The following is a 56,867-nucleotide window of genomic DNA, read 5'->3' on the forward strand; positions in this document are numbered from 1 at the left end:
GGACCCGACGCGCGCCGGCGTCAGCGGTTGAATACCCTTCTTCCCATTCTTCGCAATGTGCTGTTCCTGGCGATCGGAGCCGTCGGCTTCCTGATGATTCTGGATGCCGTTGGCATTCAGATCGGACCGCTGCTGGCGGGCGCCGGGGTCGTCGGCATAGCCGTCGGCTTCGGTGCCCAAACACTCGTCAAGGACATCATCTCCGGCGTCTTCTATCTGTTCGACGATGCCTTTCGCACCGGCGAATACATCCAGGCGGCAAAATATAAAGGGACGGTCGAAGGTTTCTCACTGCGTTCGATCCGCTTGCGCCATCACCGCGGTCCGGTCACGATCGTTCCCTTCGGCGAACTCGGCGCGGTGCAAAACCTCAGCCGCGACTGGGTCATCGACATCATTACGCTCACCCTGAACTATGACAGCGATCTTGAAGAGGTCCGCAAGACCATCAAGCGCATCGGCGTTGAGCTTTTAGAGGATGCTGAACTCCGGCCCAACATCATCGAGCCCTTGAAAATGCAGGGGATCGAGCAGATGGCGGACTACGGTGTGCAGATACGGCTGAAGTTCATGACGAAACCCGGCGAACAGTTCGGGGTTCGCCGAAAGGCGCTTGCCATGCTCAAGAAGACATTCGCGGAAAAAGGCATCCAGTTTGCAACGCCGACCGTCCATGTTTCCGGCGGTCCCGCCGATGCAGCGGCAACCGCTGCCGCCTCGGAGCTGCAAAGACCATCGAAAGTCATCCCGACACTTGAGGAATAGCAACGGCGAGCTTCCCGTCGAATCCCGTCAATGCTCAACACTCTGACCCGGACGTTATCGCCAAGCACGCGTCGTCCGAGACACGGGTTTCGGAAGAGTTTGTTGGCTGGGATCAGCTGTTCTATGAGGGCACGTCTGCAGGTCAACTCGTCGATGTGCTGGATCGTCAAGATGCAAATTCGAGCAGGCCGATTTCAAAAGAGTGGGCCTCTGAGATGGATGAGGAAGGTATGCCATTGTAATCAAACAGCATCATTATGTTCCATAATCTATCTTATGCGATAAATGTATGTAGGGGCTATTTAGTAATGCGACACAGTTGGGCCAGTTAGAGATGCGACAGTCTCGCCTCTCGACGCGCTGGTCAATGCCAACGTTGGGAGCAAGGATGACGACCTTCAGCCTGGTCGAGACAATGAGCGGTCGGAGTCGTCATGTCCTTTATGATCACCATGTCGCAGAAAGAATTGCATCGCCTCGAAGTTATTCAGAAGATCCGTGATCAGCGCCTGAGCGTCGTCCAGGCCGCCGAACTGCTTGGGCTCAGCCGAAGTCAGGTCCACAGGCTGCTGCAGGCCTATGATGAGTCCGGTGCAGCCGGGCTGGTTTCGAAGAAGCGATCGCGGCCGAGCAATCGGCGCCACAGCGAGGATTTCCGCAATGCGGCGCTGGATCTAATCCGCGAGCGCTATCTGGATTTCGGGCCGACATCGGCGCGCGAGAAGCTGATCGAGCTGCACCGGATCTCGGTGGCGTCGCGAGCGTAAGAAGCGGGTTTTCCAACCGCGCGGCCGGCGCGACTGTTTTGGTGAACTCGTGCAGATCGATGGGTCGGCGCCCTCACCCGCCCCGATCTGATCTTGCAAAACGGACTATCTCAACGGGCCAAGGTCACGACACGCATGGCCCCATCCACTGACCTAGTCCTGATTGGCAACCACTGGCAAACTGCCTTCGTTCGAAAGACGGGTTTCGGTCTGCCGGGCGGCGGCGACAACGCGGCGCTTTGCGCGGATCGCGTGCCATTGTTGGTCGATCAGGACGCCGATGAGGATCACCCCACCCATGACAGCGAAATTCAACGACGAGGGGATACCAAGGAGATTCACGAGATTCTGCAATTCCTGGAGCAGGACCGTGCCCAGCACGACGCCGACGATCGACCCCTCGCCGCCGCGGAGCGAAAAGCCGCCAAGCACGGCTGCGGCAATCGCGTAGAGTTCGTAGAACTGGCCATGGCTCGCCGGCGAGATCGAGCGCGTGTACATGGCGAAATAAATCGCCGAAAGCGCCGTCAGCAGCCCGCAAATGACATAGGCCGACATGATCATGCGGCCGGTACGGATACCGGAATAACGGGCCGCCTCCTCGTTCTTCCCGATTGCGTAAAGATAACGCCCGAAGACAGAGCGATGCAGCATGATCCACATGACCACAGCAATGATGACGAGTGCGATGAAGGTGTTGGGAACGCCGTAAAACCGTCCGGCGGTCAGGAATTCGAGGTCGGGGAAATTTTGGCCGAAGGCAAAACCCGCAGTTCCGTCGGCCGTATAGAAGCGCGCTGCCCCACGATAAATCAGGAGGCCGCAGAGGGTGACGACGAAGGGCTGCAGGTTGAGCCGGGTGATCAGCCAGCCGTGGACGGCGCCTATGACCGCGCCGAGCGCGAGAATGAGCGGCAGCGCCAGCATCCAGGACATATCCTGGACCGCGATGAAGTCGACAAACAGCACACCGAGAAGCGCGACGAGCGAGCCCACGGAAAGCTCGATACCGCCTGTGATGATGACAAAGGCCTGGCCGATCGACAGAATGCCGAACAGGCCGATCAGGTTGGCAGTGTTGGCCAGGTTGATCGGCAGCAGGAAGCGCGGATTGATGATGGCGACGACGATGCCGACGACGACGATCAAAAGCAGCAGTCCGAGATCTTTTTTGATCATTCGAGATCCATCCCCGATACCTTATTTTATATTGGCCGCAGCCGCTATTTTACCCTTTTGCCGACAGCAAGCAAAAGGACGCTTTCCTGGCTGATTTCGTCCTCTTCCAATATGCCGGCGATCTGGCCCTCGTGCATGACGGCGATGCGGCCAGAAACGCCGATCACCTCTTCCATATCGCTGGAGATCATCAGGATCGCCACTCCGGCATCGGCAAGCGCTCGCATCAGACCGTAGATCTCGTTCTTCGCGCCGATATCGATGCCGCGTGTCGGCTCGTCGAAGATCATCACCTTCGGGCTCATCGACAACCACTTGGCAAGCACCACCTTCTGCTGGTTGCCGCCGGACAGAGTGCCGGTTCGCGTCGAAACGGAGGGCGCCTTGATACCAAGGCGAAGGCGCTGCTTTTCGGCCGTCGCCCTCTCCCGCTCGGCAGAAAGCATGAAGCGGCTGGAGAGCTTGGGGAGATCGGCAAGGCTTATGTTCTGGGCGATCGGGAAATCAAGAAGAATACCGTTGCGCTTGCGATCCTCCGGGACAAGGAAAATGCCGCGAGCGACGGCGTCGCGGGCAGAATTGACCGCAATTTGCCGCCCGTCCTGCAGAATGGCTCCGCCGTAGCTCCGGTCGATGCCGAAGAGTACTTTTGCAAGCTCGGTGCGGCCCGATCCCACGAGCCCTGCAAGCCCCATGATTTCGCCATACCGGATTTCCAGATCAACGGGACGGCCGGGATAGGCCTCGGTGCGCACGCCGCTTGCCTTCAGCGCAACCGAGCCGGGCGAGCGCTGCGGTTTTGCGGTCCGGGCCGCAAGCACCCGGCCGATCATCAGCTTGACCATCTGGTCGTGGCCGATGTCTTTCTTGGCGAGAGTGCCCGCAAGCGTGCCGTCGCGCAGGACCACGACGCGGTCTGCGACGCGCTCAACCTCGTGGAGGCGATGCGAGATGAAAATGACACTGATGCCATCCGCTTTCAGCGATTTGATAATGCTCAAGAGCCGCTCGGTTTCGGCCAGCGGCAGGCTGGACGTGGGTTCGTCGAAGATGACGAGCCTGGCGTTGATGGACAGCGCCTTGGCGATTTCCACCATCTGCTGCTCGGCAAGGGAAAGCGATGCCACGGGTGTGTCGGCGGAAAAATGAGCCCCTACCCGCTTCAAGAGCGGCTTCACCATGTCTCGCAGCCGATCGCGATCGACGAGTTTGAAAGGTCCGGCCTTCAGCGGTTCGCGGCCCAGAAAGATATTGGCGGCAACGTCGAGATTCTCAAAGAGATTGAGTTCTTGGTGCACAAAGGCGATGCCGGATGCGATGCTCGATTCCACAGTGAGGAAACGAAGCTCTGCGCCGTCGAGCAGGATTGTGCCTCGGTCGGGTGCGATCACGCCGCCGAGAATCTTCATCAGCGTCGATTTTCCAGCCCCGTTCTCGCCGACGAGGCCGATGACCTCGCCCGGCATGATGTCGATCGACAGGCCCTCAAGCGCAACGACGCCCGGATAGGTCTTGCCAACGCCGGAAAGCGAAAGGAACGGCGTTGCAAGTGGGTCCGGTGACGGGATGTCGGAGCTATGGTTCATCGCCTGTCCATGGCAGCTGATGCTGTGTCGGCATGACTCGTCTGTCGCGGCAGCGGCGAGTGCCGCCGCCGCGAAGAAGGGTTATTTTCCAGACATAGCCTTCAGGCTGGCGGCATACTTGTCAACGTCATCCTTGCCGATGATCACTGTCGGGATGATGATCAAGCCATTGCTGGGAACGCCTGATTTGTCGCCCTTGAGGTAGGCCGCCATCAGCTTCATGCCCTGATAAGCCCATTCGAACGGTTGCTGCACGACGGTCGCCGCGATCGTGCCTTCCTTGACACCGCCGAGCGTGATCGGATCGTCATCGAAGCCGACGACGGTGATCTGGCCGAGTTTGCCGGCGTCGCGCAGCGCCTCATAGATGCGCGGCGTATTGTAGGAGTAGAAGCCGACCATGCAGGTGACGTCTGGGCTGGCCACCAGCGCATCCTCGACATTCTTCTTTGCACGCGTCTGGTCGATATCGTCACCGCGTACATCCGTCAGCTCGATCTTCGTGCCTTTCAGGCCGTCCTTCATGCCCTGGATGCGCTCCTTGGCATTGTCGGCGCCAAGCAGGCCGACAAAGCCGATGCATTTGCCGCCGTCCGGCATCGCTTTCTTGGCGATCTCGGCGGCCTGCATGCCGGCGTCGATGTTGGATGAGCCGATATAGGCGACGCGGTTGGTCTTCGGTGCGTCGCTGTCTGTGGTGAAGAGTGCCGTCTGCGAGCCGATCTTGTTGAGGCCGTCCGTCTGGGTCTTGGGGTCGACCGCGGAGACCATGATCCCCTTGACGCCGGCGCTGACGAGATCCTCCATGAGACGCTGCTGAATGGCGACAGCCGCCTGCTCAGGGTATTTAAGTTCCATCTGGTAGTCCGGCATCTCGCTCTGCGCCTTCTTCACGCCCGCCTCTGCAGCTTTCCAGAAGTCGGACGCTCCGTTGACGACGAATGCAAGTGTCGGTTTGTCGGCGGCATGTGATACGGCAATCGGCGCCGCGCTCAGCATCAGCCCGGCGAAGAACAAGGCTGTATTGCGTTTCAGCTGTTTCATAATACACCTCCCGAGGGGCCGCAGTTGCATGGGCCCGTTTGCGATTTACGGCCGGCCGGATGCGCGCCCCCTCCTAGGGCCGTCGCAAAGCGACGAGTGGCATAGGTTCCGATCGCCCCCTGACGGTATACAAGAAATTTAATTAGTAAATAGTATTATCAATGCAGATCAAAACATTTCATCGCGCAGTGGCTCGGATGGCAATTTTGTACTGGCATTTGCCAATAACTGACGGCATTGCAACAATTCATGCAATTGCCAGCGCTTTCAGATAGATGCTAATATTAATTACCCAAACCGACGATCAGTCACCCTGACCCGTTATCACAAGCAGAGACAGTTTCCACGAATGCGAAAACCAAAGACCCCAAATAAGCCTGTGCGCGTGACGATGATGGACATCGCCGCGGCGGCTGGCTGCTCGCAGGCGGCCGTCTCCTTCGTCCTCAACGACACGCCCGGCACCCGCATCTCACAGCAAACACGCGATCGCGTATTGGAGGCGGCGCGGGCGCTCGGCTATATGGAGAAGACCTATGCGACGAAGGCCTCTTATTCGGGACTGGACAACGTCATCGGTTTCGCCGTGGATCAACTCGCCACCAGCCCGGAAGCGATCGTTGCGATCGAAGGCGCGCGGCAAGCCTCCTGGAACGCCGGCAATGTCCTTCTGGTAACCCAGACGCTCAGTGACCCCGTCATGGAGCCGAAGGCAATCGAGGCGTTGACGAGCGGAGGCATATCGGCGCTCATCTATATGACAATCTATACCCGCCAGGTGGAGCTTCCATCCTATGTCAGCAAGCTCAACATCCCGACGGTCCTGCTGAACTGTTATACGGCAGACCATGCCTTTCCCGCCGTGGTGCCGAGCGAGATCGCGGGAGGGCAGAGTTCCACCCGGCATCTGATCATGCACGGACACCATCGTATCGCGACGATCACCGGCGAAATCTGGATGCAGGCGGCGCAGGACCGGTTGACGGGATATCGCCGCGCGCTGGCGACCGCCGATATACCCTTCGATCCGGAATTGGTCATTGAGGGCGACTGGTCGGCCGGTGCCGGCTATGCTTCCACGATGAAACTGCTTGCTCTGAAAGAGCCGCCCACCGCGATCTTCTGCCAGAACGACCGCACCGCCATCGGGTGCTATGAAGCGCTCAAGGATGCAGGGCTTCGCATTCCCCAGGACATGTCGGTGGTGGGTTATGACGACGAAGAAATTTCACGACATCTTGTACCCCCGCTGACGACTTCGGTCCTTCCACATCTTGCCATGGGGCAATGGGCGATCGAACATCTCAACCCGGAAAGTACACCCGGCAAGCGCTATCCCATTGCGAAGCTCGAATGCTCGCTCGTTAAGCGTCATTCCGTCGCCGCGCCGCGGGCCGAGGCGCGGCAGATCTTCGATGGCGCACATACCTCGCCATAGGACTTGGGTTCGCGGGCGATAGAACGGGCAGATGCCTTTGGTCGATAGGTTGCGAGCGGTTCGTCACCTGCCCTTGCCTCGTCACTGACGAACCACTGATCTCAAATATTCTCAACCACAGATACAATCTGCGCAGAGACGACGTTGACGACGTGTAGATTTGGAGCTAGCTCTATCGCCCATGAAAATCACAATGGTTCTCGTAGTGGTGATATCGCGCATGGGCAGGACGGTCTGATCGTTCGGCAATAGCCACCCATGCGCCGAAAACAGGTCCCTGACGGGGCCTTTTTTCATGCCCCGTCGCACCCATCACTTCACTTACGACGGAACCCAGATATGACCGGCGAGAAAGCCAACTTTTCCCTCAATACGCCTTCTGATCGTCTCATGAACGGAGGCGAGATCGTTCTGCAGGCGCTACGCGACAACGGTGTCGAACACATTTTCGGTTACCCCGGCGCCGCGGTGCTGCCGATCTATGACGAAATATTCCAACAAGAGGACATCAAACATTTCCTGGTGCGCCACGAGCAAGGCGCCGGACACGCAGCCGAAGGCTATGCCCGTTCGACGGGACGAGTTGGCGTCATGCTGGTGACATCGGGACCGGGCGTTACAAATGCGGTCACGGCGCTGCAGAATGCCCTTATGGACTCCGTTCCGATCGTCTGCCTCTCCGGTCAGGTGCCGACAAATCTGATCGGCACGGACGCTTTTCAGGAATGCGATACGGTCGGCATCACCCGCCCCTGCACAAAGCACAATTTCCTGGTCAACCACATCGACGATCTGGCCAAAACGATTCATCTGGCTTTCCGGATTGCGGCGGCGGGTCGACCCGGCCCTGTTCTCGTCGACATGCCGAAGGACGTGCTCTTCGCCAGTGGGGCCTATGTCTCACCCGACCAGGTATCTCCGCTGCCGAGCTACCAGCCCGCGGTGCAAGGCGATCAGAATGCGATCCGGGCGACTGTCGCATTGATGGCCGAAGCCCGACGACCCATCATCTATACAGGCGGCGGCGTCATCAATTCGGGACCGGAGGCGTCGCGATTGTTGCGCGAACTCGCCGACCTCACCGGCTTCCCGGTCACCTCCACGCTCATGGGTCTTGGAGCCTATCCGGCCACCGGACCGAGTTGGCTGCGAGTCGCCGGACAGGACGGCTCGCATGAAGCCAATACGGCAATTGGCGATTGCGACCTGATGATCGCCATCGGCGCGCGGTTTGACGATCTCCCAATCTCGCGCGTCCATGAGTTTTCGCCTCAATCGAAGAAAATCCATATCGATATCGATGCCTCGTCGATCAACAAACGCGTTCCCGTCGATATCGGCATTCAAGGCGACGCCGCGCATGTGCTGGCGGATATGGTCCATGCCTGGCGGTCACTTTCCACCGCCCCCGACCAGAAGCGGTTGCGGGCGTGGTGGACACAGATCGACCTTTGGCGAGCCCATCATTCGTTTTCCTACGAGCGGCTGGACCATGCAATCATGCCGCAACATGCCTTGGAGCGCCTGCATGCGCTGACAAAGTCGCACGACCCCATCATCGCCACGGAGATCGGTCAGCAGACGTGGGTGGCGCAGTTCTTCGGTTTTGACAGGCCAAATCGCTGGATTATCTCAGGGCGATTGGGAACTATGGGCTTCGGTCTTCCTGCCGCGCTGGGGGCGCAGCTCGCAAATCCCGGCCGCCTTGTCATCGACATTGCCGGCGACGCGTCGGTGCAGACGACGATGAAAGAGCTGTCGACGGCGATACAGCATCAAGCGCCGATCAAGATCTTCATCTTGAGCGATGAGCATCCGGGCATGGCGCGAGAATGGGGTCAGGTACCGGATGACAATGGTCGATCGCGCGCTTATTCGGCCTCGCTGCCCGATTTCACCAAGCTCGCGGAAGCCTATGGCGCCGTCGGCCTTCGCTGCGAGAGCCCGAGCGAACTCGATGCCAGGATCGAGGAGATGATCAACGTGGACCGGCCGGTGCTCCTTCACTGCCGAGTTGCAAGGCTCGCCGACACCCTTCGGCAGTAACGGCCGGTGATCGAACACCCCAAAAGCAAGCCGTGCGATCCTGCAGCCCGCAGTCATCGTCTATGCTTGCCCAGGACCTCATGATCGAGGCTGGCGTCTCGGTCATGTATTTATGCCGCTCTATGAGATCGATTTTCTTCAGGCCGCAGAGAAGCCGAATGCGGTCCGAGGAATTCCAGGTACGCGCCGTTCCGACCAAAGATAGTATGTCACGACTCTTTGTTTGAAAGAGCGGCCAGGTCCTCTTTAAGCCGCACCGGTAAATCCATCCGTTCGTGAAGAATGCTCATGACGCCAAGATCACCGTTCTCAAGTTCACGAAAGAACAGGTAGTGATGCTCATAGCGGCTGAAATAGGCCCGACGCCTGATGTCAGCGGGAACTGCCAACCGTTGCGGAAGCCGTCGCCAGATCAGGCGATCCTCGCATAAACGCTGCAAATAAACGTGCAGCCCGAGAATGTACGCATCTGCCTGTTTTTCTCCCCACGCCTCGAAAGTGTCACGCCAAATCTTGTCCTGCGCGGCGTCAGCGCGTGGATAAAACCGATAGGCTACCATGCTCAGCGGCGCTTGTTGCGGCGGATAACGTCTTCAGCGGAAACGACGACAAACTCGCTGTCGTCGGCACGCATCGCGGGTGCAAGTTCCTTTTGCAGGGCATCCCATGCCTCGTCGCGCGTTTGCAAGTCGCGTCGGATCAGTGCGCGAATGTACTCGCTCGCATTCTCATAGAGGCCGTCGTCACCGATCTGCTGCTGAATGTGATCTTGCAGCACGCCGCTGACCTTCACATGAATGCTGCCCGATGCCATCGGCCTACCCTTTCGTTCTTCCTCTAACGTGGGGCAGCGTAGCATATATTGTCAATATTCATCACAAAGAATTTGATCGTGACATGGTTTCTCGAACCTCACTCTGCGACCTGGCTGTCTTAAGATCTTCTGACCAGGATCATCCTAGTCGTTCCGCCGCTTGTGTTTAGTGCTTGCGGGCCTGGGGCAGCAGGTTCATGCTTGTCCCCTGTCTGAGGCCTGCTGGTTGCGGCTGAAATAGCCGTACATCGGGGTTTCGTGAGATGCGTCCGATGGAGTGCAGCGGCTGCGGGTTCGATGTTCAGAGCGGTTTTGCTTTCTGTCCGCGATGCGGCGCAAGGCAACCGATATCGTGCGCCGCCTGCGGCTATCCTTGTCAGCCCGATTTTGCCTTCTGCCCCCAATGTGGCGCGCCGATATCCGGTAAAGTCCAACCCGCAACGAAGCCGAAGATTGAGGCGCTAGCTCAATCGGAGGGCGATGCCGACCGGCGGCCGGTGACCGTGCTCTTTGCCGATCTCTGCGGCTTCACGACCCTGAGCGAGCAGATCGATCCTGAAGTCATGCGGGTGCTGCAGAACGAATTGTTCGAAGAGATGACCCAGGCGGTCGAAGCCTATGGCGGCTTCGTCGACAAGTTCGTCGGCGATGCACTGCTGGCGCTGTTCGGCGCGCCGGTCGCCCATGAGGACGATCCGGTCCGGGCGCTTGGTGCTGCACTCGATATGATCGGTCGGGCGACGCAGGTCGGCGAGCGCTGGCACGCCCGCGCCGGCGTGCCGCTGCGTCTGCATATCGGCATCAATAGCGGCCCTGTCGTTACCGGCGGCTTTGGTGCGGTCAGTACAAAATCCTATTCCGTGACCGGCGACACGGTAAACACCGCCCAACGCCTGCAATCCATGGCCGGCGAAAACGATATCCTTGTCGGGCCGCTGACCTATCGCCTCACCCGCCATGCCTTTGCCTTCGACAGTCTCGGCGCGCAGACGTTGCGCGGCAAAAGCGGAAACGTCCTTGTCCATCGGCTGACAGGGCTGTCGGAAGCGCCGCATACGGCGCGCGGGCTTGAAAGTTTCGGCCTTCGGGCGCCGATGATCGGACGGGATACGGAGTTGTCGGGGTTGCTGACATGCCTCGACCTTGCCTGCGGCGGCGCAGCGCAGCTTGTCCGGCTGATCGGCGAAGCCGGTATCGGCAAGTCGCGGCTGGTCAACGAATTCGTCGCAACCGCCGGCAATGCCGCCCGTTTCCAGGGCCTCGCCATCCGCAAAGCGACCTGCTCTCCGCTCGGCGAACAATCCTATGGTACGCTCGGCGCGGTCGTACGCATCGCCTACGGCATCGGCGAGCGGGACGATCTCGACAGGGCGCGGCAATTGCTGGCAACGGGGTTCCGCGCGCTCGATCTGGCGCAGGAGGAGGTCGAGGGGCTTCTGCCGCTCTTTCTGCATGTCCTGGGCCTCGGCGATCCCGATGGCGCGTTGCGGCACATCGAGCCAGAGCAGTTGCGGCGGCAGATCTTCTATGGCATCCGCACCGTCTTTGAGCGGCGGCTGGCGCAAGGTCCCCTGCTGCTTGTCATCGAGGATCTGCACTGGGCCGACGCCGCCTCGCTGGAAGTGCTTCGCTTCATGATGGACCGGCTGGAGCGCAGCCGGTTGATGCTGCTGGCGATCTACCGGCCGACATCGCAGACCGACCCACTGGACTCCAATCGTGTCAGTGTCACCGTGCAGCGTCTTGCCCCACTCTTTGCCGCCGACGGGCAGAAGCTGCTTGCTGCGTTTTTTGGCGTGGATCATGGCAAGTTGCCGGTAACGATGCGCAAGCGCATCCTCGACCGCGCTGGCGGCAATCCGCTTTTCATCGAAGAAATCCTTCGGGCACTGATCGACATGGGCACGTTGCACAATGACGGCCAACGCTGGCATGTCGCAGCAGAAGACACGGATGTCGATATCCCGGTGAACCTGCAAGCCCTGTTGCTTGCCCGCGTCGATCGTCTACCACAGGACATCAGACGGCTGGCGCAAGAGGCGGCGGTGGTCGGCCCGAAGTTCGATACCGCCCTGCTCCGCACTATCGCCACCGACCCGGCCGCCATCGATGCTGCATTGGATCATCTCTGCGATGCCAATATCATCGAGGAATTGCGCGGGCCCGATGCCGGCAGCTCGCCTGGCTATCGCTTCAGCCAAACGCTGATGCACGACGTCATCTACCACAATCTCCTGCTGCAACGGCGCATGGAGCTTCATCAACGGATCGGCCGGGTTCTGGAACGTCAATATGGCGTAGCGCCCGACCGGCCCGAGCATCTGGCGCAGCTCGGCCATCACTTCAGCCTGACCACTGAAAAGGCCAAGGGGGCCAGCTATCTGATGGCGGCGGGCGATCTGGCGCGCAAAACCTACGCCAATGACGATGCGATGCGCCTCTACCGTCAGGCCCTTGCGGCCTTCGCAAACGAGGCGGAGGTTACACCAGAGCAACTCGCGCTTCTCGAGCGTCTTGCCGATCTCTGTGGCCCTGCCGGCCTCCGCGACGCCGCCGTAAACCATTATCAACGAGCGCTTGCGATTCACCGGACCAAAGACAACCCTATTGCCGCAGCGCGGATATTGCGCAAGGTCGGCCGTTTGCATCTTGATGCAGGACGCCGCGATCAAGCGGAGACACATTTGGCCGAAGCCGAAGCGATAATCGCAACAATCGATGCGCCGGTCGAACGTGCACATGTCCTGCAGGAGCGCGGCCATCTGGCCTTCCGCATGGGGGATCAGGCCGCTGCCGCCGAGTGGGCGACGCAGGCATTGCAATGCCTGCAAACGCTGCCGATCGACGGGACGACCGAGACCGGACGGGAGACAGCGCGAGCGATGGCGGAGGCGCTGAACACCAAGGGGGCGGCCTTTGCGCGGCTCGGGCGTCGCCGCGAGGCCGTGCAGGAAGTGGAGCGCAGCCTCTCGGTCGCTGAAAAAGCCGATCTGCAAAGTGCCGCCTGTCGCGCCTATTCCAATCTCGGCGTTCTCTACACGATTGTCGACCCGGCCAACGCCATCAAGATCTGCCGGCGCGGGCTGGAGCTTGCGACCCGTATCGGCGATCTCGGCTTCCAGGCGCGGCTTCTCGCCAACCTCGCCGTTGCCTGCTGCACCTTCACCGATCGCTGCGCCGCCGAGGGTGTACCGGCCGCGGAAAAAGCCGTCGAAATCGACCGGGCGCTCGATCAGCGCGACCATCTCTCCGTGCCGCTGATCGTGCTGGGCCAAATTCATCAATGCCACGGGCAGCCGAAGCTAGCCCGTAAGTATTACGAGGAAGCCCTTGAGGTCGCGAAGGAAATTGACGAGCCGCAACTGCTGTTTCCGTGCTATGATGGCTTGGCGACACTCAGCCTCGAGCATGACGACATGGACGAGGCAGAACGGTATTTCACGCTGGCACAGGATGTGTGCATCCGCCACAACCTCGATCCAGGCACGCTCGTCGTCCTGCCGTTTCTCGACTGACTGTCCCCGTTCAACAACCGCAGGAGATCGATTAGGCAAATCGATTCAAAAGCATAAAGGGAGGAACGAAACATGCAGGAGAACCACGCCGCAAGACCGTTGCAGCCGGGAGATCGCGCGCCGAACGTGGTGCTGGATGCGATCACCCGCCAGGGCAAGGTTGCCATCGACGATTTTCGCGGCCAGAAGCCGGTGTTCGTCGGGTTGTTCCGCGGATTGCATTGCCCCTTCTGTCGCCGGCAGATCGCCGCCATGGCCGAACTCACCGACGCATTGCAGGAGAAAGGCATCGATAGCCTGACCATCGTCAACACGCCGATCGAGCGCGCTCGCCTCTATTTCCGCTACCATCCGCTTCCCAATCTGCTGGCGGCGTCAGACCCGGAACGGGTATCGCACAGGGCCTTCGGCCTGCCGAATCTTCAATTCACCGAAGATGAGAATGAGTGGCCGCGCAAAGTCAGCATGAACACGGTGATGTCGATGCGCATCGACATGCCGGGCGAGCTTCCAGCGCCTATGGACCCGATGGCGGCGTCGGAATTCCTCGACAAGGCGGACGGCTATGAAATCACCGAGGATGACAAGCAGATGATCGCCACCGGCCACGGCCAACTCGTCGGCGAATTCCTGCTCGATCGGGATGGCGTCGTGCGCTGGTGTTTCACGGAAGTCGAGGAGGATGGTCGCCATATGTTCGGCGGTCCCGCCCCTCGGGAAGTGATGTCGGCTGCGTCGAACATGGCTGTTTGAAGCGAATGAGGCCGTGCTTGAAAGGTCGGACGATTGAACAAGGCGAGCAATTCCCGGTCCCGCGTGATCGCCCTTATTCCATCCTGAACTTGGCGTGGCAGGTCGTGCAGGTCTGGAGCATGAGGTGGAACGCGCGTTCCGCCGGCATTGCCAGCAGTCTGGAACACGCTGGTCGCCCGTGACGAGACGGTCGACCGGATGGTGTTCTCGCGCCGGAAACGATCAGCCGAGAATTTCTAGAGTTGCCAGCGTCAGCACGACATAGCGGCCGGTCTTGGCGACGAACACCAGGATCGTGAACGGGATGAGCGGCTCCGTGCCACATAAAGGACTCGAACATCGACGACAGATGAGTCGCAATTGAAATCGAACTGCTTTGCATGTAGTTCGAGGAGCATGGGCAAGATGTACCGAATCGCAATGAGCAGGCTGCTCGTGATGATGCGGCTGGTGATCATCGTATCACTGGCGGGGTACTCGCTGTCGAACGCCAGCGCCGCCATGCATGGCTCCTCGTTCCCCGAAATGGCAGCGGTCGTGTCCGAAACCGATGCTGTGCAGCATCACGATAGCCATGACATGACGAAGATGGCTGTTCATGACCACTCCCAGGGCGACGTCAGTGACGACGCAGATGGCGCATCGAAGCCTGTCAAGCAAGAATGCTGCAAGGATTTCTGTGGCGGGCTCGGCATCATTTGTGAAGGCCAGGATGTCGGCGGACCCGTCGTAACCTCGATCCGGCAGTTCATCGACGATCGAACAACCGTTGGCGAGCTGCCGCCCCTCCACCGTCCCCCGAATATCTGAATAGAGACGTACCCGTTTGATCGGGTCTAGTCGGACGCTTGCCTGCTTCGGGGCGAGCGGCCCGTAGGCTATCTCCTATTCGGAAATTTCATAATGAAACCCTCGCTTTTCGTGGTGGGGCTGCCGCTTATCGTCGGCGGCTGCGCATCCACACTTCCTCCCGACGTGGTGGCGTCTCCCACCGCGGTCGACCAGCCGTCCGCACTTCCGGCGGCATACAGGTCGCCGATCGCAGGCTATGTCGCCCGGCAGCCGGTCGATCCCAAACGCTGGCGCAGACAGAACGATCTGCAGTCTCCCATGAATGGAGACGACTCATGATCGGCACCACAAGACTGATCGCGGCGCTGGCACTCCCGCTCGCCTTGAGCGGCTGCGTTACAGGCGCCGACTATTCCCGCAAAGAGGCGGGTTTCACCTCCGTTGCCAACAAAACCGCCATTGTCACGGCGAAAGAGACCGTCTGGATCCAGAACCAGAACCAGGCCCGATCGGCGGCCGCGCAGGTCAAAAGTCTGCTTGCTCGGACGAAGCCTCTCGACGTCGAGACGGCCGTCCAGATCGCGTTGCTCAACAACAAGGGCCTCCAAGCCGCCTATGCCGACCTTGGCGACAGCGCCGCCGACGCTTGGCAGTCGACGATGTTCATCAACCCGACCGTCTCCATCGGCACGACCGGGATCGGAACTCCGGAACTGCAGGCGTTCAAAACGATCGAAGGGATGATCACGACGAACATCCTGGCGCTCGCCACGAAGAACAGGGACATGGCGATCGCCGACACCCGCTTCCGGCAAGCGCAATTGACCTCGGCGGTGAAGACACTTCAGGTCGCCGCCGACACCCGGCGCGCCTGGATCGGCGCGGTGGCGTCATGGGAGACCGTCGGGCAGCTCCAGCGTGCCCAGGCGACCGCCGACGCAGCCTCAGAACTCGCGGAGAAGCTTGGCGAGACCGGCGCAATGACCAAGGGCGCTCAAGCCCGTGAACATGTCTTCGTCGCCGAACTCGCCGGAGAAACGGCGAAGGCCCGCCTGTCCGCCCGTCTTGCCAAGGAGGAGTTGACGCGGCTGATGGGTCTATGGGGCTCCGATCTGGACTATCAGGTCCCGAACAGCCTGCCGCCGCTCCCCAACTCCGTCGTCAGACGCAATACCATCGAGGCCGAGGCTCTCAGGAACCGCATCGATCTGCAGATCGCAAAGCTCGACCTTGAGGCCACGGCCAAGTCCTACGGCCTCACCGAGGCGACACGCTATGTGACCGACCTCGAAGTCCTGACCGGTTTCGAAACGGAACGCGAAATCGAGGACGACGAGACGAAAACGCGAACCACCGCGCAGGTCGAGCTTGAATTCGCCATTCCGATCTTCGACACCGGCAAGGCCCGGATGCGCAAGTCCGAGCTGGCCTACATGCGGGCGGCGAACCTCTTGGCGGAGAAAGCCGTCAACGTCCGCTCGGAAGCACGCTCCGCCTACGAGGCTTACCGCTCGAACTACGATATCGCGCGGCACTACCGCAATAGCGTCGTGCCGTTGCGCACCAAGGTCGAGGAAGAATCCCTGCTGACCTACAACGGCATGATCTCGAACACCTTCGAGCTGCTGACAGACACCCGCGACAAGATCAACTCCATCCTGCTCTCCGTCAACGCGAAGCGAGATTTCTGGCTGGCCGAAGCCGATCTGGCGCCTGCGATCTACGGCGGCGGCGCGACGAAGGCGTCGGCAGAGACCGAGGTCGCCGCTGCTTCCGAAAGCAGCGCTGGCGGCGGTCATTGAGAAAGGACACTCCATGTTCAACAGACGACAACTCTTTGGAGCCAGCGCCGCTCTGCTCACCGCAGCCGCCTGGACGAAGACGGCGGCGATGGGCCTGCCCGACGCACCGACCATGGAATCGGCGGACATGCAGCCGCCACTCCACCCTGCCTCAGGTCCAGACTATCAGCCCGTGGTCACCCTCAACGGCTGGACCCTGCCGCACAGGATGAACAATGGCGTCAAGGAGTTCCACCTGGTCGCCGAACCGGTCGAACGCGAGATGGCAGACGGCATGACCGCCTATCTGTGGGGCTACAACGGACAGTCACCGGGACCGACGATCGAGGCGGTCGAGGGAGATCGCGTCCGCATCTTCGTCACCAACAAGCTGCCGGAGCACACGACGATCCACTGGCACGGCATGATCCTGCCCTCGGGCATGGACGGCGTCGGCGGACTGACACAGCCGCATATTCCAGTTGGCAAGACCTATGTGTACGAGTTCGACCTCGTGAAATCCGGCACCTTCATGTACCACCCGCATTCCGACGAGATGGTGCAGATGGCCATGGGCATGATGGGTTTCTTCGTGATCCATCCGAAAGATCCCAAGTTCATGCGCGTCGACCGAGACTTCGTCTTCCTGCTCAACGCCTACGACATCGACCCCGGCTCCTACGTGCCGCGGATCATGGAGATGACCGACTTCAACATGTGGTGCTGGAACAGCCGCGTGTTTCCGGACATCAGCCCGCTGGTCGTGTCGAAGAACGACAGGGTGCGGGTCCGCGTCGGCAACCTGACGATGACCAACCATCCGGTCCACATGCATGGCTACGATTTCGAGGTGACCTGTACCGACGGCGGCTGGGTGCGGCCGGAAGCGCGGTGGCCGGAGGTGAGCATCGACATCCCTGTCGGCGCGATGCGTGCCTACGAGTTCGACGCCAAGTATCTCGGCGACTGGGCGATCCACTGCCACAAGTCGCACCACACGATGAACGCCATGGGTCACGACATTCCAACCTTCATAGGTGCGGACAAATCGAAGGTCGCCGAAAAGATCAGGAAGCTGCAGCCGGAATACATGCCCATGGGCACCAAGGGCATGGCCGACATGGGCGAAATGGAAATGCCCATCCCCGAAAACACCGTTCCGATGATGACCGGCTGGGGGCCGCATGGTCCGATCGAAATGGGCGGCATGTTCTCGGTCGTGAAGGTCCGCGAGGGGATTTCGGCGGACGATTACTCAGATCCTGGCTGGTACGAAAACCCGCCCGGAACGCAGGCCTTCGAGTGGACCGGAGAACTTCCGGACGTGACCAAGGCCAAAGATGCAAAAACGCAAATCACGCCGAAGCCGACAAACGGCTGAGATCTGATCTCAACATCGAAAAGGAATTACGGATGAAAAATTATCTTATGGCATTGGCCCTCGCAGCACTCGCGTCGCCAGCACTTGCCTCCGGCAATCATGCCGGCGGCCACGGCGAGAAGATGGCTATCGGAGAACCCGGCGACAAGGCCAAGGCGACACAGACCATCCGCGTCACGATGAAGGAAACCGACGACGGAAAGATGCTGTTTACTCCCGCAGCCTTCAACGTCCGCAAGGGGCAGACGGTCAAGATCGCGATCAAGAATGCCGGAACGATCGACCACGAATTCGTGCTCGATCAGGAAGACAAGATTCTGGAGCACAAGAAGATCATGGAGAAGTTCCCGGAAATGGAACACGCCGACGCCAATTCCATCCGCCTTCCGGCTGGTCAATCCGGCGAGATCGTCTGGAAGTTCACTACCGACGGCGAATTCAAGTTCGCCTGCCTGATCCCCGGCCATTACGAAGCCGGCATGCACGGCGACGTCACCGTCGCTGGGAAATAATCCGCAAAAAGGAGCTACGAACATGAAAACTGTCATGATCAAAATCAGCGTGGCCGTCCTGCTCTCTGCCAGCGCGGCCTTTGGTGCGTTCGCCCAGGAATTCACCAAGGGTGTCGTCAACAAGGTCGACGCCAAAACGAACAAGGTGACCATCAAGCATGAGGACCTGAAGAACCTCGACATGCCTGCGATGACGATGGTTTTCCGGGTCGAAGACCCGGCTCTGCTCGAAAGGCTGAAGGAAGGTTCGAAGATCGAGTTCGTCGCCGAACGCGTGAATGGCAAGCTGACCGTCACCGAAGTAAAATAGGGGGCTCCTGCCGCCCGGTCTCGATCCGGGCGGCAGGACATCAAGGAGTGGAGACGATGCACAGGAGAAGCTTTATTACAATGGCGGCATCCGCCCTGGCGTTCCTTGGCGGAGGGACACGCGCCGCCGCGCCGGCGAAGATGACCGTCTACAAGGATCCAAACTGCGGCTGCTGTCATGAATGGTCGAAGGCGATGGCAGCGGCAGGATTTACCCTCGACGCTCGCGACACCGACGACCTTGCAGCGGTCAAGGCGCGGTTGGGCGTGCCGGCCGACATGCAGGGATGCCACACCGCCGTCGTCGAGGAATATTACGTCGAGGGACACGTGCCGCTCGAGGCCGTCCAGCGCCTGTTGCAGGAGCGACCGCCGGTCCGAGGGCTGGCCGTGCCGGGCATGCCGTCCGGCTCGTTGGGAATGGGCGACGACCCGCAGGCGTCCTATGACGTGTATGCGATCCCCTCGGGAACCGGCGCGCCATACGTATTCCTGGAGGTCCGTCCCCGGAAGGGCTGACGTCGCGATCGATCAGGCCAGAGCCGGCGGCCGATCAGGGAACCGGAGCGGAATCGCGCTGCGCCAGACTGAGACTGATCGACCGGTTGCCGCGTCGACGGCGTCGAACATGGCTGTTGAAACGAATGATCTTTAAAGCGCGCCGCATCGAATTGGATTCATGCGACGCGCTTTCGATGAGACGAACGACACGTTCGGCGCCCTCACCGAGCCCTCTTACCTCAAGGAACAAATCTCGCATGGCGATGTTGTCATTACGATAAACATAGGATCATGGGAGGAACTCATGCGGAAATCTCTTCAGTTCGTACTGGTCGGCTTGGCTGCGATAAGCGGCTTGACGATCTCGCCGACGATCGCGGCAGCGCAGGACTTGGAGTTGCGGGTCGGCCCCGGTGGCGTCGGGGTTTACGATCGTAATCTCGATCGTGACAGATATGACGGATATGATCGGCGCGGACGGCGCGGATGCGACCCGGATGATGCTCTCGACATCGCACGTAGCGAAGGACTTCGCAGAGCGCAGATCGTACGCATGTCTCCCCGCAGTATCGTCGTGCAGGGGATGACTCGCCGTGGACCGGAACGAATGACCTTTGCAAACCGCCGAGGCTGCCCGGAAATCTGACCGCGGCGTGAGCAAATGAAGTGGGACAGCTGGCCTTCGAGATCGTCGAACGGTCAGCCGTGAGCCCTTGTTTTCAAAGCGGCGGAACCTTTGGCCCCTCTGGACATTGCTGCCCATGCAGCGCCCTACTTTGGGTCGCGTGCACCTTGGAGCACCATAGGAGGATTCATCATGATGAGCGGTCAATTGAAGGCGCTTCTCGCCGTCCTTGCCGTTGCCGGCTACCAAAACAGAGACAAGATCGGAGAGCTCCTACGGGGCATCCAGAACCCCCAGCAGGCTGGCGCGGGAAACCAGCAGCCCGGCGGGCTTGGCGGCCTTCTTGGCGGACTGACCGGTTCGGGTGGTCTCGGCGGCCTTCTGGGCGGGTTGACATCAGGCAGCATCGTCAGCGGCGGTCTCGGCGATCTGCTGAAGACGTTTCAGCAGAATGGTCACGGTGACAAGGCGGAGTCGTGGGTACAGCCCGGTCCAAATGCCGACATCGATGACGGCCAGCTCGCGGAAGCACTGGGGCCGGAGGTTCTCAACGAGATCGCTGCCAATACCGGCCTTTCGCATCAAGAGATTCTTGAGCGGCTGAAGCGCGATCTTCCCAAAGCGGTCGACGACCTGACACCAAACGGAAAACTGCCCACCGCCGAAGAGGATTTTTTGTCTTCCGAGAGCCAGTTCACCACCTCCACGCGGCCCGGCACCATCTAATCACGGGCCGTCTTGAGGCACGCGTCACTCCGGAAGTCCCGCCTTGCGGTAGCCGTCAACGAAATGCTCAAGCGTCCGAGCGTCGCGGAATGGCTCGGTCGCCGCCCAGTGGCGGGTTGAAAAATGCGGGTTGGCGACGAGAAACAGTTCGGCCTCGGCGCGTGCCTCGTCGAGCCGGCCGAGTTGGGCAAGACTTGCCGCCAGGAAACGGCGTGAGCTCGTGCGATAGGTCTCGTCGTTGCGCAGCGTCTCGACAGCGGTTGCGTATTGGCCGGCAGCATATTGCGCCTGGCCGAGCGCCAGATAGTACCAGCTTGCCGGAAACGGGTTCAACCGGAAGGCCTTGGCGATATGCTCGAGGCCCTCCCCGACCCGCCCGGCCAGGACCGCGATGTCGGATAGCGCCGCGAAGGTGTCGGCCTCGTTCGGGTCGAGTTCGATCGCCTTGGCAAATTCCGCTTCCGCCTCGTCGAAGCTGCGCTCATAGGCAAGTAGATAAGCCAGTATCCAGCGGCAGCCGGCATCGTTGGGATCGATCGCGACAGCCTTGCGCGCCAGCCCCAAAGCAAGGTCACGGGTGGGTTGCGTTGGTCCGCCGCTATGCACCTCTCCCATCCAGTGGTTCATGGCAAGCCAGCGATAGGCCTCGGCATAATCAGGATCGAGGACAATCGCGCGCGTCAGCATCAGATGCGCTTCCCGCGCCGTCTGCGGCGTATCGTCCATCAGCCTGCGCGCCCGCACGCAGAGATCGTAAGCCTCGAGATTTTTGGGCCGGTTGCGCGGCGGCGGTACGCGCAGCCGGCCGAGCAGCGCCTCCACGATCTTGGCCGTCACCTCGTCCTGAACGGCAAAGATATCGTCCAGGCTGCGATCGAAGCGTTCCGCCCATAGATGATCGCCACTTGCCGCATCGACCAGTTGGGCGTTGATGCGCACCTGTCCCGCTGCCCGTCTTGCGCTACCCTGCAGCAGGTAACGCACGCCGAGTTCCTCGGCGATCTCGCGCACGTCCCTCGCCTTGCCTTTGTAGGCGAAAGCCGAGTTGCGGGCGATGACGAACAGGCCCGGCATCCTGGAGAGGTCGGTGATCAGGTCTTCGGTCAGCCCATCCGCGAAGGATTCCTGCTCGGGATCGTTGCTGATATTCACGAAGGGCAGCACTGATATCGATGGTTTGTCGGGCAGCGGCAAAGGTTTTCGTTTGACGCCGCCGAGCTGATTGATGGCACCTATGAAGCGGTAGCCGACGCGCGGAACCGTGGAGATCCATTCACCGCCGTCGGCGGCCGGACCAAGCAGCTTGCGCAGCTGTGCGATCTGGACGGTTAGGTTGCCTTCCTCGACTGATATGCCCGGCCACGCCGCGTCCATCAACTCGGCCTTGCCGAGGATTTCGCCGGATCGTTCGACGAGTGCTGCAAGCAGCTTCAGCCCGCGATGGCCGACTGCGACGGGATCATCGTTCCGAAGGAGCGTTCCCGCCACCGGATCAAGCACGAACGGACCAAAGGCAAAGCGCGATCCCTGCATGGGGCGCATCTATAATCGGTTTGGACGTTTTTGAGAACTTTTTGGGAAAGCTTAAGTACGACGCTCACCCTATCCTGCAGAATTCATCCTCTTTCAGGTGAAAGGCCCCGGCCCTTCAAACCCTATGGAGGTTGCTGTGAACGATATTTCCTGCGTGGAACCGGTTGACCTGTCGCATCGGCACTTGCACGGCACGACATCGCTGCGAGCGGAGCGGATCCCATGGGCCGCGATGGCGGGCATCATCGCGACGGTCACGGTGTTCGCCGTGGCACAGGGGCTGACCTATCCGCTGCTCAGCTTCATCCTGGAACGGCAGGGAACGACATCGGGCCTGATCGGCTTGTCGGCGGCTATGACGCCGCTCGGTTTCATTCTATCGGCGCCCTTCATTCCGGCGCTTTCGCGGCGCGTGGGTGGGGCGCGGTTGGCGATCTTGTGTTCGATCCTGGCCGCCCTCGCCCTGATTGCGATCGCCTGGACTGAGGACGTGTGGGCCTGGATGCCATTGCGCTTCCTGCTCGGCGTCTTCGCCAATCCGCTTTACGTGATCAGCGAAACCTGGCTGGTCACGATCACGCCAGCGCCGCGCCGGAGCCGGATCATGGGTCTCTATTCGTCGATCGTTTCGGGCGGCTTCGCCATCGGCCCGCTGTCGCTCTGGCTCACCGGCACTGAGGGTTGGCCGCCCTTCCTGATCGGTATTGCGGCCCTCCTCCTCTGCGGCCTGATCGTGCTTGCGGTCGTCCCACGCCTGCCTGAGATGCCTGACGAAGGCGAGGCAACATCGGTCGGCGGCTTCTTCGCACTGGCGCCGCTGCTGTTGTTCGCGGTTTTCACGGCTGCCGCCTTCGAGCAGACCCTGCTTTCCCTCTTCGCGGTCTATGGCGCAGCCCTCGGCAGCGCCGAGGGGCGTATCGCTTCGCTGATCACCTGTTTCATCGCCGGCAATGCCGTGCTGCAGATTTTGCTCGGGCGCTTGGCCGAACGGTTCAGCTCGACGCGGATGATGCTCTTCTGTGTCCTGGCTTGCCTCGCCAGTTGCCTGCTGCTGCCGTCGGCCTTCAATTCGTGGCTTATCTGGCCGCTCGTTTTCGTCTGGGGCGGGGTCTCGTTCGGGATCTACACCTTGTCGCTGATCCAGCTCGGCGAGCGTTTCACCGGCCAGGCCCTGATCGCCGGAAATGCGACCTTCGCCTTGGTATGGGGCATCGGCGGCATCGTCGGATCGCCCGCGACAGGACTGGCGATGCAACTGATCGGACATCAGGGTTTGCCATTGTCCCTTGGCCTGCTCAGCTGTGTGCTGGCGGTGTTTCTGGTGGCCAGGAGATGGCGGGGCTGATCGAGGCACTTGCTCGTGCCGCCCTGCCCCGGCTTCACCTGCCGGCCCTTTGCTCAGAAGAATTGCCATTTAATGCATAACATGTTATATAACATCCCATACAAATGGAGATCGGCATGGTCGAGGATGTGGTCCGAACGCTGGGGTTTCTGTGCATGGGCAGCCGGCTGCGGCGCATCGGAGAAAGGCTGCAGGCCGATACCCAGCAGGTCATCGACGAGGCCGGTCTCGGCATTCAGGCGGGCCAATATCCATTCCTTGCAGCGATCGATCGGTCTGGGCCGCTGACGATCGGCGAGCTCGCACAGGCGGTGGGCATCACCCAGCCCGGCGCAACCCGCACCATCGGCCAGCTTCTCGAACTCGGTTACGTCGACATGCAGCCGGCCCCGGATGATCAGCGCCGGAGACTGGTCTCGCTGACCGACAAGGGACAGGACCTCGTCGATTATTCGAAAAAGGTGATCTGGCCGCGCATCGCCGCCGCCGTTGCGGATCTCTGCGGCGATCTCGACGGGCCGATCCTCGAACAGCTCGCGGCCATCGAGGACGGGCTTGCGGCGGTGCCGCTTGCGCGCCGCAACGCCGCCAAGGAGGAAACACAATGAAACATATTCTCGACCGACCGATCTGGAGCGCGTTGGAGACCGCGCATGCCGATCTTGCCGAAGGTGGCATGTCCGCGCGGCGGTACCCACCCTCCATCGTTCCTTTCGCGGCGTCAGCCGACGATACGCCGGAGAGCCTCGACGCCCTGGAGAACCTGCCTTCGCCGGAGGAGAGCATGATTCTCGTCGAATCCGGGCCGATCGCCATTCCACCGGGTCTTGCCGTCGTCACGGAGGCATCAGTGGTCCAGATGGTTGCCGAGCGACACCATGAGAGGATTTCGGATTCTCGCATCCAGCCGCTGACGGAGGCCGATGCCGCCGACATGCTTGATTTGGCGACACTGACCAAACCTGGGCCGTTCACATTGCGAGCCCAGAGCCTCGGCAGCTTCTGGGGGATCAAGAGCGAAGGCCGCCTGGTGGCGATGGCCGGGCAACGGATGCGGCAGACAGGCTTCATCGAGCTCAGCGGGCTTTGCACCCATCCCGATTTCCAGGGACGCGGCCTCGGCACCCTGCTCTTTCGCTTCGTTGCCGGCGAAATCGCATCGAGCGGCGACACCGCCTATCTGCACGCCTATGCGGCGAACACGTCGGCCATTTCGCTCTACAAGACACATGGTTTTGCGCTTCGCGCGGAGATGAACATGCGCGTGGTCAAACGCCGTTCCTGAGCCGTGCCCACGACCTATCGCACCGGCGGCGGCAGCACTTCGAATTTCCAGAATTTTTCCGGGCTGAAATAAGTCGCGGCAAACGCGCGGATATCTGCGGCGGCGACCTTGTCGTAGCCGCTGAGATTGTCGCGTATCCGGTCTAAGCCGCGCGAATCCGTCTGAGCGCCGCGCAAATATTCAATCCAATATTCGTTACCCTGCTGCTGATGCTTCAGTGTCTCGATGATGGGTTCCCGGGCGCGCGCAAGTTCGTCCGGGGAGACATCATGCGACCGCAGATCCTCGGCGATCTCGTCGACGAGTGCGTAGAAGCGCGCGACCTTTGCCGGGTCTGTCTCGGCGTAGAAATATGCGTAGCCGTAGCCAGGGACTTCACTTGACAGGTCAGCATCGCCCTCCAGCACATAACCTGCTCCTTCTGCGATGCGAAACTGGTCGATCAACCTGTTTTGGAAAATCTGGGTGGCGAGATTGGCGGCGAAGGACCGCGGCAGGTCGGAAAGCAAATCACCAATCGGAGCCCCTACCGCGGCGGCGGCGTTATCTGCCCTGCCGTTATGGGTCTCCACAACGGGCTTCTCGTTCGTCACCGGAAAACGCACCTCGTTCCGATCGTCGCTCGACATCATCTCCGGGCGCGGCGGCAAGGCGCCAAAGGTTTCAGCCGTCAGCCGGATCGCGTCATCCACCGCCACGTCGCCGACAATGGTGATATCGATCGGGCCGTTGGAGATCATAGGTTGGAATAGCGCCTCGAAATCGTCTGGATGAGCGGCCGACAACTGCGCGCGATCGGGGAAGGTCCAGCGCGGGTCGCCCGAATGCACGAGACCTGGGAAATCGCGGCTGACAATGCCGCCGGGCGTCGCCTCATACTGATCGAGACCGCTCAAATAGGCTTGCTGCACGCGCTTGAACGCCTCGGGGCGATAGGCAGGATCGGAGGTGTATGCGGTCATGAGCTGCAGTTGCGTCGCAAGATCTTCAGTCCTTGTATGACCGTCGAACCTGAAGGAGCTGTCGCCTACCGAAAAATCGATGCTGACGATGTTGGCCGTCAGCGCTTTCTGGATATCCTGGTAATCCATGGCCTGCACGCCGGACAGCACGACGGCCGGAGATGCCCAGATCGGAGCGGAACGGTCGTGCGGCAGGTGCAGCCGACCGCCGCCGATATCTTCACGCACCAGCACTTCGTTGGCACGCAGCTTGGTTGGCTTGACGGTAAGCCGCACGCCGTTGGAAAAGCGCACCATGGTCAAGCCGAGATCGTCGATGGCGCGGCGTTCGACCACAGCGCCCGGCGCGCCGAAATGGGCGTAGGGCCAGGCGACGTCAGTTGCACTGGATAGTGCCGAGACGGCAACGGCATTTGACGCATCGTAGACTTGCCGAACCGCGTCGGCTCCGCCCTCAGGTGATTGGGCCGTCTGTAGCACGACCTGCGGACCGTTGCCGGAGAAAGCATGCTGCAGCGCCTGATTGACCTCGGCCGCCGTGACGCCGTTCGTCATCGTCTCGAACAGCGAGAGTTCTTCGGTAGGCGAGGTGAAGACTTGATCGTCATCGACGCTGCTCGCCAACATGGAAGCGACGTCGGTGGTCGTGCGCGTCGCGGCTCCGGCCGCAGCAGCCTGCAGGGCCGAGCGATAGTCGAGAATTTCGCGATCGATTTCCGCCTGCGTAGCGCCGAACTCCTGGATACGACGCTGTTCCTGGTCAATGCCCGTGAGCGCCGCCTGCCATTTGTCCGGCTCGGAGTTCGCCGCGATCAGGACGACATGAGCGGAATCGAGGAGATCTTGAGAGCCGATGCCCGCACTGATGAATGGAGCATCCGCCTTGCCGGCGATGGTGCTAACCCGGCGATTGAGCACGATGAGACCGAGATTTTCAATAAGCTCAGCGCGGCGCTTGGCGAAGGTGTCAGGCGCGGCGTCATAGAGACGTGTCCAGGCGACCTGTACGCTCGTCATGCCGCCGGGAACAACGATGAGGTTGGCGCTTTCGCCTTTCGTCACCAGCGTGCCGAGATCCGGTTTTGTCGGCGTCGGATCCACAGCCTTCCAGTCGCCGAAGCGCTGCCGGATTTCCGTTTCCATGGCGACGGGGTCGACATCGCCCACCACCACCAGCGTTGCCCGATCGGGTCGGTAATTGGCCCGGTAATAATCACGGACAAGGGCCACAGGCGCATTGCTGATGATGTCGGCTTTACCGATCGGTGCCCGCATGGTCGCGCGCTTGCCGGCGAGCAACGAATTCATGATTTCGAGCGCCGCGCGATACTGCGGCGTGTCGCGCAGCCGCTCCTCCGACAGGATGACGCCGCGTTCGCGATCGAAGGCGCCGGCGTCGAGGGTCAGCTCGCTCGCCGTTTCTCGCATCAGCATCAGGCCCGTCGAAACCGTGTCTGCATCGACCTCGGGCAGATCGAGTGCATAGACAGTCTCGTCATAAGAGGTATGGGCGTTGGTGTCCGGCCCGAAAGCCAAACCCTTGCGCTGCAAGATACGGATCATCTCCCCTTCGGCGACATGTGTCGAACCCTTGAAGGCCATGTGCTCAAGAAAATGCGCCAGACCCTGCTGGTTGTCGTTTTCGTCGAGCGAACCTGAGCCAATGCGAAAGCGGATCGCTGCCTGTCCGGGCGGCGTGACATTGCGCATAGTCGCAAACCGCATGCCGTTGGCGAGCATGCCGAAACGCACATGAGGGTCGGCTTTGATGTCGCTTTGCGTTTGTGGCCAGGGCACGGACAGGCTGTTCGCATAGGCTGGCGACGTGAAGCTTGCGACGAGGGAGACCGTCGCGAGAAACCAGCACACCGTGGAGCATTCCATTTTTTTATGAGACATTCTTGTCCAGGTGATGAGAATGAATGGGGTAGATGGCGTCAATCTGACTATTCCACAGGTTGCATTTCCCATCAACTTCCATGTGTGTAACGAATAAGAAGTAGATAACTCTGCCCAGAACAGGATGATTTTAGGCCCGGTCGGCCTAAAATCTGAATCCTGTTCTCAATTAAAGAGTTAGAGCATGATGTCGTCCGAAAACCGCTCACACTTTTCGGCATCATGCTCTAGGTGTCAGACCAATGTCATCGAACCCGCCTAAGGGATTGCGCCTCGATGCAGTCACCAGGAGGCGTTTTTCGATGGCGACATTGGAGCAGGTCGCGTTCCGAGCAGGATGCTCGCTGGCGACCGCAAGCAGGGTTCTCAACCGCAACGGACCGGCCAGCGACCTGATGGTGCGCAAGGTGCGCCGTGCGGCCGCCGAACTCGGCTATCGCCCGGCCGGTCTGTCTGCTGGGCGGCTCGGACGCAGGCCCGTCATCGGCGTGCTGATCCCGAGCATCACCAATCCGGTCTTTGCCTCGTCGCTGTCGAGCATCCAGAACCGCATGCTGGTGGCCGGGCATGGTGTCTTGATCGCCCAGTCGAATTACGATCCGGCGCGCGAGGCCGATGCCGTCGCAGCACTCTTGAACGACCGGCCGACCGGGCTGATCCTCACCGTCTGCGATCCATCCACCAGCAAGGCGCTGCTTGCGAAGCTCCCGCCGACCGTGCTGCTCAACAACCTGCCGACGGCGCAGTTTCCGGCGGCTGTTACCGCCGACAATCGCGGCGCCGGCCGCGAGATCACGACCTTCCTGATCGGCATGGGCCATCGCCGCATTCTGTTTCTCTCCGGTAATTTTGCCGCCTCCGACCGCGCCCACCTTCGCTACCGCGGTTACCTCGACGCCATGGCCGTGAGCGGGCTGACACCCCTCGATGCCGTGCAGATCCCGTTCGTCAGCGGCTATGACCAGCTCGATCTTGGCGTCGCGATGACTTCGCTTGCGCCGACGGCGATCATCGCCTCCAACGATCTGCTGGCGCTCGGCGTCATCGGCGCGCTGAAGCGCGAGGGGCTGTCGGTGCCTGGGGATGTTTCGGTCGCCGGCTTCGACGGCATCGCCATCGGCCGGCTGATCGATCCACCCCTGACGACCATTGAAATGCCGGATGCCAGCATGGGGGCAACGGCCGCCTCGCTGCTTCTCGACATGGCGGAGAATGCCGCCCCTGCCCGTCATCTCGATGTCGCCTATACGCTTCGCCGCGGCGGCACCGTGCGCGCCATCTGACGCTTGCGAAACAAGAAGGCCGCCACGCGCTCGGCGTGGCGGCCTTGCCCTGTTCCCAATCGGGAAGCCGATCAGCTGCGCGGCAGCATGCCCTCGACATCGGCGGCTGCGTCATCGAGCGCTTCCTTCGGCTCGGCCGACTGGTCGACGATGCGCGAGAGATTGTCGACGATCGTCTGCGTGACCTTGACGCCGTTCGAGCCTGGGAAGGCATACCAGGGGATCATCACCGGCATCTGGCTGAGGCCTGCCTGGAACAGCGGGTTCTGCTTGTAGAAATCGCCGAGATAATCGGCCGACTTTGCGGCGAGTTCGTTGTTCGGGACATAACCGGTGCCGGGCACGACGACGGAAGCGCCATAAGGGCCGGCGGCGAATTTGGCGAACTTCCAGGCGGCATCCTGCTTGGCGGCGTCATGCGTCAGGATGACGACGGCGTTGCCGCCGGTCGGCAGGCGGCCATTCACCGGATCGATCAATGGGATCTTGGCGGTGCGCAGATCGAATTTGTTGCCGACATTCTTGATCGTGTTGCGCAGCGCGCCTGTGGTCTGGAATTCGAAACCGACCTTGCCGGCTGCGAAAGCCTGTTCGCCGGCGGCCTTGGTGAACACAGGCATGCCGCCCTCGGTGACCAGGCGATGCAGGACCTCGACGGCCTTCTGACCTTCCGGGCCGTTGAAGGCGACCTTGCTTTCGTCGTCGCTCAGCATCTTGCCGCCGGCCCCGAAGAGCAGTGCCGAAAACATCCAGTCATCACCCTGCCAACGGAAATCGATGCCGTCGACGCCATCGCCGAGCGCCTTGATCTTGCCGCCGAGCGCGATGACCTCATCCCAGGTCTTCGGCGGATTTTCTGGGTCGCCACCGGCCGCCTTCACGAGATCGGCGTTGTAATACATGATCGGGTTGGAAGTCGCGAAAGCCAGGCCCACCTGCTTGCCCTTGACCTGGGCGAGCTTGAGGATCGTGTCGGAGAAGCCCTGCTCGGCCATATTGCCGTCCTTCTGGACGAGCGGGCCGAGGTCGACGGCGATGTCGCGTTCGTCGAGCATGCGCAGGCGGTTGAGGCCGATGAAGGTGATATCGGGCATTGCGCTGGTGCCGACCTGGCGAAGGATCGTCTGGATGCCTTCTTCATAGGTCGCCGACGGGCTGGCGAACTGGATCTTGATATCGGGATTTTCTTCCATGAACTTCTTCGAGATCGTATCCATCACGTCTTTGAAGAAGCCCGGCATCGGGTAATGAACCGTCAGCGTCGTCTCGGCATGCGCGGGAAGCGCGATTGCCATCGAGACGGCCGCTGCGGCGAGAAGCTGGGTGATATGTTTCATCGCTCGTTCTCCTGGGTTGAAACCGGTCAGCCTTTGAGACCGGTCATGGTGATGCCCTCGACGAAGCGCTTCTGCGCAAGCAGGAAGGCGATGACGAGGGGAAGGGTAATGATGAGGGTCGCCGCCATCAGCGCGCCGTAGTCGTCGCCGGCCTCGGCGGCGCGGAAATACATCAGACCGAGCGGCGGCGTAGCGTAGTCCTGCTTGCTGATGACAATCAGCGGCCAGTAGAGATCGTTCCAATGGGCGACGACCGAAAAGATGGCGAAGGCGGTGACCGCCGGCCAGGCATTCGGCACGATGACGCGGGCGACAATGCCGAGTTCCGACATGCCGTCGAGACGCGCGGCATGGATGAGATCATCCGGCATGGCGCGGAAGAACTGCAGGAACATGAAGATCGCAAAGACCGAAATGGTGAAGGGCGCGACAAGGGCGGCATAGCTGTTGAGCAGCGAGGCGCGGTCGAAAGCGACATAGAGCGGCAGCGCGGTCGCGTGGATCGGCACCAGCAGGCCGAGCATGACAAGCACCATCATGGCGCGGGCGGCGCCGAAGCGCAGCTTTGCCATGGCATAGGCGCAAGGGATCGCCACCAGTACCTGGAAGAAGAAGATCAGCCCGCAGACGACGACGCCGTTCCACAACAGCTGCGCCATCGGCACTCGGCTCAAGGCCTTGGCGAAATTCTCGGCATAGGTGAAGTGCGCCGGGATCAACGACAGCGACGAGGTGAAGATGTCGCTTTGGGCTTTGCCTGCCGTCGAGATCATGAAGACATAGGGCGACAGGAAGATGATCGCGCCTAAGGAAAGCAAGGTGAGACGGATGATCCTGCCGAGGGAAAAAGCGCTCGTCATCATGTGTAATGCACCCGGCGGTCGAGAATGCGGTACTGCAGGAACATCAGCACCACCAGTATCAGGAGGAAAACCACCGTCATCGCCGAGGCATAACCGACGCGCAGGTAGACGAAGCCCTCCTGGTAGATCGTAAAGAGCAGCACCTCCGACGCCTTGTTCGGGCCGCCCTCGGTCAGAGTCTTCACCGTTTCGAAGACCTTGACTGAATTGGTGATACTGATGGTGATGACGAAGAGCGTCGTCGGCCCGAGCATCGGCCAGGTGACGAGCAGAAAACGGTCGAGGGAGGATCTGGCGCCATCCACCTCGGCTGCCGCGTAAAGCTCGCGCGGGATCGCCGTCAGCCCGGCGAGGAACAGCACCATGTTGAAGCCGGCCGATTGCCAGACGCCGATGATCGAGAGGCTGTAGAGCACCGTGCCGGAGCTGCCGAGCCAGTTCGGGCCTGGAAGCCCGACGAGGGCGAGCAGCGCATTGAGCGGGCCGATTGTGGGGTGGAACATATATTGCCAGACGGTCGCCATGGCGACGATCAGCGAAGCGACCGGCAGAAAATAGGCGGTGCGGAAGAAGCTGCGCGCCTTAGTCTCACTCTCGATCAGCATGGCGATGCCGAGGCCGAGAAGGATCGAGACCGGTGCGACGAGCGCCGTGTACACCGTCGTATTCCACAGCGACTTGCGAAACGTCCGGTCGGTGATCAGGTGCGCGTAATTCTCGAAGCCGACGAAACGGAACTTACCGTAGCCGAGTTCGAAATCGGTGAAGCCGAACACGATGACTGATACAACCGGCAAAAGCACGAAGAGGAACAGCAGGATCATAGCCGGCATCACCAGCATCCAGGCGATGCGGGCCTCGCTGCGCCGATGCGCAACGGCGGCATCGTGCGGCACGCCCATGGAGACGACGCTAGCCATGCGCCCTCTCCCGCTGGGCATCGCTTATTGCGAGCCCGGCATCACCCGTTGCAACACCGCCGGCCAGCCGGCTGCCGTCCTCGGCAAAGATCAGCGTGCGGCCGGGCGAAAGCCGCAGCCCGACCGGATCGCCGGCCACAAGGCCGGAGGCTTCCGACGGTTGAACCTTGGCAACGATAGTCTCGCCGATCGCCTCGAGCCGGCAATGGAGGATGACTTCGGAGCCCAGGAATTCGACGCGTTCGATCCGGGCGGCAAGGCCGTCATGCCGGTTCTTGGACAGAAAGACGAATTCAGGGCGGATGGCGAGCGTGACCGGCATCTTCCCGTCGTGCGTATTTTGAAGCGTCAGGCGCAGGCCGCCGCAGAGAATGACGCCGCCTTCGGCAAAGGCCGGCAGCAGATTGATGCGCGGCTGGCCGATGAAGCGGGCGACCTCGATATGGGCTGGATCATCGTAGATGACCTCGGGGCTGGCGATCTGCAGCAATTTTCCGCCCATCATCACGGCGACACGGTCGGCCATGGAAAGCGCTTCCGCCTGGTCGTGGGTGACATAAAGCGTCGGCACGCCGGCGCGACGATGCAGGTCGACGATCTCGCCGCGGGCATGAACGCGTAGATTGGCATCCAGATTGGAGAGCGGTTCGTCCATCAGGAAGATGCTCGGCTGGCGCACCATGGCGCGGGCAAGCGCCACTCGCTGACGCTGGCCGCCCGACATCTGGCCGGGCTTGCGGTCAAGCAGATGATCGATCTTCAGCGACGTCGCCATTTCCCTGACGTCACGGGCGATCGCCCTGCGGGTGGCGCGCTGGCCCGGCATCAATGACCCGATGAAGGGCAGCCGCTGCATCCTCGACAGCCGGCGCATCGCCAAGGGCACGGCGATGTTCTCAGAGGCCGTCAGATGCGGATAAAGCGCGTAGGACTGAAAGACCATGGCGATGTTGCGATCGGCGGCCGCAACGCCGGACATATCCTGCCCGCCGATCAGGATCTCTCCCTGGTCGGCGTGGTCGAGGCCGGCAAGGACGCGCAACAGCGTGCTCTTGCCGCAGCCGGAAGGGCCGACCAGCGCGATGAATTCGCCGGCGGCGACATCCAGGCTGACGCCATCAAGGATCTGGTTGCCGCCGAAAGCCTTGGTGATGCCGCGAAGCGAGAGCGCGCTCATTCGACGGGTTCCCGCTGTTTGACCGCCTGGGGGTAGACTTCATGCACGACATCGTCGAGCACATGCGCGGTCATGCCGGGAACGGCGACGATCGTGCTTTCGACTGCCGTATCGAACTCGTGGACGACCGCGCCGATCAGGCGCTCGCCCGGCATCTCGCGCTCCATCTTGTCGATGATGAAGGCGGCCGAGGGACCCCATATCAGCTGGGTGTTGTCAAAGCGCCCCTGCCAGGCCCAGTGGAGATGGCCGCTCGCAAACAGCGCCACGTCATGGGCAGCAATCAGATCATAGAGCCGCCGACGCTGAGCCGGGCGAACGCTCCAATATCCGGTATCGCCTTCGTCGGGTGCATCGACGAACAGCGGCTTGTGCGCGAACAACGCTACGCGCCGCCCTGCCCTGCCGGACAGCGACTGATCGAGCCATTCGAACTGCGCCTCCTCTTCGTCATCCTCACGGCCGAGAAGCAATGAGTTCAACCCGATGAAGCGCCAGCCAGCCGAATCCTCCAGCCAGCGGTCGTCGCCGGCAAGGCTGCGCCAGCGAGATAGCCGCTCGGCATTGACGGGCTGGTCCGATCCTTTGAGATGACCGACATCGTGATTGCCGGGGACGATCAGCATCGGGATCGACACCTGACGCATCAGGTCCATCGAGAAGGTGATATCCGCGTCCTTGTCGGCGCCATCGACGGTGAGATCGCCGGTATGGACGATCAGGTCCGCGCCGGTCTCTTCGATCCAGCTCAGAAGCGGCGCCCAGTTGCCGTTGAAATGCGGCTTATCGGGGCTGAAATGGGTGTCGGTGATCTGAATGATTTTCATGGAGGCGCGTCTCCGAGACCTCGGCAGCGCCTCACCGGCGCTCCCTTCTCGTGCCCTCTCTAGAAGGCTCCCATGTCAATCACACAGCTGAAGTTTTCAGCTGTTTCTCAGTTCTGACATCAATCTGTCATGCTGGTGAAGACCGCCTGCCGGAACCGGGACAGCCTTCACCTGTATTTGGAATTAAGAATACGCAATTGCGTTGCAATCAGTGCCGTGGTGCGTTGGCGGGAATGGACGATACCGTTGCCGAGACTGGGTCGCTTGCAGGAAAGCTGTCCTCGAGGCCTTCATCGAGTTCCTCTTCCAACGTTTGCCTGTCGCCGGCCGAGCGCGCACTCGGCTGGCCGATCAAGCCCTTGCTGCCTTCGTCGAAATTGCCGTTGCTCAAGGCATCGTAACGGTTGATGCTGCCGTCTGCTTCCCCGCCGGCAAAGGCGGTCAGCTGAACCATCATGACCTTGGCGCGGTCGACCGCCGTCGTATCATCGAGTTCGCCATGGGAGTTGTCGATTTTGACGGAAATCGACTCTCCTCCCTCGCCCAGGAATTCGACGGTAAAGATGTCGCCGGCCTGTGTGACCCGAGTATCGATCAGCTGCATGGAAACCTCCTATGTTGATGCACCTCAACGGCCTTCTAGGTCCCGGAGTTCCACGGCGACGCCATTTCCACTGAAGCAGACGGGTCATCGAGCAATGGGCCAGCTCGGAACAAAAAACGCCTATGCGAGTTCACACGCAGTTCAACAGGTCGCATCCATGCCGAAATTGCCGCTGTCGCCTTCCGAGAAACGCTCATTCTCCACTATTCCCACAGATCAGAAACTCGCTTTGATATCGAGCTATTCGGAGGCGCTGCGTAAGCTCGCCAGATCGACTGAGGCAGTCGGACGGGCCGATATGCTGCCGAAATTGATCCAGGTGGCGGACGGACTGGACGGTCTGGCAACCGCGATTGCCGAGACGGAGGCCGGAACCGAGGTGATGGCGCGCACGGCGCGGCTGATCCGGGCAACCGAGGGGATGCTGGCGTCGATGTCCTCGTCATCAGTCATCCATTAAATGTCACCCTTTCGCGAGTGACGGCATGGAGGTGCGGCGACGCTCCTTGCTCTTAAACCTTATGGTTAATTTATTAATAATTCGGGGTTTATAAACGGAACTAGACGGCCTTTCCGAGTGTTGATGGTGCGCCGTGGAGGAACCCTGATGATCCTGAAAATCCTTGCCCCCAAGATCGACGCTGATTGTCATGACACCGGCACCTGGCCCGATGGGATCTTCGCCGAAAACCGGATCGATCTTTCCGCTCGCCGCGACGGCCGCCGTCGCTCGCCGCATGAGCGCGACTACGCCAATGACAGGAAAGTGGAAAATCTGCCGCTCGGGTTTGTCTGACCGTCCCGGGCGTGGCGCGTCACAGCCTGCGAAAGACCAGAACGCCTGATGCCGGCAGCACGGCATTGAGCACTCCCGCCGTGGCTCTGATTCTTCCGCCGCCATTGCCGACGTTCCAGCCGCCATATGTGTCAGCATCGGTGTTGAAGATCTCCTCCCAGAGATCGTCTCCCAGCCGTTCGCTGTGCAGCCGATAGCCGTGTTCGAAGGAAGCGTCGTTCAGCGACCCCACGACGAGGAAATCCTCGCCGTCGTTCCATCGATGAAACGCGATCACCCGATTTTCGTCGTGAACCAGGGGAATGTCGATGTTGCGGGAGCGAATGGCATCCTGATGGACGCTGAGCGCGATCAGATCGCGATAACAGCTGAGCATCCCTGCCCCGCTACCATCAGCTTCGCCGAGAATATTCTCGCGGTTGTCGAGGAAATCATTGTAGCGATAGGGCTTCTGGGCGCCGATTTCCTCGCCCATGAAAAACATCGGCGTCCCCGGCGATAGCAGCGTCATCGCCGCCGCGAACCTGGATCTCGCCTCCGCCCATGCCCTGGTCTCGCCGATGATCGGCGCGAAATTGACGGCGATAACAGCGGTTCGCGCCGATCCCTCGCGATTGCCGCAATCGTCATGCGACTGGTTGTAGACCACCTTGGATCGCGCGCTCGTTTGCAGCGCGCCGGCAAGAGACGACATGGTCAGCGCCCGCTTGTCCCCGAAACCGGCATTCTTCAACAGCTGCGCCTGAGCGCCGCCGTGATATTCGACGAGGTTGTGATGAAAATCGCCGTACCAGGTCGCATCGAAGCCGAGCCCGTCGCCGGTCAGGCTCGGCTCGGTCATCGCCGACCAGTCCGAATAATCCTCGGCCGTCAGGAAAAGCTGCGGTTTGATCAGCCGCATCGTGCGGGTCCACTGCTTCAGAAACTTGGCCCCGAAGGCAGCGGCCCGATCGGCGCGCCGGCCATCGGCATGCCGGACCGGATATTGGTGGATCGAACTTGTCTGATCGAGGCGGAAACCATCGATATGGCAGACGGAGACGAGAAATGCCGCGCTGGAGATAAAAAGCTGGCGCACGGCTTCCTCATCGAAGCGGGGCGCCCATCCCGTGGAGATGTTGTCGATGTAGCCGCCTGTCGGATCGGCGTAATCGCCGGGAGTTCCCTCATACCAATAATAGATATTGCGGGTGTGATCGTTGGAATCATAGGCCCATTGCGCCCGCTCGCCGTCCGGATCGAAGTGATTGTAACAAACATCAAGGATGACGGCGATGCCACGCTGGTGGCAGATCTTGACGAACATCTTCAGCCGGTCGGTGCCGCCAGCCCCCTGGTCGGCGGCAAAGAAATGCGACGTGCCGTAACCCCAGTTGGCCCGCGTTTCGAATTCCGCAATCGGCAGCAGTTCCACTGCGTTGACGCCGAGTGCCGACAGATGCTCGATGAAGGCGATGGCATCGTCAAGCGTGCCGGGCGCGGCCTTGCCGAAACCGAGTGCGCCGACGTGCAATTCGTAGATCACCAGATCCTCGAACCGCTCCGGAAGTGCTTGGCCGCCAACGAATTCGTCAGCCCAGAACGTCTCGGCGGCAAGCTCCTGCCCGGATGGAAGAACGACCCGCTTCGGATCGCAGACGACCGAGCAGCTCTGCGGTCCGTCCAATGCCGCCGGCGATCCGTGGTAGGCGGCTCCGTCGGGATCGAAGTCTCCGGCGCCGATCTGCATGAGGGACCAGATATCCGTGCGGTAGGCGAGCGACCCATCGTCCCTGGTGATGCGGTACATATAGGGCGTGCCGACCATGCTGTCGAAATCGGAAAGGCCGTGGTCCTCGCCGGTTTCAACGCTCCAGAATCCATCAACGGTCTTTCGCATCCCGATGGTTGCCACCGTTCCGGTGCCGTCATCGGCGATGTAACCGATGGCGGGATCGGCAAGCACGAGCGAAACGGCCCTGGCGTTCGGCGCCCAGACCGAAAAGCGGATGCCGTCAGCACCGTTGCGCCTCTCAACCCGGCTTGCCCCCAGACGGCCGATCCATGTCAGATAATAGGTCTGCGGCGCTATCCCCTGCTGGAGATCGAAGGCGCGTTCGCGGCGCGTCGAGGCCTCGTCGTCCAATTCGGCGGCGATCGCCCAAAGGCCTGGAATGCCGGGCCGATCCAACTCGACCCCCCAGCGAAAATGCGTGCCGATCTCGGCATCGGGAAAAGAAACCCTGGCGACGAAGACATCATAACCATCCTCGTCGCGAGAGCGCTGCATTGGGTGAGACGTCCAATCGCTCGAGGGTCGGCCCTGCTCGTCCCAACTGCCGCGGAGACGGACATTGTCGAACGCCGTCGACGGCAAGCCGCTGCGAAACCGGAACTGAACATTAACGGTCATCGGATCCTCCGGGCCATGTTGGACTTCGCCAGATTCTGCCTATGCGTCTGTTTCACTGGGTCATGGTCGGCCGGCTGGATGCAAAAATGCAAGCACAGATTCGGTATTAAGACCGATCCGGCGCGGGCCACATTCAGGACAATTTATCATGGTTAACGGGCAGCACTGCACGGCCCTCCTCGTGTATTAAATCGAATTGGCATCAGAAATGTGAAGAATAAATTCCCATCGCCAATTCCCTCATAAACTGGGAGAAAAACTTTGGCTCAAGCCGTTAGAATAAACGATATTATTCGTTCCTTTGGAATTGACACGCATATCGACTACACCGACGGAAAATATTCCAATGTCGGAGAAGTTGTTAAGGCTCTCGACTATCTTGGCCTTGATACCGTTCGCGATCACGCCCCCAACTCCGCCTCCGATCCCAACGGCCAAACGCATCTCGGCGATGCCGCGGAAGCCGGCGTGCAATTCGTTTTCAGCGCCCAGCGCGAAGTCGACCCCGCCACTGTCGCCCAGCGGCTGCATGCCTTCGTGCAAGCCCATCCCGGATCGGTCGTCGGCATCGAAGGTCCGAACGAAGTCAATAACTGGCCGGTCAGCTATCATGGGCTGAGCGGCCAGGCAGCAGCAGTCGCCTATCAGAAGGACCTGTCTGCCGCGGTCAACGCCGATCCCTTGCTGAAGAATATCCCAGTCCTCGGCTTTACCGGATATACGGTCGCTTCGGCCTCCGACTACACGACGATCCACACCTATGCGAAGGATGGCGACCAGCCATTCTCGTGGCTTTCCCGAGAATCCGGCGTTCAGCGCGCTGCCGATCCGGGCAAGCCACTGGCGATCACCGAAACCGGTTACCACACCTCGCTCACCGCCGACACCAATGGCGGTTGGGAAGGCGTCAGCGAAGCGACGCAGGCAAAGCTCCTGCTCAATACGCTGATGGACGGTGCGGCCCTCGGATCGAAAAAGACATTCATCTACGAGCTGCTGGACGCCTATTCCGATCCGCAGGGCACCAACCAGGAGCGGCATTTCGGTCTCTTTCATCTCGACTATTCAGCCAAACCGGCTGCAACGGCGATCCACAATCTGACCGCCATCCTTGAAGACGACGGCGCAACGAAGGCGAGCTTCAGCGCGGGAACACTCAATTATTCGATCGACGGTCTGCCGTCGTCGGCCCGCAGCCTGTTGACGGAAAAATCGGACGGAAGCTACCAGATCATCGTCTGGAACGAGCCAGATATCTGGAACCAGTCCTCCGACACAGCCATTCAGGCCGCGACAACAGCCGTCAAAGTCAATCTCGGGGCCTCGTTCGGCTCCGTTAAGGTCTTCGACCCCGTGACCGGAACGACGGCGATCAAAAGCCTCAGCAACGTGTCGTCGCTGACGCTCGATGTCACCGATCATCCCTTGATCATCGAGGTAGCAGGCAGCGGCGCCAGCACGCCGCCGGCCACCAACCATCTCTATGGCGGCGCCGGCAACGACACCTTCACCGTGACCAATGCGAACCAGATCGTCGACGAAAGCCGGGGCGGCGGAACGGATACCGTAAAGGCTTCGATCAGCTTCAGCCTGGCCGATCAGAAGCATACGGTCGGAATGATCGAAAACCTCACCTTGACCGGGACGGCCAATCTCAGCGCGACAGGCAACAATACGGCCAACATTCTCACGGGCAACGACGGAAACAATTTTCTCAACGGCGGGAAAGGGAACGACCGATTGATCGGCGGGCTTGGCAATGACAAGCTGATCGGCAAGACCGGTGCTGACGTTCTCACGGGCGGAGGCGGAGGCGATTCCTTCGTCTTCGATGTGAAGCCCAGCAATACCAGCGTTGACAAGATCGTCGATTTCTCTTCAGCCGCAGGCGATAAGCTGGTGTTCGACGACGCTGTCTTCACCGGGCTCAAGCCATCGAGCTTTTCGGCCGAGAATTTCGTTCTGGGAACGAAGGCGCTCGAGGCTGATGACAAGCTGATCTACGATCAGGCCAGCGGCATTTTATCCTATGATGCGGATGGAAGCCCAGCAGGCGGGGCAATCCATGTCGCCGATCTCGACAATTCCGCCGCACTTCACTTCAAAGATCTCCTGCTTGTCTGAGCCGGTCGGCTCGTCTCATTGCGGGGGCCGGCCTGCAGCGTCACGGGCGGTCGCATCCCCCCTCTTGCCGGAGCCTAAATCCCGGCCACATTCTCCGTTGACGCCACTCGTGCCGCAACGGAGAAGCCTTTGCCCTGGATCGCCTATATCGTCCATTTCATCGCCGCGGCATTTCTGACCAACGGCATCCCGCATTTCGTCGCCGGGGTCAGCGGCCGGCGCTTCCGCATCCCCTTCGCGCAAGGGGCAAAGCTCGGCTCACCGACGGCGAATGTCGTGTGGGGCTGGGCGAATTTCCTCATCGCCTTCCTGCTCTTTGCCAATATCGGGCCGCTCTATATCGGCACGCCGGGTGACACGATCTTCGTGGCAGCGGGCATGCTCGTTGCCGGCATCCTGCTTGCCCGTATTTTCGAGGGTGACGTTTGAGATAACTAACTTGCATGATGATAGTCACTGCTGTAGTGACATCAGCCATGCAGCGAACGAGTTTCAGCGATTTCAAATGCCCGGCGGCGCGCGCGCTCGACAGCGTCGGCGACTGGTGGAGCATGCTGATCCTGCGCGATGCCTTCCAGGGGCTTTCACGCTTCGACGAATTCCAGAAAAGCCTCGGCGTGGCGCCGAACATCCTGACGCGGCGGCTGAAACATCTGACGGAAAAGGGGCTGTTCGAACGGCGTCTCTACCATCAGCGCCCTGCCCGCTACGAATATCGGCTGACGGACAAGGGCCGTGACTTCTTTCCTGTTCTGATGACGCTGTTTTCCTGGGGAAGCCGGCACATTCCCGAAGAGGACCTCGCCTTTCTCTTGGGCGATAACGCTTCCGGTAAAGAGCGCCAGACGATGCTGGTCGATGCGCGGACCGGCGAAGAAGTGACACCTGAAAACACCAGCCTGCTTGCAGGTCCAGCCGCCGATGACGAGGTGCACCAGCGGATCGCCCGCATGCGCGCCTGCTATCTCGGCATCGACGCATAGAAAGGACAAAAGAATGGATCGCATCGTTGTCACCGGTATGGGACTTGTCTCGCCACTCGGCACCGGCGTCGAGCCCACCTGGAAGCGTCTTCTCGATGGCGGTTCGGGGCTGCGGGTGCTGGCGGAGGATATTGTCGGCGAGCTCTCGGCCAAGGTCGGTGGCATCGTTCCTGGTATCGCGGAAGATGCTGAGGCTGGTTTCGATCCCGACCGTTGCATCCCGCCGAAGGACCAGAAGAAGATGGACCGTTTCATCCACTTCGCCATTGCAGCGACGGAGGAAGCGGTGAGGCAGGCCGGCTGGATGCCGACCGACGAAGGCGAGCGCGAGCGCACGGCAACGATCATCGCGTCGGGCGTCGGCGGCTTTCCGGCGATCGCCGAAGCGGTGCGGATCGGCGAAACGCGTGGTGTGCGGCGGCTGTCGCCTTTCACCGTGCCCTCCTTCCTCGTCAACCTCGCCGCCGGCCAGGTCAGCATCCGTTATGGCTTCAAGGGGCCGCTCGGGGCTCCGGTGACGGCCTGTGCCGCCAGCGTCCAGGCAATCGGCGATGCGGCGCGGCTGATCCGCTCCGGCGAAGCGGATGTGGCGATCTGCGGCGGCGCCGAGGCCTGCATCGACAAGGTGAGCCTCGGCGGCTTTGCCGCTGCGCGTGCGCTTTCTACCGGTTTCAACGAGACGCCGGAACTTGCGTCACGGCCCTTCGACACGGCCCGCGACGGTTTTGTCATGGGCGAAGGTGCAGGTGTCCTGATGATCGAGACACTGGAGCATGCGCTTGCCCGCGGCGCCACGCCGCTCGCCGAACTCGTCGGCTATGGCACGGCTGCGGACGCCTACCACATGACATCAGGCCCCGAAGACGGCAACGGCGCCCGCCGGGCGATGGAGGCAGCACTCAGGCAGGCGAAGATCCCGGCTTCGGAGGTCAGGCATCTCAACGCGCATGCGACCTCGACACCGGTCGGTGACAGAGGCGAGATCGCGGCGATCGGCACGGTCTTCGGCCGCAATGGCGGTATTGCCGTCAGCGCGACGAAATCGGCGACCGGCCACCTGCTTGGCGCCGCCGGCGGGCTGGAGGCGATCTTCACCATCCTTGCGCTGCGCGACCAGATTGCACCGCCGACCCGCAACCTCGATGAGGTCGATCCAGCCGCCGACGGCATCGATATCGTCGGCAAGACGGCGCGGACGCTGGCGATGGACTACGCCATTACCAACGGTTTCGGCTTCGGCGGGGTGAATGCCAGCGCCCTGTTCCGCCGCTGGTCGTAAAGTCCACTTTCCTTGCGCTGAAAATCGCCTACACTTCTGCTCTATCGGCGATCCTTCCCCGATAGAGCCGGAGATACCCCATGCGCGCCTTCTTCGCAGTTCTTATTCTGTGTGCCGCGTCCTTCCTCTCCCCTGTCTCGGCCCGCGCCGAAGATCCGATCGACACGACGCGGACGATGATCGAGGACCAGATCAACGCCTTTCTCAAGGACGATGCCGAGACCGCCTATTCCTTCGCCGCCCCCGGCATCAAGGCGATGTATCCCGACAAGAACCTCTTCTTCGCCATGGTGAAGAAGAGCTACGAGCCGGTCTATCATCCTGGCAACTACGCCTTCGGGCGCAGCCGCTCGATCGACGACGGCGCGCTGATCTATCACGAGGTGCTGATTTCAGGCCGGGACGGCAAGGACTGGACAGCGATCTACCAGATCATGCGTCAACCGGACGGCAGCTACAGGATCAACGGCGTGCAGATCATGCCGGACGCAGACAGCAAGGGCATTTGATCCCGATCTGATCAAACTTCGTCTGATTGGCTTAAACCGGTTCGAGATCGCCCCTCGCCCATTCCTCCTGCGTTTCCGCCATGAAATCGGCGAAGCGGCCTTCGGCGATCGCCTTGCGGATGCCCTGCATGAGCTCCTGGTAATAGGCGAGATTGTGCCAGGAGAGCAGCATGCCGCCGAGCGCTTCGTTGGCGCGGACGAGATGATGCAGATAGGCGCGCGAATAATCACGCGAGGCCGGGCAGTTCGACTGTTCGTCGAGCGGGCGCATATCCTCGGCATGGCGGGCATTGCGGATATTGACCTTGCCGCGGCGAGTGAAGGCGAGACCGTGGCGGCCGGAACGGGTCGGCATGACGCAGTCGAACATGTCGATGCCCCGGGCGACCGATTTCAGAATATCATCAGGCGTGCCGACACCCATGAGGTAACGCGGCTTTTCCAGAGGAAGGACCGGCAGCGTCGTTTCCAGCATCTGCAACATGACGTCCTGCGGCTCGCCGACGGCAAGGCCGCCGATGGCATAACCCTTGAGGTCGAGCTGGCTCAGCGCCTCGGCCGAGCGGATGCGTAGCGCCGGGATATCGCCGCCCTGGACGATGCCAAACATCGCCTTGCCGGGCTGCCCGCCGAAGGCGACCCTGCAGCGCTCGGCCCAGCGCAGCGACATTTCCATGGCGCGCTCGATCTCCTTCGGCTCAGCCGGCAGCGCCACGCATTCGTCGAGCTGCATCTGGATGTCGGAGCCGAGCAGCCCCTGGATTTCGATGGAGCGCTCCGGCGACATATGGTGCAGGCTGCCATCGACATGCGACTTGAAGGTGACGCCCTGCTCGTCGAGCTTGCGCAGGCCGGACAGCGACATGACCTGGAAGCCGCCCGAGTCCGTCAGGATCGGATGTTCCCAGCGAATGAGCTTATGCAAGCCGCCGAGCCGGGCGACGCGCTCGGCCGTCGGGCGCAGCATCAAGTGATAGGTATTGCCGAGGATGATGTCGGCGCCGGTCTCGCGCACCTGGTCGAGATACATCGCCTTGACCGTACCGACGGTGCCGACCGGCATGAAGGCCGGCGTGCGGATCTCGCCGCGCGGCATGGAGATTTGGCCAAGGCGTGCGCCGGCGTCGGTCTTGTCAAGGGTGAATTGGAAGTTATCTGTCATCTGTCTTTCCGGAAAAGAAGGCTCGCGTCGCCGTAAGAGTAGAAGCGGTAGCCCGTCGAAATGGCGTGTTTATAAGCCGCGTGCATGGTCTCGAAGCCGGCGAAGGCCGAGACCAGCATGAACAGCGTCGAGCGCGGCAGGTGGAAATTGGTCATCAGCATGTCGACCGCCTTGAAGCGGTAACCGGGCGTGATGAAGATGCCGGTAGCGCCGGCCCAGGGCATGATCTCTCCGCTTTCCTCGGCGGCACTCTCGATGAGCCGCAACGAGGTCGTGCCGACACAGACGACGCGCCCGCCTCTTTCCCGCACGGCATTCAGCCGGGCGGCGATCTCGGCGCTGACATAGCCGCTTTCCAGATGCATCTTGTGATCGGCAGTATCGTCGGCCTTGACCGGCAGGAAGGTGCCGGCGCCGACATGCAGCGTGACGAAATGGCGTTCGATGCCGGCCTTGTCGAGCGCTTCGAACAGCGCAGGTGTGAAATGCAGGCCGGCGGTGGGGGCGGCAACGGCGCCCTCCTCGCGAGCGTAGATCGTCTGGTAATCGGCGCGGTCGCGCTCGTCGTCAGGGCGCTTGGCGGCGATATAGGGCGGCAGCGGGATATGGCCGACGGCGGCGATCGCCTCGTCGAGCGCCGGGCCCGAGAGATCAAACAGCAGCGTCACCTCGCCGGCCTCGCCCTTTTCCTCGACGGTGGCATCGAGCGAACCGAGGAAACAGCTTTCGCCGGAATGGCCGAAGCCGATGCGATCGCCCTGCTTGATGCGCTTGCCGGGCTTGGCGAAGGCCTTCCAGCGGCTGGGGCCGGTGCGCATGTGCAGCGTGGCAGACACCTGTTGGCCGCCGGCGCCGTCGCGATGGCGGATGCCCTCGAGCTGGGCGGGAATGACCTTGGTATCGTTGAAGACCAGTGCGTCGCCAGCCCGCAAGAAGGATGTGAGATCGCCGACGCGGTGATCCGACAGGCTGTTTTCCGCATTCGGATCGATGACGAGCAGGCGCGCGCTGTCACGCGGCTCGGCGGGCCGCAACGCTATGCGTTCGTCGGGCAGATCGAAATCGAAAAGGTCTACGCGCATCAGGGCACTTTCAGGCAAAGCGAAACCCGCCCCACGCAGCTATGCGCAAGGGCGGGTTTCAGCAGAAATCATAATCAGACGTCGGCGGCAACCCGCATGGAGACGATCGAGTCCGGATCGGAAACCGGCTCGCCGCGCTTGATCTTGTCGACGTTGTCCATGCCTTCGATGACCTGGCCCCAGACCGAATACTGCTTGTTCAGCCAGGGCGCGTCGGTGAAGCAGATGAAGAACTGCGAATTGGCCGAGTTCGGGTTCTGCGAACGGGCCATCGAGCAGGTGCCGCGCGTATGCGTGGTCGCCGAGAATTCGGCCTTCAGATCCGGCTTCGAGGAGCCGCCCATGCCGGCGCGGCTGGGATTGAAGGTTTCCGAGCCCTTCTTGCCGAATTCGACATCGCCCGTCTGGGCCATGAAGTCCTGGATGACGCGGTGGAAAACGACGCCGTCATAGGCCTTCTCGCGAGCGAGTTCCTTGATGCGGGCGACATGCTCCGGGGCGACCTGCGGCAAAAGCTGAATAACAACCTTGCCCTTGGTGGTTTCCAGAATGACGGTGTTTTCGGGATCCTTGATCTCGGCCATTGTCTTCTCCTCTTGTTTCTCTCGTAACTTACTTCTTGCCCAGGGTGACCTTGATCATCCGGTCGGGACTTTTGACTTCGCCGTTCTGGCCTTCGCCCTTCTTGATCTTGTCGATGTTCTCCATGCCGGAGACGACCTTGCCGACGACGGTGTACTGGCCGTTCAAGAAGGAGCCTTCGGCGAACATGATGAAGAACTGCGAATTGGCGGAATTCGGATCCTGCGAGCGGGCCATGCCGACCGTACCGCGCACGAACGGGGTCTTGGAGAATTCAGCCGGGATGTCAGGCATATCCGAGGAGCCGGTGCCGGCGAGGCTCGCATCGAAGCCCTTTTCCATGTTGCCGTATTTGACGTCGCCGGTCTGCGCCATGAAGCCATCGATGACGCGATGGAACGCGACGTTGTCGTATTCGCCCTTCTTGGCCAGCGCCTCGATCTGGGCGACATGCTTCGGCGCCACCTCAGGCATGAGCTGGATGACAACAGGGCCATTCTTCAGCTCGATGGTGAGATAATGATCGGCCGACTGGGCGAAGGCGTCCCCCGCGAAGGAGGCGAGATACAACACGCCGGCAAATGCGAGATAAAAGAGTTTCATATGAGCTCCATTGCGGCGGGTTCCGCCTAGTCTTTGCGCTTGCTAGTTTGGGCGCTTGGATGTGAGGGCTTGCAAGACGGCGGCCGGCACGAAAGCGCTGACATCGCCGCCCATGGCGGCGATCTGGCGGACCAATGTGGCGGTAATGGGCCGCGAGGCCGTGCCCGCCGGCAAAAAGATGGTCTGAATATCGGGCGCCATCGTCCGGTTCATGCCGGCCATCTGCATTTCGTAATCGAGATCGGTGCCGTCGCGTAGACCGCGGATCAACAGCGTGGCGCCATGGATGCGGGCGGCATCGACGACCAGATTGTCGAAGGCGACGACGGCGATGTCACCGGTCTTGCCGGGCAGCGCTTCAGCCAGAGAACGGCGGATCAACTCGGCCCTCTCTTCGAAGGAGAAGAGCGGCGCCTTGCCGGGATGGATGCCGATCGCGACGATCACCTTTTCGGCGACGTTGAGAGCCTGGACCAGAACATCCACATGCCCATTGGTGATCGGGTCGAAGGACCCCGGATAGAAAGCTGTCGTCATTGGCCCGACCGTTGGTTTGACGCCTTTTGTCACGGATGCCGCCTTCCCGCAAGTGATTTGCCCAGCTCCGGCCAGACCGCCGCGCGTCTTTTCAGACGCGTAAAGGACGTTATGCGCCGGGCGGTTAAACGGCGGATGAATGGCCCGTTCAAGACCGTTTCAGACAGGATCTGCTTAACTCCGATCATCCAAGCAGCCAATGCCATTCCGGCATCCGGCGCTCCCCGAAAGACCAGGTCCATGCTGATCGTGCTCGTTGCACTTGCCGTCGTTTCCTCCCTCGCCGCCGAAATGGCCTATGGCTATTTCGCCGATCGATACGAGATGAGCTGGGTGCGGCCGGAGCTTGCCGAGCATGCGGCGATCGTGCGCGCCCAGGGCCGGCTACGCGAAAAACGAGCTTCGAATCTGAATGCCAGATGAACGAGACATTCAAGGTCGCTTCAGATCGGCATTGGTAAACACCCGATCAACATCCGGCGGAACCATTTACAGACGGATGCGTTCATTCAACCGATACATAGAGCGGCGCGGAAGGATTAAAAATGCCCGGCAAGATTACGATGATTAACGTGCTCTGGATGGTAATGGTCACGGGCATGCTGACCGCAACTGTCGCTCTCTATGATCAGAAGGTTGATACGTCCAAGGTTTATGGACCCTATGCTTCGGCCCGGACGGCCGTACTGGGCCAGTACTGAGGGGCGAGAACGCAACTCCCCAGGAAAGGAATGCCTATGTTCACGATCTTGACAGTGCTCACCGCCCTCATCAGCGTGATGTTCATCGTGTCTGTGGCCTCGACGATTTCAGCGCTCCGGCGCGAAGGCGAAGAGGTGAAGGCTCTGAACGAAAAACATAGAGCATTCTGACGTTCCTTTCTCTCCTCTTCCCACCCTTGAGCGGCACCCTTCCGTCGCCAGGGCCATTCAAAGCCGGATGCACCAGCGTCCGGCTTTTTCTTTGGGTGTCGTCCTCAACCATCATTCGATCTGAAAAGAAAAGGGCGGCTCGAAGCCGCCCCATTCATTTGATCATTCCTCGGCAGGCCCGGCCGGATCGCCATCGGCACCCGGCGCCTCGTCACCGCCACCTTCGTCGGCAGCACCTTCATCGGCACCAGGAGCGCCTTCGGCGACCTCGACGGCCTCCTCCGTCTCATCCTCCTCCGGCTCGCTGATGCGCTCGACCGAGACGACCTTCTCGTCCTTGGCCGTCGAGAAGATGGTGACGCCCTTGGTGGCGCGGCTGGCGATACGGATGCCGCCGACCGGCACGCGGATCAGCTGACCGCCATCGGAGACCAGCATGATCTGGTCGCCGTCATCGACCGGGAAGGCAGCGACCAACTCGCCGATCTCGCCTGTTTTCGACGTATCGGTGGCGCGGATGCCCTTGCCGCCGCGACCGGAGATACGGAAGTCATAGGAGGACGAACGCTTGCCGAAGCCCTTTTGGGAGACGGTGAGCACGAATTGTTCGCGTGCTCTCAACTCGTCATAGCGCTCGTCGGAGAGCTGTCCCTCCTCGGTGACTTCTTCACCGACCAGCGCAATATCCTCTTCATCCACGCCCGTCGCCCGGCGTTCGGTGGCGGAACGCTTGAGATAGGCAGCACGCTCCCACGGCTCGGCATCGACATGACCAACGATCGTCATGGAGATGATGCGGTCGCTATCGCCGAGATTGATGCCGCGCACGCCGATCGAGTTGCGGCCGGCAAAGACGCGGACATCGTCGACGGAGAAGCGGATGCACTGGCCGAGCGCCGTCGTCAAAAGCACGTCGTCATCTTCCGTGCAGGTCTCGACGGAGAGGATTTCGTCGCCCTCCTCCTCGAGCTTCATGGCGATCTTGCCGTTGCGGTTGACCTGGACGAAGTCAGACAGCTTGTTGCGGCGAACCGTGCCGCGCGTCGTCGAGAACATAACGTCGAGATTGTCCCAGCTCGTCTCGTCCTCGGGCAATGGCAGGATGGTGGTGATGCGCTCGCCCGGTGCGAGCGGCAGCATATTGATCAGCGCCTTGCCGCGCGAGGTCGGCGTGCCGATCGGCAGGCGCCAGACCTTCTCCTTGTAGACGATGCCACGCGAGGAGAAGAACAGCACCGGCGTATGGGTATTGACGACGAATAGCCGGCTAACGAAATCTTCGTCGCGGGTGGTCATGCCGGAGCGACCTTTGCCACCGCGCCGCTGGGCGCGGTAGGTGGTGAGCGGTACGCGCTTGATATAACCGAGATGCGAGACGGTGACGACCATGTCTTCGCGGGCGATCAGATCCTCATCGTCCATTTCGAGGCCGCCATCGATGATCTCGGTGCGGCGCGGCGTGCCGAACTGGTCGCGGACGGCGAGAAGTTCGTCCTTGACGATGGTCTGGATGCGGACGCGCGAGGAAAGAATATCGAGATAATCCTTGATTTCCTCGCCGATCTTGTTGAGTTCGTCGCCGATTTCGTCGCGGCCAAGCGCCGTCAGGCGGGCAAGGCGCAGTTCGAGGATGGCGCGGGCCTGCTCTTCGGAGAGATTGTAGGTGAGGTCGTCATTGATGCGATGGCGCGGATCGTCGATCAGACGGATCAGGCTTTCGACATCTTCCGCCGGCCAGCGGCGGGTCATCAGTTCTTCGCGGGCCGACTGCGGATCGGGCGCCTGGCGGATGACGCGAATGACTTCGTCGATATTGGCGACGGCAATGGCGAGACCGACCAACACATGGGCACGGTCACGCGCCTTGCGCAGCAGGAATTTCGTTCTCCGGCTAACGACTTCCTCGCGGAAGGAGACGAAAGCGCGCAGCATGTCGAGCAAGGTCAGCTGTTCAGGCTTGCCGCCGTTCAGCGCCACCATGTTGCAGCCGAAGGAGGTCTGCAGCGGCGTATAGCGATAAAGCTGGTTCAGGATGACCTCGGCGTTGGCATCGCGCTTCAGCTCGACGACGACGCGATACCCCTGGCGGTCGGATTCGTCGCGCAGGTCGGAGATGCCTTCGATGCGCTTGTCGCGCACCAGCTCGGCCATCTTCTCGATCATCGTCGCCTTGTTCACCTGGTAGGGAATCTCGGTAATGATGATCTGCTCGCGGTCACCGCGCATCGGCTCGATGGCAGCGACGCCGCGCATGATGACGGAGCCGCGACCGGTCTCATAGGCAGAGCGGATGCCGGCACGGCCAAGGATCTTCGCACCCGTCGGGAAATCGGGGCCGGGAATGATCTGGATCAGTTCCGGCAGCTCGATGGCCGGGTCGTCGATCAGCGCGATGCAGCCGTCGATGACTTCGGAGAGATTGTGCGGCGGGATGTTGGTCGCCATGCCGACGGCAATGCCGCCGGCGCCGTTAACAAGCAGGTTCGGGAATTTGGCGGGCACCACGACCGGCTCGGAGAGCGTGCCGTCGTAGTTGTCGCGGAAATCGACGGTTTCCTTGTCGAGATCGTCGAGCAACGAGTGGGCAGCCTTTTCGAGGCGGCATTCGGTGTAACGTTCGGCCGCCGGCGGATCACCATCGACCGAGCCGAAATTGCCCTGACCATCGATCAGCGGCAGCCGCAGCGACCATGGTTGCGCCATGCGGGCGAGCGCATCATAGATCGCGGAATTGCCGTGCGGATGGAATTTACCCATCACGTCACCGGTGACGCGGGCGCATTTGACGTATTTCTTGTTCCAGTCGATGCCGAGCTCGGACATGCCGTAGAGGATGCGCCGGTGCACGGGCTTCAGGCCGTCGCGCACGTCGGGCAGCGCGCGGCTGACGATGACGCTCATGGCGTAATCGAGATACGACCGCTGCATTTCCTCCATGATGGAGATGGGCTCGATGCCTGGCGGGAGCTTCCCGCCGCCGGGGGGTGTTTGCTCAGTCAAAACAGATCACGATCTCTTCTAGAATCACTTGAAGATTTATAGCGGAAAGCCTGTTGCCGCGCCAATTTCACAGCGCGTTTTGAACAGGCTTTTGCGGCTTAAAGAGGGTAAAACATGCAAGTTGCGCGGCCGGACCGGACAAATCCGCCGCGAGCCGCCGCGGGATATTTGCCAAATCGAAATCCCCGCTTCACAATCATAAAAACCACGCACCCATATGGGGTTCCGGAGAGCCGATGGCAAGCGCCGACCAATTGATCAACGCCTTCACGACGCTGCTCGTCACCATCGATCCACCGGGGCTTGCGCCGATCTTTCTGGGGTTGACGACAGGCATGAGCCGAACCGAGCGCAAGCAGGTGGCGCTACGCGGCTCGGTTATCGCTTTCATCATCCTCGCCGTCTTCGCGCTGTTTGGCGCCGGCGTGCTCGGCGTGCTCGGGATTTCGATCGGCGCCTTCCGCATCGCCGGCGGGCTGCTGCTGTTCTGGATCGCCTTCGAGATGGTGTTCGAGAGACGGCAGGAGCGCAAGGAGAAGGCGACCGAGGCGGCGATCACCAAGGATCACATCGAGAATATCGCCGTCTTCCCCCTCGCCTTGCCGCTGATTGCCGGCCCGGGTGCGATCTCGGCGACGATCCTGCTGGCCGGCACGCTGGCCACCTCGATCGGGAAAGCGCAGCTGATCGGCGTCATTGCCGCCAATCTGCTGCTGACCTTCCTCATGCTGCTCATCGCCGAAAGGCTGGACCGTTTCCTCGGCGTCACCGGCCGGGCCATCCTGACGCGGCTCCTCGGCGTCATCCTCGCAGCGCTTGCCGCACAATTCGTCGTCGACGGGGCTAAGTCGGCGTTCAACCTCATCAGCGCGACGCCGCACTGAAAAACCTCGAGCGCCTTTCAATCTAAACTGCGAGAAGTGCGAACGCCTCATCCGGCGTTTCAGGAACCTGCTCCATAGTCAAAGCGCGCACGATAGCTCTCGTCAACTCGCGAAAAATATCTATCGACGAACCTATGTCCGAATGCGCCATGCGATCAAAGGAGAGAATTCCAAAACTGGGCAATGCAGCCTCACCAAGATCCTCTATCCCCTTGAACAGCCCCGGCATGTACTCCGCGGCAAATCCGGTAAGCACTTTGTGGTGACTTGGAGCAAGTGATAGGGACCAACTCTCTCCCTTGGTACGTTCAATCGGGACATTCACCTGCAGATATTGCGTTTTAATGGACTGATCCAGGGTGACTGACAGCAAACCATATACCGTCATGCCTCCAACCGGCCGAGCTATTTCCGCAGCCACACTTTTCCGATGAGGAATCCCTTCTCCGCTGACGAAAACTTTGCTCTCCCACAGATGGCATCGCGTTGAATCCATCGACGGCGGTGCCTCGTCCAACCAAAGTCGGAGGCGCGTACCGGAATCTTTCTTAAAGATGTGGCAGCTCATTCCGAAATAACTCCCCAAAATGGTGCGAAATCATTCAGGCGGATGTGGTCTGAAGCATCTGCCGCGAAATCAAAGAAAAAGAGCATGACGCCATCCAAGGCATCATGCTCTCTCACGTCTTTCACAAAGCCCGGAAAGGCTACCGATCAGAACGGGATATCGTCGTCGAGATCCCGCGAGAAGTTGCCGCCGCTGCCACCGCCGCGGCTCGGCGATGAAGCGGGAGCCGGAGCACCGTAGTCATCGCCATAATCGTTGCCGCCACCGGCACTGCCACGGCCGCCGCTCGCACCCCCGCCTTCACCGCGACCGTCGAGCATCGTCAGCGTCGAACCGAAACCCTGCAGCACCACTTCCGTGCTGTAGCGGTCCTGGCCCTGCTGGTCCTGCCACTTGCGGGTCTGCAGCTGGCCTTCAATATAGAGCTTGGCGCCCTTCTTCACATATTGTTCGACGACCTTGCAGAGGCCCTCGTTGAAGACGACGACGGTGTGCCATTCGGTCTTCTCACGGCGCTCGCCGGAATTGCGGTCGCGCCAGGTCTCCGAGGTCGCGATACGAAGATTGGCGATCGGCCGGCCATCCTGAGTGCGACGGATTTCGGGGTCCGCACCGACGTTTCCAATCAGAATTACCTTATTCACACTACCAGCCATACTTCTCACCCTGCCTGCCGCCCTGCCCGGCGGCGTTTAATCGATCGGCGCACCTTAAACCATCACGGACCGCCGATGCGCATGGGCGGCATTTAATCCACATGTTTATCCATCAGAAAGCCGCATGCATTCATCAGGAATTTTGTTCTTTATTTGTTCTAGTTTATCCGTATGATCCTGTCAACAGAATCGAAAACCTTGACCGTAGTGGACATTCAGCCTCGACTCGCCCGTCGGCATCACTAAATAAGGGCTGTCATCCAGAAAACCAAAGCAGAGACGATGAGCGAACTGAAGACGATCTCCATCCGCGGCGCGCGCGAGCATAATCTCAAGAGCATCGATCTCGATCTGCCGCGTAACAAGCTGATCGTCATGACCGGGCTTTCGGGTTCCGGCAAATCCTCGCTCGCCTTCGACACGATCTATGCCGAGGGCCAGCGGCGCTATGTCGAGAGCCTGTCGGCCTATGCCCGGCAATTCCTCGAAATGATGCAGAAGCCAGATGTCGACCAGATCGACGGGCTGTCGCCGGCAATCTCGATCGAGCAGAAGACGACCTCGCGCAATCCGCGCTCGACGGTCGGCACCGTTACCGAGATCTACGACTACATGCGCCTGCTCTTTGCCCGCGTCGGCGTTCCCTATTCGCCGGCGACCGGCCTGCCGATCGAAAGCCAGACCGTCAGCCAGATGGTCGACCGCATCCTGGATTTCGGCGAGGGCACCCGTCTTTATATCCTTGCGCCGCTCGTGCGCGGGCGCAAGGGCGAATACAAGAAGGAACTGGCGGAGCTGATGAAGAAGGGCTTCCAGCGCGTCAAGGTCGACGGGCAGTTCTACGAGATCGCCGAGGCGCCGGTGCTCGACAAGAAATACAAGCACGACATCGACGTGGTGGTCGACCGCATCGTCGTGCGCTCGGATGTCTCCGCGCGCCTGGCGGACAGTCTGGAGACCTGCCTGAAGCTTGCCGACGGGCTGGCGGTCGCCGAATTCGCCGACAAGCCGCTGCCGCCGGAAGAGACGTCGGCCGGCGGCTCGGCCAACAAGTCGCTGAACGAGACGCATGAACGCGTGCTGTTTTCGGAGAAGTTTGCCTGCCCGGTCTCCGGCTTCACCATTCCGGAGATCGAACCCAGGCTCTTCTCCTTCAACAATCCCTTCGGCGCCTGCCCGACCTGCGATGGCCTCGGTGCTCAGCAGAAGATCGATCCGGATCTGATCGTGCCCGAGCCCGAGCGGACGCTGCGCGACGGGGCGATCGCGCCCTGGGCCAAGTCGACCTCGCCCTATTACAATCAGACGCTGGAAGCGCTCGGCAAACATTACGGCTTCAAGCTCGGTACCCGCTGGAACGATCTTTCCGACGAGGCCAAGGACGTCATCCTCAACGGCACCAACGATAAGATCGAATTCCACTATGCCGACGGCGCCCGCTCCTACACGACGCAGAAGAATTTCGAAGGCATCATCACCAATCTCGAGCGCCGCTGGAAAGAGACCGATTCCGCCTGGGCGCGCGAGGATATCGAGCGCTTCATGTCGGCCGCCCCCTGCCCTTCCTGCAACGGCTTCCGCCTGAAGCCCGAGGCCTTGGCGGTGAAGATCGACACTCTGCATATCGGCGAAGTGACCGGTATGTCGATCCGCGTCGCCCGCGACTGGTTCGAGACGCTGCCGGCAAGCTTCAATGCCAAGCAGAACGAGATCGCCGTGCGCATCCTCAAGGAAATCCGCGACCGGCTGCGCTTCCTCAACGATGTCGGCCTGGAATATCTCAGCCTGTCGCGCAATTCCGGCACCTTGTCGGGCGGCGAAAGCCAGCGCATCCGGCTTGCCTCGCAGATCGGCTCGGGGCTGACCGGCGTGCTCTACGTGCTCGATGAGCCGTCGATCGGCCTGCATCAGCGCGACAATGCCCGGCTGCTCGACACGCTGAAGCACCTGCGCGACATCGGCAACACCGTCATCGTCGTCGAACATGACGAGGATGCGATCATGACGGCCGACGACGTCGTCGATATCGGCCCGGCGGCCGGCATTCACGGCGGCCAGGTCATCGCCCATGGTACGCCGCAGGACATCATGGCCAATCCGAAGTCACTGACCGGCAAATATCTCTCCGGCGAACTCGGCGTTCCCGTTCCCGACGAACGTCGCAAGCCAAAGAAGGGCCGCGAGATCAAAGTGGTCGGCGCGCGCGGCAACAATCTGAAGAACGTCACGGCGTCGATTCCGCTCGGCGTGTTCACAGCGGTGACCGGCGTTTCCGGCGGCGGCAAATCCACCTTCCTGATCGAGACGCTCTATAAATCGGCAGCACGCCGCGTCATGGGCGCGCGTGAAAACCCGGCCGATCACGACCGCATCGACGGCTTCGAGCATATCGACAAGGTGATCGACATCGATCAATCGCCGATCGGCCGCACGCCGCGCTCGAACCCGGCAACTTATACCGGCGCCTTCACGCCGATCCGCGACTGGTTCGCCGGCCTGCCGGAGGCCAAGGCACGCGGCTACCAGCCGGGCCGTTTCTCCTTCAACGTCAAGGGCGGACGCTGCGAGGCCTGCCAGGGCGACGGCGTCATCAAGATCGAGATGCACTTCCTGCCTGATGTCTACGTCACCTGCGACGTCTGCCACGGCAAGCGCTACAATCGCGAGACACTCAACGTCACCTTCAAACAGAGGTCGATCGCCGACGTGCTCGACATGACGGTGGAGGAAGGCGTCGATTTCTTCGCGGCGGTGCCTGCGGTGCGCGACAAGCTGCAAGCGCTGAAGGATGTCGGTCTCGGCTACATCAAGGTCGGCCAGCAGGCCAATACGCTCTCCGGCGGCGAGGCCCAACGCGTCAAGCTTGCCAAGGAGCTGTCGAAACGCTCGACGGGACGTACGCTCTACATTCTCGACGAACCGACGACCGGTCTGCATTTCCACGACGTCGCCAAGCTGCTCGAAATGCTGCACGAACTGGTCAACCAGGGTAACTCGGTGGTGGTGATCGAACACAATCTCGAAGTCATCAAGACGGCCGATTGGGTGCTCGATTTCGGCCCCGAAGGCGGCGACGGCGGCGGCGAGATCGTCGCGACCGGCACGCCCGAAGCGATCGTCAAGGAGAAGCGGTCCTATACCGGACACTTCCTGAAGGAATTGCTGGAACGGCGGCCGGCGAAGAAGGCGGTTGCGGCGGAATGACGATGAGACCAGCGTCGCCCGATGATCTGGAAACGATCGCGACGCTGACGTCAGCCGCCTATCGGCCCTATAGCGAGCTGTTCGGCGCTCCGCCGATCCCGGTGACGGAGGATTACACGCCGCGGATCGAACGCGGCGAGGTCTGGCTGTGCGAGATCGGCGGGCAAACGGCCGGCCTGGTGGTCGTCGAGCAGCACGCCGATCACCTCATGCTGTTCAGCATCGCGGTCTCGCCGGCCTTTCAGGGTGCCGGGCATGGGCTGGCGATGCTGCGCTGGCTGGAGGGCAAGGCGCGGGAATGGGCCGTGCCGGAGATCCGGCTCTACACCAATGCGCGGATGGAGCGGAACATCGCGCTCTACAGCGCCTTCGGTTTTCGGGAAACGGGTCGCCGGCCGAACCCTTATCGGTCAGGATGGACACTCGTCGACATGACCAAAGAGATCAATGCGGCCTGAGCGGCTGCGAATGGGGAGGACGACATGACGAAATCCGGCACTATCCGCACCGGCATCGGCGGCTGGACCTTCGAGCCCTGGCGCGGGCATTTCTTTCCCGGTGACCTGAAGCAGAAGGACGAGCTGAACTATGCCAGCCGCCAGCTGAAGGTGATCGAGGTCAACGGCACCTATTACAGCACGCAGAAGCCCGCGGTCTTCGCCAAATGGGCGGCTGACGTGCCCGACGGTTTCATCTTTTCGCTGAAGGCGACACGTTTCGTCACCAATCGGCGGGTGCTTGCCGAAGCCGGTGAATCGATGGAGCGGTTCCTATCATCGGGCATCAGCGAACTCGGCGATCATCTCGGGCCGCTGCTGTGGCAGTTCGCACCGACGAAGAGGTTCGATTCGGATGATTTCGAAGCCTTCCTGAAGCTGCTGCCGGCAAAACAGGATGGGTTGGCGCTCCGCCACGTGGTCGAGGTGCGGCACGATTCCTTCAAGGTGCCGGAGTTCGTGGCGCTGCTTTCGAAATACGGCGTGGCTCCGGTCTGCGCTGAACATTTCGAATATCCGATGATCGCCGACGTGACGGCCGATTTCGTCTATGCGCGGCTGCAGAAGG

At 61.0% G+C, this 56,867-nt stretch carries 54 protein-coding genes and 2 pseudogenes (2 of these 56 running past the window's edge); 33 read left to right on the forward strand and 23 right to left on the reverse strand.

Annotated elements, in window-relative coordinates:
• Nucleotides 1-765, forward strand: the 3' end of a protein-coding gene (locus FFM53_RS01355; RefSeq protein WP_138389165.1) for a mechanosensitive ion channel domain-containing protein. The gene continues 1,386 nt to the left of window position 1, outside the view; only the last 765 of its 2,151 coding nucleotides appear in the window; its start codon lies off the left edge, out of view; it ends in the stop codon at nt 763-765.
• Between the two features lie 434 nt (nt 766-1,199).
• Nucleotides 1,200-1,599: pseudogene (locus FFM53_RS01360) on the forward strand (helix-turn-helix domain-containing protein); the annotation flags it as partial.
• An 86-nt stretch (nt 1,600-1,685) separates the two neighbouring features.
• Here FFM53_RS01360 and FFM53_RS01365 read toward each other — a convergent pair.
• From FFM53_RS01365 to FFM53_RS01375, 3 genes are all read right to left on the reverse strand, one after another.
• Nucleotides 1,686-2,711: an ABC transporter permease gene (locus FFM53_RS01365; protein ID WP_138389166.1), complete on the reverse strand. Its 1,026-nt coding sequence runs from the start codon at nt 2,709-2,711 to the stop codon at nt 1,686-1,688.
• A 44-nt stretch (nt 2,712-2,755) separates the two neighbouring features.
• Nucleotides 2,756-4,297, reverse strand: a complete 1,542-nt coding sequence (locus tag FFM53_RS01370) for a sugar ABC transporter ATP-binding protein (protein WP_138389167.1) — start codon at nt 4,295-4,297, stop codon at nt 2,756-2,758.
• A gap of 81 nt (nt 4,298-4,378) precedes the next feature.
• The gene (locus FFM53_RS01375) at nt 4,379-5,341 is read right to left on the reverse strand and encodes a sugar-binding protein (RefSeq protein ID WP_138389168.1); all 963 of its coding nucleotides are present in this window, start codon (nt 5,339-5,341) and stop codon (nt 4,379-4,381) included.
• Nucleotides 5,342-5,690: 349 nt separating this feature from the next.
• Here FFM53_RS01375 and FFM53_RS01380 point away from each other — a divergent pair, with 349 nt between their 5' ends.
• Together FFM53_RS01380 and ilvB are read left to right on the forward strand one after the other, a co-directional pair.
• Nucleotides 5,691-6,779, forward strand: coding sequence for a LacI family DNA-binding transcriptional regulator (locus FFM53_RS01380; protein WP_138389169.1), 1,089 nt, complete (start codon nt 5,691-5,693; stop codon nt 6,777-6,779).
• Between the two features lie 339 nt (nt 6,780-7,118).
• Nucleotides 7,119-8,825 (forward strand): biosynthetic-type acetolactate synthase large subunit, encoded by a 1,707-nt coding sequence (gene ilvB / locus FFM53_RS01385; protein ID WP_138389170.1) that lies wholly within the window; start codon nt 7,119-7,121, stop codon nt 8,823-8,825.
• Nucleotides 8,826-9,034: 209 nt separating this feature from the next.
• Here ilvB and FFM53_RS01390 read toward each other — a convergent pair whose 3' ends face one another.
• Nucleotides 9,035-9,385, reverse strand: coding sequence for a type II toxin-antitoxin system RelE/ParE family toxin (locus tag FFM53_RS01390; RefSeq protein ID WP_138329448.1), 351 nt, complete (start codon nt 9,383-9,385; stop codon nt 9,035-9,037).
• A 2-nt stretch (nt 9,386-9,387) separates the two neighbouring features.
• Nucleotides 9,388-9,639, reverse strand: coding sequence for a ribbon-helix-helix domain-containing protein (locus FFM53_RS01395; RefSeq protein ID WP_129420972.1), 252 nt, complete (start codon nt 9,637-9,639; stop codon nt 9,388-9,390).
• A 272-nt stretch (nt 9,640-9,911) separates the two neighbouring features.
• Here FFM53_RS01395 and FFM53_RS01400 point away from each other — a divergent pair, with 272 nt between their 5' ends.
• On the forward strand, nt 9,912-13,154 hold the full coding sequence (locus FFM53_RS01400; protein ID WP_138389297.1) for an adenylate/guanylate cyclase domain-containing protein: 3,243 nt from the start codon (nt 9,912-9,914) through the stop codon (nt 13,152-13,154).
• Between the two features lie 72 nt (nt 13,155-13,226).
• Nucleotides 13,227-13,907: a peroxiredoxin-like family protein gene (locus FFM53_RS01405; protein ID WP_138329450.1), complete on the forward strand. Its 681-nt coding sequence runs from the start codon at nt 13,227-13,229 to the stop codon at nt 13,905-13,907.
• Nucleotides 13,908-13,980: 73 nt separating this feature from the next.
• Here the strand turns inward: FFM53_RS01405 and FFM53_RS36200 are convergent.
• Nucleotides 13,981-14,064: pseudogene (locus tag FFM53_RS36200) on the reverse strand (cytochrome C); the annotation flags it as partial.
• A gap of 239 nt (nt 14,065-14,303) precedes the next feature.
• Here FFM53_RS36200 and FFM53_RS01410 point away from each other — a divergent pair.
• From FFM53_RS01410 to FFM53_RS01450, 9 genes are all read left to right on the forward strand, one after another.
• Nucleotides 14,304-14,717, forward strand: a complete 414-nt coding sequence (locus FFM53_RS01410) for a hypothetical protein (RefSeq protein WP_171598774.1) — start codon at nt 14,304-14,306, stop codon at nt 14,715-14,717.
• Between the two features lie 93 nt (nt 14,718-14,810).
• On the forward strand, nt 14,811-15,038 hold the full coding sequence (locus tag FFM53_RS01415; RefSeq protein WP_138389171.1) for a hypothetical protein: 228 nt from the start codon (nt 14,811-14,813) through the stop codon (nt 15,036-15,038).
• Nucleotides 15,035-16,501, forward strand: coding sequence for a TolC family protein (locus FFM53_RS01420; RefSeq protein ID WP_138389172.1), 1,467 nt, complete (start codon nt 15,035-15,037; stop codon nt 16,499-16,501). Before FFM53_RS01415 ends, FFM53_RS01420 begins: the two co-directional genes overlap by 4 nt.
• A gap of 13 nt (nt 16,502-16,514) precedes the next feature.
• Nucleotides 16,515-17,861, forward strand: coding sequence for a multicopper oxidase family protein (locus FFM53_RS01425; RefSeq protein WP_138389173.1), 1,347 nt, complete (start codon nt 16,515-16,517; stop codon nt 17,859-17,861).
• A gap of 32 nt (nt 17,862-17,893) precedes the next feature.
• Nucleotides 17,894-18,373: a cupredoxin domain-containing protein gene (locus FFM53_RS01430; protein ID WP_138329455.1), complete on the forward strand. Its 480-nt coding sequence runs from the start codon at nt 17,894-17,896 to the stop codon at nt 18,371-18,373.
• 22 nt (nt 18,374-18,395) lie between these two features.
• The gene (locus FFM53_RS01435) at nt 18,396-18,683 is read left to right on the forward strand and encodes a copper-binding protein (protein ID WP_138389174.1); all 288 of its coding nucleotides are present in this window, start codon (nt 18,396-18,398) and stop codon (nt 18,681-18,683) included.
• Nucleotides 18,684-18,739: 56 nt separating this feature from the next.
• Nucleotides 18,740-19,201: a DUF411 domain-containing protein gene (locus FFM53_RS01440; protein WP_138389175.1), complete on the forward strand. Its 462-nt coding sequence runs from the start codon at nt 18,740-18,742 to the stop codon at nt 19,199-19,201.
• Nucleotides 19,202-19,487: 286 nt separating this feature from the next.
• Nucleotides 19,488-19,829: a hypothetical protein gene (locus FFM53_RS01445; RefSeq protein ID WP_138389299.1), complete on the forward strand. Its 342-nt coding sequence runs from the start codon at nt 19,488-19,490 to the stop codon at nt 19,827-19,829.
• 171 nt (nt 19,830-20,000) lie between these two features.
• Nucleotides 20,001-20,534, forward strand: a complete 534-nt coding sequence (locus tag FFM53_RS01450) for a YidB family protein (RefSeq protein WP_138389176.1) — start codon at nt 20,001-20,003, stop codon at nt 20,532-20,534.
• A gap of 24 nt (nt 20,535-20,558) precedes the next feature.
• Here the strand turns inward: FFM53_RS01450 and FFM53_RS01455 are convergent, their stop codons facing one another.
• Nucleotides 20,559-22,067, reverse strand: coding sequence for a winged helix-turn-helix domain-containing tetratricopeptide repeat protein (locus FFM53_RS01455; protein WP_138389177.1), 1,509 nt, complete (start codon nt 22,065-22,067; stop codon nt 20,559-20,561).
• Nucleotides 22,068-22,191: 124 nt separating this feature from the next.
• Between FFM53_RS01455 and FFM53_RS01460 the strand changes: the two genes are divergently transcribed.
• The 3 genes from FFM53_RS01460 (at nt 22,192) to FFM53_RS01470 (ending at nt 24,697) form a co-directional block, all read left to right on the forward strand.
• Nucleotides 22,192-23,412 carry an MFS transporter gene (locus FFM53_RS01460; protein WP_138389178.1) on the forward strand — a complete coding sequence of 407 codons (1,221 nt, stop codon included), beginning with the start codon at nt 22,192-22,194 and terminating at the stop codon, nt 23,410-23,412.
• A 116-nt stretch (nt 23,413-23,528) separates the two neighbouring features.
• Complete coding sequence (locus FFM53_RS01465; RefSeq protein ID WP_138389179.1) at nt 23,529-24,020, forward strand: MarR family winged helix-turn-helix transcriptional regulator; 492 nt, start codon at nt 23,529-23,531, stop codon at nt 24,018-24,020.
• Nucleotides 24,017-24,697 carry a GNAT family N-acetyltransferase gene (locus FFM53_RS01470; protein WP_138389180.1) on the forward strand — a complete coding sequence of 227 codons (681 nt, stop codon included), beginning with the start codon at nt 24,017-24,019 and terminating at the stop codon, nt 24,695-24,697. Before FFM53_RS01465 ends, FFM53_RS01470 begins: the two co-directional genes overlap by 4 nt.
• A gap of 14 nt (nt 24,698-24,711) precedes the next feature.
• On the opposite strand, the gene FFM53_RS01475 is transcribed toward FFM53_RS01470, so the two are convergent.
• Nucleotides 24,712-27,558, reverse strand: coding sequence for a M16 family metallopeptidase (locus tag FFM53_RS01475; protein WP_210273015.1), 2,847 nt, complete (start codon nt 27,556-27,558; stop codon nt 24,712-24,714).
• 302 nt (nt 27,559-27,860) lie between these two features.
• On the opposite strand from FFM53_RS01475, the gene FFM53_RS01480 reads away from it, so the two are divergent.
• Entirely contained in the window at nt 27,861-28,841 is a 981-nt protein-coding gene (locus tag FFM53_RS01480) for a substrate-binding domain-containing protein (RefSeq protein WP_138329464.1), read from the forward strand.
• Nucleotides 28,842-28,912: 71 nt separating this feature from the next.
• On the opposite strand, the gene FFM53_RS01485 is transcribed toward FFM53_RS01480, so the two are convergent.
• From FFM53_RS01485 to FFM53_RS01510, 6 genes are all read right to left on the reverse strand, one after another.
• Nucleotides 28,913-30,178: an ABC transporter substrate-binding protein gene (locus tag FFM53_RS01485; RefSeq protein ID WP_138389182.1), complete on the reverse strand. Its 1,266-nt coding sequence runs from the start codon at nt 30,176-30,178 to the stop codon at nt 28,913-28,915.
• 26 nt (nt 30,179-30,204) lie between these two features.
• Complete coding sequence (locus FFM53_RS01490) at nt 30,205-31,041, reverse strand: carbohydrate ABC transporter permease (RefSeq protein ID WP_129420921.1); 837 nt, start codon at nt 31,039-31,041, stop codon at nt 30,205-30,207.
• Entirely contained in the window at nt 31,038-31,961 is a 924-nt protein-coding gene (locus FFM53_RS01495; protein WP_138389183.1) for a carbohydrate ABC transporter permease, read from the reverse strand. Before FFM53_RS01495 ends, FFM53_RS01490 begins: the two co-directional genes overlap by 4 nt.
• On the reverse strand, nt 31,954-33,138 hold the full coding sequence (locus FFM53_RS01500) for an ABC transporter ATP-binding protein (protein WP_138389184.1): 1,185 nt from the start codon (nt 33,136-33,138) through the stop codon (nt 31,954-31,956). The genes FFM53_RS01495 and FFM53_RS01500 overlap by 8 nt, the downstream gene beginning before the upstream one ends.
• The gene (locus FFM53_RS01505) at nt 33,135-33,965 is read right to left on the reverse strand and encodes a metallophosphoesterase family protein (RefSeq protein WP_138389185.1); all 831 of its coding nucleotides are present in this window, start codon (nt 33,963-33,965) and stop codon (nt 33,135-33,137) included. Before FFM53_RS01505 ends, FFM53_RS01500 begins: the two co-directional genes overlap by 4 nt.
• A gap of 208 nt (nt 33,966-34,173) precedes the next feature.
• Complete coding sequence (locus FFM53_RS01510) at nt 34,174-34,569, reverse strand: hypothetical protein (RefSeq protein WP_138389186.1); 396 nt, start codon at nt 34,567-34,569, stop codon at nt 34,174-34,176.
• Between the two features lie 157 nt (nt 34,570-34,726).
• Here FFM53_RS01510 and FFM53_RS01515 point away from each other — a divergent pair, with 157 nt between their 5' ends.
• Nucleotides 34,727-35,029, forward strand: coding sequence for a hypothetical protein (locus FFM53_RS01515; RefSeq protein WP_173883525.1), 303 nt, complete (start codon nt 34,727-34,729; stop codon nt 35,027-35,029).
• Between the two features lie 147 nt (nt 35,030-35,176).
• Complete coding sequence (locus FFM53_RS01520; RefSeq protein WP_138329471.1) at nt 35,177-35,365, forward strand: hypothetical protein; 189 nt, start codon at nt 35,177-35,179, stop codon at nt 35,363-35,365.
• A 19-nt stretch (nt 35,366-35,384) separates the two neighbouring features.
• On the opposite strand, the gene FFM53_RS01525 is transcribed toward FFM53_RS01520, so the two are convergent.
• Nucleotides 35,385-37,757, reverse strand: a complete 2,373-nt coding sequence (locus tag FFM53_RS01525; protein ID WP_138389188.1) for an alpha-amylase family glycosyl hydrolase — start codon at nt 37,755-37,757, stop codon at nt 35,385-35,387.
• 261 nt (nt 37,758-38,018) lie between these two features.
• On the opposite strand from FFM53_RS01525, the gene FFM53_RS01530 reads away from it, so the two are divergent.
• The 5 genes from FFM53_RS01530 (at nt 38,019) to FFM53_RS01550 (ending at nt 42,652) form a co-directional block, all read left to right on the forward strand.
• Entirely contained in the window at nt 38,019-39,881 is a 1,863-nt protein-coding gene (locus tag FFM53_RS01530) for a calcium-binding protein (protein WP_138389189.1), read from the forward strand.
• A gap of 129 nt (nt 39,882-40,010) precedes the next feature.
• On the forward strand, nt 40,011-40,310 hold the full coding sequence (locus FFM53_RS01535) for a hypothetical protein (protein ID WP_138329474.1): 300 nt from the start codon (nt 40,011-40,013) through the stop codon (nt 40,308-40,310).
• Between the two features lie 47 nt (nt 40,311-40,357).
• Entirely contained in the window at nt 40,358-40,864 is a 507-nt protein-coding gene (locus tag FFM53_RS01540; RefSeq protein ID WP_138389190.1) for a winged helix-turn-helix transcriptional regulator, read from the forward strand.
• A 13-nt stretch (nt 40,865-40,877) separates the two neighbouring features.
• The gene (gene fabF / locus FFM53_RS01545) at nt 40,878-42,143 is read left to right on the forward strand and encodes a beta-ketoacyl-ACP synthase II (RefSeq protein WP_138389191.1); all 1,266 of its coding nucleotides are present in this window, start codon (nt 40,878-40,880) and stop codon (nt 42,141-42,143) included.
• Between the two features lie 80 nt (nt 42,144-42,223).
• Nucleotides 42,224-42,652, forward strand: a complete 429-nt coding sequence (locus tag FFM53_RS01550) for a DUF4864 domain-containing protein (protein ID WP_138389192.1) — start codon at nt 42,224-42,226, stop codon at nt 42,650-42,652.
• 31 nt (nt 42,653-42,683) lie between these two features.
• Here the strand turns inward: FFM53_RS01550 and tgt are convergent, their stop codons facing one another.
• The 5 genes from tgt to coaD form a co-directional block, all read right to left on the reverse strand.
• Nucleotides 42,684-43,814, reverse strand: a complete 1,131-nt coding sequence (gene tgt, locus FFM53_RS01555; RefSeq protein ID WP_138389193.1) for a tRNA guanosine(34) transglycosylase Tgt — start codon at nt 43,812-43,814, stop codon at nt 42,684-42,686.
• Complete coding sequence (gene queA, locus FFM53_RS01560) at nt 43,811-44,896, reverse strand: tRNA preQ1(34) S-adenosylmethionine ribosyltransferase-isomerase QueA (protein ID WP_138389194.1); 1,086 nt, start codon at nt 44,894-44,896, stop codon at nt 43,811-43,813. Before queA ends, tgt begins: the two co-directional genes overlap by 4 nt.
• A 74-nt stretch (nt 44,897-44,970) precedes the next feature.
• The gene (locus tag FFM53_RS01565; RefSeq protein ID WP_003539661.1) at nt 44,971-45,480 is read right to left on the reverse strand and encodes a peptidylprolyl isomerase; all 510 of its coding nucleotides are present in this window, start codon (nt 45,478-45,480) and stop codon (nt 44,971-44,973) included.
• A gap of 28 nt (nt 45,481-45,508) precedes the next feature.
• Complete coding sequence (locus tag FFM53_RS01570) at nt 45,509-46,081, reverse strand: peptidylprolyl isomerase (RefSeq protein ID WP_138389195.1); 573 nt, start codon at nt 46,079-46,081, stop codon at nt 45,509-45,511.
• A gap of 42 nt (nt 46,082-46,123) precedes the next feature.
• Entirely contained in the window at nt 46,124-46,618 is a 495-nt protein-coding gene (gene coaD, locus FFM53_RS01575) for a pantetheine-phosphate adenylyltransferase (protein ID WP_138389196.1), read from the reverse strand.
• A gap of 135 nt (nt 46,619-46,753) precedes the next feature.
• Between coaD and FFM53_RS01580 the strand changes: the two genes are divergently transcribed.
• The 3 genes from FFM53_RS01580 (at nt 46,754) to FFM53_RS36795 (ending at nt 47,490) form a co-directional block, all read left to right on the forward strand.
• Nucleotides 46,754-47,041 (forward strand): hypothetical protein, encoded by a 288-nt coding sequence (locus FFM53_RS01580; RefSeq protein WP_138389197.1) that lies wholly within the window; start codon nt 46,754-46,756, stop codon nt 47,039-47,041.
• 122 nt (nt 47,042-47,163) lie between these two features.
• Entirely contained in the window at nt 47,164-47,319 is a 156-nt protein-coding gene (locus FFM53_RS01585; protein WP_003539654.1) for a hypothetical protein, read from the forward strand.
• Between the two features lie 36 nt (nt 47,320-47,355).
• Nucleotides 47,356-47,490, forward strand: a complete 135-nt coding sequence (locus FFM53_RS36795; protein ID WP_018445350.1) for a hypothetical protein — start codon at nt 47,356-47,358, stop codon at nt 47,488-47,490.
• Between the two features lie 162 nt (nt 47,491-47,652).
• Here FFM53_RS36795 and gyrA read toward each other — a convergent pair whose 3' ends face one another.
• The gene (gene gyrA, locus FFM53_RS01590; RefSeq protein WP_138389198.1) at nt 47,653-50,490 is read right to left on the reverse strand and encodes a DNA gyrase subunit A; all 2,838 of its coding nucleotides are present in this window, start codon (nt 50,488-50,490) and stop codon (nt 47,653-47,655) included.
• A gap of 236 nt (nt 50,491-50,726) precedes the next feature.
• Between gyrA and FFM53_RS01595 the strand changes: the two genes are divergently transcribed.
• A complete protein-coding gene (locus tag FFM53_RS01595) occupies nt 50,727-51,374 on the forward strand; it encodes a MarC family protein (RefSeq protein ID WP_029875185.1) in 648 nt (215 codons plus the stop codon).
• 22 nt (nt 51,375-51,396) lie between these two features.
• On the opposite strand, the gene FFM53_RS01600 is transcribed toward FFM53_RS01595, so the two are convergent.
• Nucleotides 51,397-51,942: a hypothetical protein gene (locus FFM53_RS01600; protein ID WP_138389199.1), complete on the reverse strand. Its 546-nt coding sequence runs from the start codon at nt 51,940-51,942 to the stop codon at nt 51,397-51,399.
• Between the two features lie 146 nt (nt 51,943-52,088).
• Nucleotides 52,089-52,598, reverse strand: coding sequence for a single-stranded DNA-binding protein (locus tag FFM53_RS01605; RefSeq protein ID WP_138389200.1), 510 nt, complete (start codon nt 52,596-52,598; stop codon nt 52,089-52,091).
• Between the two features lie 282 nt (nt 52,599-52,880).
• Here FFM53_RS01605 and uvrA point away from each other — a divergent pair, with 282 nt between their 5' ends.
• The 3 genes in view from uvrA to FFM53_RS01620 are tightly spaced (at most 24 nt apart) and all read left to right on the forward strand, a layout consistent with a single transcriptional unit that may run on beyond the window.
• Complete coding sequence (gene uvrA / locus FFM53_RS01610) at nt 52,881-55,802, forward strand: excinuclease ABC subunit UvrA (RefSeq protein ID WP_138389201.1); 2,922 nt, start codon at nt 52,881-52,883, stop codon at nt 55,800-55,802.
• Nucleotides 55,799-56,260 (forward strand): GNAT family N-acetyltransferase, encoded by a 462-nt coding sequence (locus FFM53_RS01615; protein WP_138389202.1) that lies wholly within the window; start codon nt 55,799-55,801, stop codon nt 56,258-56,260. Before uvrA ends, FFM53_RS01615 begins: the two co-directional genes overlap by 4 nt.
• 24 nt (nt 56,261-56,284) lie before the next feature.
• Nucleotides 56,285-56,867 carry the 5' portion of a DUF72 domain-containing protein gene (locus tag FFM53_RS01620; protein ID WP_138389203.1) on the forward strand. Its footprint extends 224 nt past the window's final position, so only the first 583 of its 807 coding nucleotides appear in the window; its start codon is at nt 56,285-56,287; the stop codon falls past the right edge of the window.

The sequence above is a fragment of the Rhizobium indicum genome, from assembly GCF_005862305.2.
Lineage (GTDB): Bacteria > Pseudomonadota > Alphaproteobacteria > Rhizobiales > Rhizobiaceae > Rhizobium > Rhizobium indicum.

Coding starts and splice junctions, on each gene's coding strand:
- FFM53_RS01365 (WP_138389166.1), bottom strand. CDS start 2,711: ATGATCAAAAAAGATCTCGGACTGCTGCTTTTGATCGTCGTCGTCGGC.
- FFM53_RS01370 (WP_138389167.1), bottom strand. CDS start 4,297: ATGAACCATAGCTCCGACATCCCGTCACCGGACCCACTTGCAACGCCG.
- FFM53_RS01375 (WP_138389168.1), bottom strand. CDS start 5,341: ATGAAACAGCTGAAACGCAATACAGCCTTGTTCTTCGCCGGGCTGATG.
- FFM53_RS01380 (WP_138389169.1), top strand. CDS start 5,691: ATGCGAAAACCAAAGACCCCAAATAAGCCTGTGCGCGTGACGATGATG.
- ilvB (WP_138389170.1), top strand. CDS start 7,119: ATGACCGGCGAGAAAGCCAACTTTTCCCTCAATACGCCTTCTGATCGT.
- FFM53_RS01390 (WP_138329448.1), bottom strand. CDS start 9,385: ATGGTAGCCTATCGGTTTTATCCACGCGCTGACGCCGCGCAGGACAAG.
- FFM53_RS01395 (WP_129420972.1), bottom strand. CDS start 9,639: ATGGCATCGGGCAGCATTCATGTGAAGGTCAGCGGCGTGCTGCAAGAT.
- FFM53_RS01400 (WP_138389297.1), top strand. CDS start 9,912: ATGGAGTGCAGCGGCTGCGGGTTCGATGTTCAGAGCGGTTTTGCTTTC.
- FFM53_RS01405 (WP_138329450.1), top strand. CDS start 13,227: ATGCAGGAGAACCACGCCGCAAGACCGTTGCAGCCGGGAGATCGCGCG.
- FFM53_RS01410 (WP_171598774.1), top strand. CDS start 14,304: ATGGGCAAGATGTACCGAATCGCAATGAGCAGGCTGCTCGTGATGATG.
- FFM53_RS01415 (WP_138389171.1), top strand. CDS start 14,811: ATGAAACCCTCGCTTTTCGTGGTGGGGCTGCCGCTTATCGTCGGCGGC.
- FFM53_RS01420 (WP_138389172.1), top strand. CDS start 15,035: ATGATCGGCACCACAAGACTGATCGCGGCGCTGGCACTCCCGCTCGCC.
- FFM53_RS01425 (WP_138389173.1), top strand. CDS start 16,515: ATGTTCAACAGACGACAACTCTTTGGAGCCAGCGCCGCTCTGCTCACC.
- FFM53_RS01430 (WP_138329455.1), top strand. CDS start 17,894: ATGAAAAATTATCTTATGGCATTGGCCCTCGCAGCACTCGCGTCGCCA.
- FFM53_RS01435 (WP_138389174.1), top strand. CDS start 18,396: ATGAAAACTGTCATGATCAAAATCAGCGTGGCCGTCCTGCTCTCTGCC.
- FFM53_RS01440 (WP_138389175.1), top strand. CDS start 18,740: ATGCACAGGAGAAGCTTTATTACAATGGCGGCATCCGCCCTGGCGTTC.
- FFM53_RS01445 (WP_138389299.1), top strand. CDS start 19,488: ATGCGGAAATCTCTTCAGTTCGTACTGGTCGGCTTGGCTGCGATAAGC.
- FFM53_RS01450 (WP_138389176.1), top strand. CDS start 20,001: ATGATGAGCGGTCAATTGAAGGCGCTTCTCGCCGTCCTTGCCGTTGCC.
- FFM53_RS01455 (WP_138389177.1), bottom strand. CDS start 22,067: ATGCAGGGATCGCGCTTTGCCTTTGGTCCGTTCGTGCTTGATCCGGTG.
- FFM53_RS01460 (WP_138389178.1), top strand. CDS start 22,192: ATGGAGGTTGCTGTGAACGATATTTCCTGCGTGGAACCGGTTGACCTG.
- FFM53_RS01465 (WP_138389179.1), top strand. CDS start 23,529: ATGGTCGAGGATGTGGTCCGAACGCTGGGGTTTCTGTGCATGGGCAGC.
- FFM53_RS01470 (WP_138389180.1), top strand. CDS start 24,017: ATGAAACATATTCTCGACCGACCGATCTGGAGCGCGTTGGAGACCGCG.
- FFM53_RS01475 (WP_210273015.1), bottom strand. CDS start 27,558: ATGTCTCATAAAAAAATGGAATGCTCCACGGTGTGCTGGTTTCTCGCG.
- FFM53_RS01480 (WP_138329464.1), top strand. CDS start 27,861: ATGGCGACATTGGAGCAGGTCGCGTTCCGAGCAGGATGCTCGCTGGCG.
- FFM53_RS01485 (WP_138389182.1), bottom strand. CDS start 30,178: ATGAAACATATCACCCAGCTTCTCGCCGCAGCGGCCGTCTCGATGGCA.
- FFM53_RS01490 (WP_129420921.1), bottom strand. CDS start 31,041: ATGATGACGAGCGCTTTTTCCCTCGGCAGGATCATCCGTCTCACCTTG.
- FFM53_RS01495 (WP_138389183.1), bottom strand. CDS start 31,961: ATGGCTAGCGTCGTCTCCATGGGCGTGCCGCACGATGCCGCCGTTGCG.
- FFM53_RS01500 (WP_138389184.1), bottom strand. CDS start 33,138: ATGAGCGCGCTCTCGCTTCGCGGCATCACCAAGGCTTTCGGCGGCAAC.
- FFM53_RS01505 (WP_138389185.1), bottom strand. CDS start 33,965: ATGAAAATCATTCAGATCACCGACACCCATTTCAGCCCCGATAAGCCG.
- FFM53_RS01510 (WP_138389186.1), bottom strand. CDS start 34,569: ATGCAGCTGATCGATACTCGGGTCACACAGGCCGGCGACATCTTTACC.
- FFM53_RS01515 (WP_173883525.1), top strand. CDS start 34,727: ATGCCGAAATTGCCGCTGTCGCCTTCCGAGAAACGCTCATTCTCCACT.
- FFM53_RS01520 (WP_138329471.1), top strand. CDS start 35,177: ATGATCCTGAAAATCCTTGCCCCCAAGATCGACGCTGATTGTCATGAC.
- FFM53_RS01525 (WP_138389188.1), bottom strand. CDS start 37,757: ATGACCGTTAATGTTCAGTTCCGGTTTCGCAGCGGCTTGCCGTCGACG.
- FFM53_RS01540 (WP_138389190.1), top strand. CDS start 40,358: ATGCAGCGAACGAGTTTCAGCGATTTCAAATGCCCGGCGGCGCGCGCG.
- fabF (WP_138389191.1), top strand. CDS start 40,878: ATGGATCGCATCGTTGTCACCGGTATGGGACTTGTCTCGCCACTCGGC.
- FFM53_RS01550 (WP_138389192.1), top strand. CDS start 42,224: ATGCGCGCCTTCTTCGCAGTTCTTATTCTGTGTGCCGCGTCCTTCCTC.
- tgt (WP_138389193.1), bottom strand. CDS start 43,814: ATGACAGATAACTTCCAATTCACCCTTGACAAGACCGACGCCGGCGCA.
- queA (WP_138389194.1), bottom strand. CDS start 44,896: ATGCGCGTAGACCTTTTCGATTTCGATCTGCCCGACGAACGCATAGCG.
- FFM53_RS01565 (WP_003539661.1), bottom strand. CDS start 45,480: ATGGCCGAGATCAAGGATCCCGAAAACACCGTCATTCTGGAAACCACC.
- FFM53_RS01570 (WP_138389195.1), bottom strand. CDS start 46,081: ATGAAACTCTTTTATCTCGCATTTGCCGGCGTGTTGTATCTCGCCTCC.
- coaD (WP_138389196.1), bottom strand. CDS start 46,618: ATGACGACAGCTTTCTATCCGGGGTCCTTCGACCCGATCACCAATGGG.
- FFM53_RS01580 (WP_138389197.1), top strand. CDS start 46,754: ATGAATGGCCCGTTCAAGACCGTTTCAGACAGGATCTGCTTAACTCCG.
- FFM53_RS01585 (WP_003539654.1), top strand. CDS start 47,164: ATGCCCGGCAAGATTACGATGATTAACGTGCTCTGGATGGTAATGGTC.
- FFM53_RS36795 (WP_018445350.1), top strand. CDS start 47,356: ATGTTCACGATCTTGACAGTGCTCACCGCCCTCATCAGCGTGATGTTC.
- FFM53_RS01595 (WP_029875185.1), top strand. CDS start 50,727: ATGGCAAGCGCCGACCAATTGATCAACGCCTTCACGACGCTGCTCGTC.
- FFM53_RS01600 (WP_138389199.1), bottom strand. CDS start 51,942: ATGAGCTGCCACATCTTTAAGAAAGATTCCGGTACGCGCCTCCGACTT.
- FFM53_RS01605 (WP_138389200.1), bottom strand. CDS start 52,598: ATGGCTGGTAGTGTGAATAAGGTAATTCTGATTGGAAACGTCGGTGCG.
- uvrA (WP_138389201.1), top strand. CDS start 52,881: ATGAGCGAACTGAAGACGATCTCCATCCGCGGCGCGCGCGAGCATAAT.
- FFM53_RS01615 (WP_138389202.1), top strand. CDS start 55,799: ATGACGATGAGACCAGCGTCGCCCGATGATCTGGAAACGATCGCGACG.